Raw genomic sequence first — 57,671 nt, 5'->3', positions numbered from 1 at the left:
CGCCAGCTTGAACGTCATGTCACGCCGCCACGCAGGAAGCCCGTGGATGTCATCGTGGTACAGCGGCCACGGGATGGAATCGCCGACGACGTCAGCCAGCGTCCCGGCGTCGGGAACCTGTCCGGCGGGGAACCGGAGCTGTACCGGCCTTTTGGTGGAGGCGGTCACGGTGATGACCAGTCCGCCGTCGGGGTCCAGCCGGCCGATCAGCAGGACGCCGGAGCGTCCAAGGTTGCTGAGCGACAGGCGCCGGAAAGCGACGCGGGCGGAGAGCGCGTTGGCGGGCAGATGGATGCTGCGGAGCAACTCCCCCGGAGCCAGGACAGTCTGCATATCACCCGTGACGACGTCTGCCACGGGAACGTCCCGGCTGGTCCCGTCCGGGCTGAGGATGGTGGCTTCGCCGTCCAGCCCGGCGCAGAGCGAGGTCATGGGCCCCGCGGGCAGGCCGGTGTAGATGTTGCCGCCCACCGTAGACATGTTCCAGATCTTGAACGAGGCCACAAAGGAGTCGCAGCAGGGGCGGATCAGTGCCAGTCCGGGCCATTCACGGTTGGTTATTTCCGCGGACCGCGGCAGGGCATAGAGCTCGGCGACTGTGCAGGTGGCGGCCAGTTCGATTCCTGAGTCAGTGACAGTGATCGCGGGCCACTCCGCTTGCCCCAGGTCAAGGAGCCGCTTCAGAACGGTGCTGCCGTAGGAGAAAAGGACAGTTCCCCCGGCGAGCCAGGCATCGCCGTCGCGCCATTGTGCCGGGTCCGTGGTGGGTACCACGGCCTCGATGGTGTTCATGTCCATGGGTCCTCCTGAGTGAGGTTTTGGGTAGCTGGATAAGCCGGGGCCGGGTGAATCTGGCCGGCGCTGTCTTTGAGGGACGGGAAGCCGGGTGCGTCCGAAGTCCGCCGGCCCGCGCCGCGCTCCGCGATGATTTCGGCGGTGATGGACACGGCAACTTCGGCAGGAGTGACAGCACCAAGGTTCAGTCCGATGGGCGAGTGCAGCCGCTCCAGGGATTCCGGGGAAGTGCCCGCCTCGAGCAAGGCGTCGATCCGTTGACGATGGCTGCGACGGGACCCCATGGCGCCGAGATACGCAAGGTTCAAACGGAGCGCGCTCTGGAGCAAGGGGATGTCGAACTTGGGATCGTGGGTCAGGATGCACACTACGGTGCGGGCGTCGATGCGTCCTGCCGCTGCCTCTGCTTCAAGGTAACGGTGCGGCCACTGGGTGACCACTTGGTCCGCTGCTGCGAACCGTGTTTGCTGGGCGAAGGCGGGCCGGGCGTCGCATAGCGTGACGTTGTAGCCAAGGAGTTGCCCGGCGGGCAGCAGTGCTGCGCCGAAGTCGTTGGCTCCGAAGATCAGCATCCGGGCGGCCGGCAAGCGGCTCTCCACCAACAGGGTGATCGGCTCCGGCCGGGTTTCTTCCTGCGGGGGCCTGGCCAACCTCTCGGTGGTAACCCAGCCATCGATGCATCCCTCAGGCGGTGCCAGGCGGACCAAGCCGGCGCGGCCACCTTGGAGCAGTGGCTCCACCTGGGCAGCCGCGGCGAAAAGTGTGGAGGGGTGGTCGCCCAGCAGTTTGGCCAGTTCCTCGGACTCCATGGCACGGAACCGGACGGGATCATTGACCACCATGACTCCGCCGTGGGCATCGAGCCGACGGATCAGGGCCGCAGGTCGCGGGCTTTCGGCGAAAACAGACAGTTCAGGCGAGCCTGCCCGGAGCGGCTGGATGTGGACTTCCAGTTCCCCTCCACAGGTAAGGCCGACGGCGAATGCGTCCTCGGCACTGTAGCCGAACGACTCAAGGCGGGGGCCGCCGTCGCGCATTGCTTCCAAAGCCGCTTCCACCACGGCACCTTCCACGCAACCGCCGGACAGGCTGCCCAGGATTTCGCCGTTTTCGGAGACCAGCATTGAGGTTCCCATGGGCCGCGGCACGGAACCGCCGGTCCCTACGATCGTGGCCACAGCACACAGTTGGCCGGAGACCGCAGGCCGCCAGCTGCCCAGTGAAGGCATCAGATCCAGCATGGCAACACATCCTTATTCCAGGTGTCCCAGCCGGGTGGCCCGGCCGGAGCAGTGCGCGATCTTGCCTCATATTCTCATTTCCAGAGGAGGTAGTCGCGGTTATTCAGTAAAAGTGGGAGTTCATAGGAACGGGGGCAAGGGCTTCATCTCCCTGCCCCCGTTCCCTGACGGAGCGTCGGCCGCCCAGCCGCCGCCCGCCGTCGTGCCTGTATTAAGGGGACGACGACGACGGACGCCTATTCGTGCGGTGGGTACCGGCGGACCGCCGATCGAAGTGCCGGGATATCCGCCGGCGCGGGTGCGGCTTCCGGCTAGACGCCCATCAGGGCGTTGATGGGGCCGCGGGCGAAGTAGATGATGAAGCCTGCCGTGACCACCCACATGAGGGGATGGACTTTCTTGGCCTTACCCGACGCCGCGCTGATCACCGCGAAGGAGATGAACCCGACGCCGATGCCATTGGCGATGGAGTACGTCAGCGGCATGGTCACAATGGTCAGGAAAGCCGGGAGGGCGATCGAGAACTTGGTGAACTTGATCTCGCGGATCTGCGCCATCATCATCGCACCCACCACCACCAGGGCTGCTGCTGCAACTTCCAACGGGACCACCGAGGTGAGCGGGGTGAAGAACATGGAGCCCAGGAACAGCAAACCGGTGACCACCGAGGCCAGGCCGGTCCGTGCGCCTTCGCCGATGCCCGCCGCCGAGTCGATGTACACGGTGTTGGATGAACCGGACGTTGCGCCGCCCACCACTGCGCCCATGCCTTCAACAATGAAGGCCGACTTCAGCTTGGGGAACGTGCCGTCCTTGTGTGCCACGCCTGCACTCTTGGCCAGGCCGGTCATGGTGCCCATGGCGTCGAAGAAGTTGGTGAACACCAAGGTGAAGACCAGCATGGTGGCCGCCAATCCGCCGATCCTGGCGAACGAGCCGAAGAGGTCGAACTGGCCCACCAGGCTCAGGTCCGGGACGGACACCAGTTGGCTGGACAGGATGGGCACGTTCAGGTGCCAACCGCCCGGGTTCTCGGCGCTGCCTGGACCAATGTGGAACACGGCCTCGGCAACAGCGGCGAGGACAGTGGTGGCGACGATGCCGATCAGCAAGCCGCCCTGGATTTTGCGTGCCACGAGGATGCCCATGGTCAGCAGTCCCACAATGAAGACGAGGGTGGGGATGGAGGTGATGGAGCCGTTATCGCCGAGCTGGACCGGTGGGCCGCCCGTGGTTGCGCGAACGAAACCGGAATCCACAAAGCCGATAAACGCGATGAACAGGCCGATGCCAACGGTGATGGCGGCCTTGAGTTCCTTGGGGACTGCCTTGAAGATCGCCGTCCGGGCACCGGTGGCGCCGAAGATGACAATCAGGATGCCGTTGATGACCACCAGGCCCATGGCTTCGGGCCATGTGACTTCCTGGATGACCGCGACGGCGAGGAAGGAGTTGATGCCGAGGCCGGCTGCGAGGCCGAAGGGCAGGTTGGCGATCAAACCGAAAATGATGGTCATGACACCGGCGGTCAGGCCGGTGACGGCACCGACCTGTGCTGCTGAGAGCCAGCCACCGGCGACATCGGTTGGGGCATTTTCCGCCGAGAAGCCGCCCAGGATGAGCGGGTTCAGGATGACGATGTATGCCATGGTGAAGAAGGTGACCAGGCCGCCGCGGAATTCGCGGGCCAGCGTGGAGCCACGCTTGGAGATCTGGAAGAACCTATCCAGGAAGGAGTTCGACACCGGGGGCTTCTTGTTGCCATCTGCCAGGCCGGTTGCCGTGTGCTTTGCCGCTGTGGGCCCTGCGCTGTTTTCTCCGTTGGGGAAGAGCGCAGCCTGCTTCTCAGCTGCTGTCTGCATTTCTGCGTTATCCAGGATTTTCATTTCAGCCACCGGGCCCTAGTAATCAATCCTGGAATCAAGCGTGTTCCATGTGGTGAACGGCTGGAGGGCCGCCGGAGCCTGAGGGTCGCCCAGTTCCAGCTTGGCTACCGGCATCAGCGCGTCCCGGTTGTCATTCTCGAAGTACTCGTAGAAAACTGCGTCGTCGAAGCCAACGGACGCGGCGTCGTGACGGTCTGCGGCGAAAAACACGCGGTCAACGCGTGCCCAGAGTGCCGAAGCCAGGCACATGGGGCACGGCTCGCAACTGGTGTAGAGGGTTGCTCCGCTGAGATCGAACGTCCCCAGCTCGCGGCAGGCATTACGGATGGCCGTGACTTCTGCGTGTGCGGTGGGATCGTTCGTGGCGGTAACGCGGTTGACGCCTTCGAAGGCTCGTCCGTCCGCGGTGACAATGACGGCGCCGAACGGGCCCCCACTGTTAAGGACATTGGCTGTTGCCAGCTCAATGGATGTGGCCAGGAATTGCTCGGCCGTGACGGTTGTACTCATGTTGCGACTTCCTTAGTGCTGAGGAAGCCAGGTGACCTGTTGGGGGCGCTACAAAAAGGAGCTCCAGTTAGCTTGGTTACCAGGCTTCAGCATGTGCGATGAAGGTTAAGTTGCGCCTGGTAGATAGCTTCCCGAGGTCCGGGTGCCCGCCTTTGGCAACTAGAGCGTAGCACCAGGTTTGTGAGCCGCGCCATAGTTTTTTGAAAACTTAATTTCGTCATGCGAAATTGCTGGGCGGTGCGGGTGGTGCCGGGGACGGTACCTGGCTGGTGCCCGAATGTGACTGGCTGCCGCGCACTGGCGTTGACTGCCGCCGTCGTGCCTTTTACGCTTTTTGGACCGGGCCGCTCTCCATGCGGGCCCGAAACCTGGATCAGCAGACAGGGCCTAACTGAGCTGGAACGCGTTCACGCCGACCAGACAAGGAACCTGACATGACCCCCCTTTGGATCAAGAACCCGCTGGGTATCTTCACCGCAAATGATCTCGACGCCGGCGGCGGCCTGGTGGTCTCCGATTCCGGCACCATCATTGAGCTGGTGCCTTCAGGCGGGCAGCCCTCTGCTCCCGCGGCCGTTTTTGACGCCTCCGCCCACGTGGTGCTGCCCGGGCTCATCAACACGCACCACCACTTCTACCAAACCCTCACCCGCGCCTGGGGACCGGTGGCCAACGCTCCCCTGTTCCCCTGGCTGCAGAACCTCTACCCCGTGTGGGCCAGGCTGACCCCTCGCAGCCTCGAGCTCGCCGTGCAGGTGGCGCTGGCCGAACTGCTGCTCTCCGGCTGCACCACCGCCGCCGACCACCACTACCTCTTCCCCGACGGCATGGAAGACGCAATCGACATCGAGGTAGCCGCGGTTCGTGCCATGGGAATGCGCGCCACGCTGACCCGCGGGTCCATGACCTTGGGAGAGGACGACGGCGGGCTGCCGCCCAGGACCACGGTCCAGTCACCCGAGGCGATTCTTGCGGACAGCGAACGGCTGATTCGTCAGTACCACGAGACCGGTGACGGGGCCGTGGTGCAAATTGCGTTGGCTCCGTGTTCGCCATTCTCGGTGACCAAGGAAATCATGGCCGAGTCTGCGGCCATGGCTGAGCGGTTCGATGTCCGGCTGCACACCCACCTCGCCGAGACGATCGATGAGGAAGACTTCTGCAAATCCATGTTCGGGCTGCGGACTGTGGACTACCTGGAATCCGTGGGCTGGTTGGGCAACCGCACTTGGCTTGGACACGGCATCCACTTCAACGACGAGGAAATTGCGCGGCTGGGAGCCGCAGGAACAGCGGTGGCCCACTGCCCGACGTCGAACATGCGCCTCGCATCCGGCACCGCGCGCGTCCTGGAACTTGAGGCCGCGGGCGTCCCGGTGGGGCTGGGAGTGGACGGTTCGGCGTCGAACGATGCTTCGAACATGATCCTCGAAGCACGGCAGGCCCTGTATCTGCAACGGCTCCGCTACGGGGCCTCGGTTCCTGTGGAGCGGGCACTGGGCTGGGCTACCCGTGGATCCGCTGCCGTTTTGGGGCGCTCCGACATCGGGCAGCTGGCACCCGGACTCCAAGCTGACCTGGCCCTGTTCAAGCCCGACGAGCTGCGGTTCTCCGGAAGCCACGACCCCGTAGCTGCGTTGTTGCTCTGCGGGGCGGACCGGGCAGACCGTGTGATGGTGGGCGGTTCATGGCGGGTGGTGGACGGCGCGATTCCCGGGCTGGACGTTGCCGGGCTCATCGCTGAGCACTCGGCGGCGGCGCGGAAGTTGGTGGCGGGCTAGGTTCCTTCCTGCGCCCGTTTCGATGGTTCGCTGCGCATTATGCCGTTCAAACGGCACTGTCGGCAGCGAACCCTCGAAGCGGGCTTCTCCACATAGTCAAACCCGCCCCTGTCTTTGCCCGTCGGCTCATTGAATTCTTGATCCATGACACAGAGCAACGAGCTTCCTGCGGGTATGGATTTATGGCGGACCGATGAGCTCCACGAGCTAGGCATCAACCATCGGAGGATTGCCGCGCTGGTTCGCGCCGGCGCCTTAGTACGACTCCGCCGTGGTTGCTATATTCGAGGCAGCACGTGGGCAGCCCAAAAGCCCTGGGTTCAAAGTCTGCAGCTGGTCGCCGCGCACGCACACGGCACACTTTCGACGTCGGGCGGCGGTTTGGTCTACAGCCACACCTCAGCGGCGCGTCTTCATGGCTTATTCCTGTGGGGTGTTGGAAATAAAGTCCACATCACGACGGAAACAACAGCATCCGCCACTTCACACGGCAAGGACGTCATACCGCACACCCGCCCGCTGGCGATGATGGGGGCTGTTTTCGTCAAGGGAATGCCTTGCACCACGTTGGAACAGACGGTTGTGGACTGCTGCCTCATGCTCAACTACAAACAAGCCCTGGTGTTAATGGATCACGCCCTCCGAAAGGGTGCCGACGCCTCGAAACTGCAAGAGATGTGCGCATCGCGGGCCGGACGCAACGGAGTTCTCACTCTTCGACGGGCTTTGGAGAATGCCGATGCCAGATCCGAGTCACCCGGCGAAACCCTGACCCGCGAGCTGCTCCAAAGGTTGCGTATCGAGCTGCCCGAACTACAGGTGAAGGTGGCGTCAGCCGAAGGTCACCATCGGCTGGACTTGGCATGGAAGGAAAAGAAGGTGGCCCTGGAGTTCGACGGCAAGGTCAAGTACTTCGACTACGCACCCACCGCCGAGGTGATCTACCAGGAACGGCAGCGAGAAAAGGCCCTCACGGAGCTCGGCTGGAAGTTCATCCGAATCAAGTGGCAGGACCTATTCAGGGAGCAGGAGTTCAAAACGAGCGTACTTAGCGTTTTGCGGAGAGCAAGCTAGAGCCCATCTCGGGGGTTCGCTGTGCATTCGATGGTGCGCACGGCACGCTGCACTGGCAACCCACGAAACGGACAGGCGCGGGGTGGTGGGCGCGGGGCGGGCCGCAGCAGGCGGAGGGCACGGAAAAGCGGGCGACACCTCCCCAGGTATCGCCCGCCTCGTTGGCTCTGTTGCGCAGAGTCCGCACACCCTTGGATGCAGGAAAGATCCTAGGGGCGCTGCCGGCCGAACACCGGGAGTGCCCGCAGCCAACGGGAGAACCCGCCGGCTTTGCGGTCACAGTCGGCCGGAATGTAGAAGTCGGGATCTGTTGCACCGAAGGGCAGGTACAGCTCCTGACCCGGCGCCGGGAATTCCACGACGTTGTTCGTATCCTTCGAGTCCATCTGTTCCTCCTCTTTCGCATGCAAGCAGTTTCCGCTCTTCGGAAAACTTTTATTGTTATGTGGAAAGTGTAGGCAGCTGCCAAACAACGCGTCAAGACCCCCTCCAGGCCAAAGGACGTTGCCCCGGTCACATTTGGATGCTTCATAACGATCCCCCGAAACCCGTATACAGAAGACGAAATAGTGCGCTACTCTCGAATGAGTTCGTGGCGTAGGTCACGTAACCTGAGAGCAGCAGGCAGGGTCGTAATGAGCTGGCATCCATGGATGCTGGCTCTTTTTTGTTGGGTCAGCTCCACCAGAAACGCAGTGGAAACACGCGCTTAATTTCATTGATGGAACGTAGGTTCCACCTCACAGAAGTTGGGATATGACCATGAGCAACAACATCGTCCTCGGCGAAAACCAGTACGGCAAGGCAGAAGTCCGCGTCGTCAAGGTCACTCGGGATACAGACCGCCACCACATCGAAGACCTGAACGTCACCTCGCAGCTGCGCGGCGATTTCCAGGCCGCACACCTCCAAGGCGACAACGGCCACGTAGTTGCCACCGACACCCAGAAGAACACTGTCTACGCCTTCGCCCGTGAAGGCGTGGGCTCACCCGAGTCCTTCCTCCTGCGCCTCGCAGATCACTTCACCGGCGGATTCGACTGGGTTACGGGCGGCCGCTGGGAAGCCGAAGCCTACAGCTGGGATCGTATCCAGGCTCACGGCGAGGGACACGACCACAGCTTCGTCCGCAACGGACAAGAGGTGCGCACCGCCGTCGTCGTCCGTGATGGCGCAACCACCCACCTCATCAGCGGCCTCAAGGACCTGACCGTCCTGAAGACCACGCAGTCCGGCTTTGTCGGCTACCCGCGCGACAAGTACACCACGCTGCCGGAGACCACGGACCGCATCCTTGCTACGGATGTATCCGCCCGCTGGCGCTACAACACCAACCTGGACTTCGCCGGAACGGACTTCAACAAGAGCTACGAGGACATCAAGGCCCTCTTGCTTGAAGGCTTCACCGAGAACTACTCCCATGCCCTGCAGCAGACGCTGTTCGACATGGGCAAGAAGGTCCTGGAAGCACACAGCGAAGTGGACGAAATCAAGTTCTCCATGCCCAACAAGCACCACTTCCTGGTTGACCTGAGCCCGTTCGGCCTGGACAACCCCAACGAGGTCTTCTTCGCCGCGGACCGCCCGTACGGCCTCATCGAAGCAACTGTCCAGCGCGAGAACATCGAGGCTGCACCGGTTGCGTGGAGCGGCATCGCCGGCTTCTGCTAAACCCGCACCACACCAGCACTAAACAAGCACCACTAAATAAGCACCGCAAAATAAGCACCATCCCAAGGGCTTGTGTGCAGGTCCGCCCAACGGCGCCCCGTAAAAAGGCCGGACCTGCACACAAACCCAACCCCCAAAACCAAGATTTTGTTAGCCAGACACAGTTAGCCAGACGAAGACGTCTGCCATGAACCCAGAAAGTCTGCCATGAACATCAAGAAGAAATCCCGCACTGCGAATACCACCTCGTCGCAGTCGCACAAGCCCGAACGTCCCGAGGACAAGCGGCTCTCCATCGGAAGCACCTTTGCTTACGGCTTCCAGCACGTCCTGACCATGTACGGCGGAATCATTGCTCCGCCGCTGATCATCGGTGCGGCGGCCGGCATGAACTCCCAGGACATCGGCCTCCTTATTGCCGCCTGCTTGTTCGTTGGCGGCCTGGCCACCATCCTGCAGACCGTGGGCATCCCGTGGTTCGGTTCGCAGTTGCCATTGGTCCAGGGTGTTTCCTTTGCTGGCGTTTCCACCATGGTGGCGATCGTCCAAGGCGGCGGCGGGATCCAGGCGGTGTTCGGCTCGGTCATTGTGGCCTCGCTGATCGGCTTGGCCATTACTCCCCTGTTCTCCAAGATCATCAAGTTCTTCCCGCCGGTAGTCACTGGCACGGTGATCACCACCATTGGCCTGACACTGATGCCGGTGGCAGCAAACTGGGCCATGGGCGGCAACGCCAAGGCAGATAACTACGGCAGCATGGCCAACATTGGCCTCGCGGCAGCGACCATGGGCGTCGTCCTGCTCCTGAGCAAGGTTGGCAACGCAGCCATCTCCCGCCTTTCGATCCTGCTGGCCATGGTCATCGGCACCATCATCGCGTTCGTGGCAGGCATGGCCGATTTCTCCAAGGTTGGCCAGGGCGACATCGTCGCATTCCCCACACCGTTTGCTTTCGGAGCCCCCACCTTTGAGATCGCCGCGATCATCTCCATGCTGATCGTCATCCTGGTGACCCTGACGGAGACCTCGGCAGACATCATCGCAGTGGGCGAGATCGTGGATACCAAGGTGGACTCCCGCCGCATCGGCGACGGCCTCCGCGCCGACATGCTCTCCAGCGCCATCTCCCCGCTGTTCAACTCCTTCACTCAGAGCGCCTTTGCGCAGAACGTCGGACTTGTTGCCATTACGGGCATCAAGAGCCGCTTCGTCGTCAGTGCCGGCGGCCTCATCCTGGTCATCCTGGGTCTCCTGCCCGTCCTGGGCCGTGTTGTCGCAGCGGTTCCGACGCCCGTCCTGGGCGGCGCCGGCGTCGTACTGTTCGGTACCGTCGCGGCCAGCGGTATCCGTACCCTGGCCAAGGTTGAGTACAAGAACAACATGAACCTGATCATCGTGGCAGCTTCGATCGGCTTCGGCATGATCCCCATCGCCGCACCGTCCTTCTACGACGCCTTCCCGTCCTGGTTCTCCACGATCTTCCACTCCGGCATCAGCTCGGCAGCCGTCATGGCCATCCTGCTCAACATCCTCTTCAACCACCTCAAGGCCGGTAACTCGGACAACCAGTCGGTGTTCGTCGCGGGCACTGACAGGATCGTCAGCGAAGAGGACATCAAGTGCCTCAGCGAAGGCGACCGGTTCGAGAACGGCAAGCTGATCGACGCCGATGGCAAGGAAGTCCCGCTGAAGACCTCCAGCGCGTCGGAGCACTAACTCACCACCGCCCCGTAAGTGACAAAGGCGGCAGTGTTTCCTTGGGGGACACTGCCGCCTTTCTCGGCTCGCGAGGAACGCGGACACGCAGGAAATGTACGACGCCGGCACTCGCCAGGGTGCGGAACCCACCTTGGCAGGCTCTCACTTCCGCAAACAGCGCACCGTAGGATCGGGCCATGACCGAACAGGCAATGACCAGCCAGACGCCGTGCTTCCATTCACTGGCCTTCCGCGAGATCCCGAAGCCCGACTACGCCGATGTCTGCTTAGCCACCCTCCCGGACGGCGCCGGCATCGACCCTGCGCAATGGGCGGAGCGGGTGTTCTCCTTGGATTCCATGCCTCGCTGGGTGGCCGCGGCAATGGGCTTGCGACAGGTCCTGGTCCCCCTGATCGGTGTTCCCCGTGCCCCTCGCGACACCTTCAAGGTGACGGATCAATCGGGCGAAGAAGCCCTGATCTTCGTCCGGGACAAGCATTTGAACTTCGCGGCCGCCGTCGGAGTTGATCCGGTGAGCCGACTGATCAGGGTGACTACCGCCGTCGAGCTTAAAGGCTGGCGCGGGAAACTGTACTTCGGCGTCGTGCGCCCGGTGCACCCCATTGTGGTGAACGCGATGCTGAGGAAGGCCACCCGCTCAAAACCCGCGCCGAGCTGACAGATAATGCCCATGTTTTTGGAAAACATGGGCATTACGTGCCAACTCGGCGGGAGTGGGAGGTCTAGTTCTGGTTGAGCTCCGCGGAGATCGCCATGGCGGCCTCGCGCAGCATGGGCACGGCGCGGTCGGCGAAGCTCTGGTCAACACGGGTGATGGGGCCGGAGACGGAGATCGCGGTGGGCGTGGGTGCATTGGGCACGGCCATGGCGAAGCAGCGGACGCCGAGCTCCTGCTCTTCCTCGTCAATGGAGTAGCCACGCTCACGGATGAGCTTGAGGTCCGCGAGCAGGGAGTCGATGTCGCCGATGCTCTTGGCCGTGGGGGTGGGCATGCCGGTACGGGCCACGATGCCGCGGACAACTTCGTCGTCCAGCTGGGCGAGGATGGCTTTGCCAACGCCGGTGTCGTGCGTGTGGGCGCGGCGGCCAACCTCGGTGAACATGCGCATGGAGTGCATGGAGGGGACCTGGGCCACGTAGATGACCATGTCGGAATCCAACACAGCCATGTTGGAAGTTTCACCGAGGCGCTCCACCAGGGTCTTCAACTGCGGGCGGGCCACAGCCCCGAGCTGCTTGCTGGCGCCTTCGCCGAGCCGGATGAGCCGGGGGCCCAGGGCGTAGCGGCGGTTGGGCAGCTGGCGGATGTAGCCGAGGGACACCAAGGTCCGCAAAAGACGGTGGATGGTGGGCAAGGGGAGGTCAGTGGACGACGAGAGCTCGCTCAGCGTGACATCGCCGCCCGCATCCGTGATCAGTTCCAGCAGTTCAAAGACGCGCTCAACGGACTGCACGCCTCCGGAGGCTTTTTCAGCCATTCCCTTGTCTCCAATGACTCAGATTCCGACAACTCTTATCCGCATCGTGAAAAGAATTGCTTAGAACACCCAACATACAGCACAGCGTCAACCTGCGCGACGACACCGAACATGACCAAGCAGGGGGTTGTGTTTCCACTTTGTAGATAATAATATCCATAATACGAAAACACTCAGTTTGGAACGGCGGCCCGGGAACGGGCCTTACAGGAGGAATTTCAATGGCGAATCCGAGCCCCGGAAACTCGATCACCCTGCGCGTCGCCGCACCGTCGAGCTTCACCGCTACCAGCGAACTGGCAGCAGCCGTCGGCGCAGCCGGTGCAGCAATCACCGCGCTGGACGTCACGGAATCCCACCACGAGACGATCGTTGTTGACGTCACCTGCAACACCACCGATGACGACCACGCAGCCCGCGTGAAGGACGCCCTGAACGCGCTCGACGGCGTCACCGTCCAGCACGTCTCGGACCGCACTTTCCTCATGCACCTCGGCGGCAAGCTCGAGGTCGTCCCCAAAGTAGCCCTGCGCAACCGCGACGATCTCTCCCGTGCCTACACTCCCGGCGTCGCCCGCGTTTGCATGGCCATCGCAGAAGACCCGGCCGCTGCCCGCAACCTGACGGTCAAGCGCAACACCATCGCCGTCCTCACCGACGGTTCGGCCGTTCTGGGCCTGGGAAACATCGGCCCCGCCGCCGCCCTTCCCGTGATGGAAGGCAAGGCTGCGCTGTTCAAGCAGTTCGCCAACGTTGACGCCTGGCCGGTCTGCCTGGACACCCAGGACACCGAAGAAATCATCATGATCGCCAAGGCCATGGCCCCGGTCTACGGCGGCATCAACCTCGAAGACATCGCCGCACCGCGCTGCTTCGAGATCGAGAACCGCCTCCGCGAAGAGCTGGACATCCCGGTGTTCCACGATGACCAGCACGGCACCGCGATCGTCACGCTCGCGGCCCTGGTCAACGCCCTCCGTGTGGTGGACAAGAAGCTCTCCGAGGTCAAGATCGTGGTGTCGGGCGTCGGCGCTGCCGGCTCGGCCATCATCCAGCTCCTCAAGGCCCAAGGCGCGCAGCACATCATCGCCGCCGGCCGTTCCGGCGCCATCCACTCCGGCGAGGAATACGGCGACGAACACCGCAGCTGGATTGCCGCGAACACCAACGAAGAAGGATTCTCCGGAACCCTGCACGACGCCCTCAAGGGAGCAGACGTCTTCATTGGCGTCTCCGCCCCGCACGTGATCGGCGAAGAGCAGGTTGCTTCCATGGCCGAGGACGCAATCGTGTTCGCCATGGCCAACCCGACGCCGGAAATCGACCCCGTAGTTGCGTCCAAGCACGCAGCCGTGGTTGCCACCGGACGCAGCGACTTCCCGAACCAGATCAACAACGTGCTGGCCTTCCCGGGCTTCTTCCGCGGGCTGCTGGACGCCGGGGCCTCAGACATCACCCCGAACATGCTGGTGGCCGCCGCCGAGGCGATTGCCAACCGGGTGGCTGACGATGAGCTCAACGCGAGTTACATTATCCCCAGCGTCTTCGATCCCCATGTTGCCGCCGATGTTGCGACCGCCGTGGCAAATGCGGCGCACGCCAACGCCGCCAGCGCACTCTAGAAAAAGGAATCCGCTCACATGGCTATCACAGTCACCGATCCCCGGCCGGTCGATCGCGCCGAGGAAATCCTCACCCCCAAGGCTTTGGCCTTCATCGAGGAACTGCACAACCGCTTCGCCGGCACCCGCAAGGAGCTCCTGGAAGCACGCGGAGTTAAGCGCCAGAAAGTGGCCGACACAAGCCGCCTGGACTTCCTCCCGGAAACGCAGGAAATCCGCGACGGCGACTGGAAGGTCGCCGAGGCACCGGCAGCTTTGCAGGACCGCCGCGTTGAGATGACCGGCCCGGCAACCCCGGCCAAGATGGCCATCAATGCCCTCAACTCCGGCGCCAAGGTGTGGCTCGCGGACCTCGAAGACGCCAGCACACCCACCTGGCCCAACGTCATCGATGCCATCCTTAACCTCCGCGACGCTGCCCAGGGCACCCTGAGCTACACCTCGCCCGAGGGCAAGGAATACCGCCTGCGCACCGACGCTCCCCTGGCCGTTGTGGTGGCCCGCCCGCGCGGCTGGCACATGGAAGAACGGCACCTGCTGATCGACGGCGAACCCGCCGTGGGTGCGCTGGTGGACTTTGGCCTGCACTTCTTCCACGTCGCCAAGCAGTTGCTCCTCAACGGCCAGGGTCCGTACTATTACCTGCCCAAGATGGAGAGCCACCTGGAGGCCCGCCTCTGGAACGACGTCTTCGTGTTCGCCCAGGACTTCCTCGGCATCCCGCAGGGCAGCGTCCGCGCCACGGTCCTCATTGAGACCATCCCCGCAGCCTTCGAGATGGACGAGATCCTCTACGAACTGCGCGATCACGCCTCGGGCCTGAACGCCGGCCGCTGGGATTACCTCTTCAGCATCATCAAGTACTTCCGTGACGCCGGCGAAGAGTTCGTCCTCCCGGACCGCGCCACCGTTGCCATGACGGCTCCGTTCATGCGCGCCTACACCGAACTCCTGGTCAAGACCTGCCACAAGCGCGGCGCCTTCGCCATGGGTGGCATGGCCGCCGTCATCCCCAACCGCAAGCAGCCGGACGTCACTGCAGCAGCCTTCGACAAGGTCCGTGCCGACAAGACCCGCGAAGCAAACGATGGCTTCGACGGCTCCTGGGTTGCCCACCCGGACCTGGTTCCCACCTGCCGCGAAGTCTTTGACTCCGTGCTGGGTGACCGTCCCAACCAGCTGGACAAGCAACGCCCCGAGGTGAACGTCACCGCCGAGCAGCTGATCGACGTCGCGTCCGCCGGCGGAACCGTCACGGAAGCCGGCCTGCGGCTGAACCTGTACGTCGCCGTCGCTTATACGGGCGTCTGGATTTCCGGCAGCGGCGCGGTTGCCATCCACAACCTCATGGAAGACGCCGCAACCGCGGAGATCTCCCGTTCACAGGTGTGGCAGCAGCTGCGCAACAAGTCCGTCCTGGCGGACACGGGCAACACCGTGACCCGCGAGCTGGTTACCCGCATCCTGGGCGAGGAGACCGAGCGCCTGCGCATCGAATTCGGCGACGAGAACTTCGCGAAGTACTACGAGCCTGCCTCCAAGCTGATCGAGGACATCTGTTTGTCCGACGATTACACGGACTTCCTCACCACTCCCGCCTACGAGCTGGTGGGCTGAGATGGGCTCATTCTCTTCCTCTGACCTGGCCCATATCGAGTCGCAGCTCGAGGCAACGGACCAGTTGCTGGACCGCAACTACCCCGGCGACGACGGCTCACGCCAGCCCATCCACACTGTCTACATTCCGGCCGACCGCTTCACGCCTTCCCTCGCCGCAGACTGGGGCGCCCAGGCGCTCGCGACGGCGGAAGCACACGGCGGCCTCGAAAAGCTGGGCCGGCTGTTGGGCCAGGAACCCGACCTGGCTGCCGCTGTTGCCTCCCGGGTGGCTTCCAAGCTGGCTGCTGAACCGATCGAGGACCTGCGTTTGGACTTTGAAGACGGCTACGGGGACCGCGGCGATGAGGCAGAAGACGCCGACGCCGTTGCTGCCGCCAAGGCTGTTGCCACCGCCGTTGCGGCCGGAACGGCTCCGCCCTTCATCGGCATCCGCTTCAAGTGCTTCGAAGCCCCCACCCGGGCCCGCGGACTGAAGACGCTGGACCTGTTCGTGTCCACCCTTGCTGCCGCCGGGGAACTTCCGGCCGGGCTGATCCTCACCCTGCCCAAGGTCACCACGGTGGCCCAGGTTCAGGCCATGGATTATGCAGTGTCCCGCCTTGAGGAAGTCCACGGACTCCCCGCCGGCCGGCTCCGCTTTGAGGTGCAGGTGGAAACCCCGCAGCTCATCATCGGTGCTGACGGAACCTCACCTGTTGCCCAGCTCCCCCACGTTGTCCCGGGCCGCATCAGCGCCCTGCACTACGGGACTTACGATTACAGCGCCTCGCTGGGCATTTCCGCGGAATACCAGTCCATGGAGCATCCCGTGGCCGATTTCGCCAAGGAAGTCATGCAACTCGCCGTCGCCGGAACGGGCATCCGCCTCTCCGACGGTTCCACCAACATCATCCCCGTGGGCGATGGTGTTGAGGATGCCTGGAAGCTGCACGGCCGCTTGGTCCGCAGATCCCTGGAAAACGGCTATTACCAAGGCTGGGATCTCCACGCCGCCCAGCTACCCAGCCGCTTCTCGGCGTCGTACGCTTTCTACCGCGAAGGCCTGCCCGCCGCCGCACTGCGCCTGCGCAACTATGTTGAGCGCACCGAAGGCGGCGTCATGGACGAGCCAGCCACCGCCCGCGCCCTGGCCGGCTTCGTCCTCCGCGGCGTCCAGTGCGGCGCAGTGGGGACCGACGAGGTCAAGGCGCTTGCCGGCGTCGAACTTTCACAGCTGACCGCACTGGCGCACCCGCGGCTGGCGCAACCGACTTCCCACTGATAGGAGCATTTCGCATGGGCAAGTACTACTACCCGCAGGGCGGCCTGCCGCCGCAGACCCAGCTGACCACCGAGCGGGCCATCGTCACGGAGGCTTACACGGTGATCCCCAAGGGCGTCATGACGGACATCGTCACCAGCAACCTGCCGGGATTCTCCAACACTCGCTCGTGGATCATCGCGCGGCCGATTTCCGGCTTCGCCACCACGTTCTCCCAGCTGATCGTCGAGATCGCACCGGGCGGCGGGGCTCCCAAGGCGGAGTTCGAGGCCGGCGTTGAAGGCGTCATTTTCGTCACCAAGGGCCAGGTCAACCTCACCCTCGACGGCGAACTGCACCACCTCGAAGAGGGTGGCTACGCCTACCTTGCTGCCGGCGCCGAGTGGGGCCTGGAAAACGTGTCCGACGACATCGTCTCCTTCCACTGGATCCGCAAGGCCTACGAGCGGCTTGAAGGCTTCGAAGCCAAGTCCTTCGTCACCAACGAGAAGGACGTGGAACCCACCTCCATGCCGGACACGGACGACGTCTGGAAGACCACGCGTTTCACGGATTCCAGCGACCTGGCGCACGACATGCAGGTCAACATCGTCACTTTCCAGCCCGGCGGCGTGATCCCCTTCCCGGAGACCCACGTCATGGAGCACGGCCTGTACGTCCTTGAAGGCAAGGCCATGTACCTGCTGAACAACGACTGGGTTGAGGTGGAAGCCGGCGACTTCATGTGGCTGCGCGCGTTCTGCCCGCAGGCTTGCTACGCCGGTGGTCCGGGCGAGTTCCGTTACCTGCTGTACAAGGACATGAACCGCCAGGTGAAGCTCACGTAGTCTGTTCCTTCTGCTTGTGCCGAGATCGCCGGAATGCTGCCAGTTCGCTGGAGCTTTCCGGCGATTTCGTCGTTTTCCGGCGGTTTCGGAGCGGGTCCGGCGAACTCAGCTGTTTTGGTGGGTTCCGCGCCGGCCAATTCTGAGCCCGGCCCAGAAGGCGAGCATCAGCAGGCCAAGGACCGTCACAGCCAGCCCCACCTGGCTGGCTTGGCTGACCATCGTCACACCGTTGCCCAGGAAGAGCGTGTCGCTTAACGGCGCGTAGGCAACGAAGCCGAAGTCCGTGCTCTGGTTGCTGAACGCCACGATCAGCCCCACGATGACCGCGACCAGCCCCAGCAAAGGCACGACGACGGTTGCCAGTTTGCGTCCCGGCGTCGGTTGGTTGTGTTCCCCAAGTGTGTTGTTATCCCCCATGCGCCCGAGTCTAACCTGCGTGCGTGCACCCAACTGGGTAACAGCAAACGTCCCATTGAGCTCTCAATGGACCGTTTACTGCTACTCAGTTGGGTTTGCCCGGGCCGCCGGCGATTCTGTACGACTCCTGCAGCAACTCGTCGAGCTCGTCCGCGCCGATTCGTTCGAGCCGGACCAGCATGAGCTGGGGTGACTGCTCATGGTGCGGCGTCCAGAAGAAGGTATCGGGATTCATGGCTGCGAGCGCTTCGCGTTCGTCGGTTTTGACCGTGCCCACGCCCTCTTCCCAGATGCGTGCCATGAGGGTCTTGGCGAACCATGCCGGTTGTCCCCAGCTGGGCCGCTCAGTTACGCCTTGCATGCTCAGGCAGATGCGCCGGACGTCGTCTTCTGTGGCCATGGTTCACTGTGGCACCGTCAGGCTGGCTGCGACAAGCGAGTTCGCGGGAAGGCTGCGAAATGGCCGTAGGCTTCCATGCGACCTTGCGCGCTTCCCGCGAACCCGGCGAACCTGGGGTTATCGACAAAAGCCCGCGGCAGCACCGGCGTCGTACTTTTAGGCTGCCCTGCCACGTCGCGGGAAACGTGCACGGCGCCGGGAATGCTGCCACACCGCCGGAACGTTCGGGCGATCCGGCAGGTTTCCCGCGAACTCGGGGGAGCACTTGGTGGAGCACGAGCTCGAGCCTGCGCACCCGTCCGGCCCCGGTCCCCTCCCCTCCCCCCGCCCCTTGCGAAGGGCCTTCGGTAGAGTGCTCCCCATGGATGACAAAGCGATGCTGCACGGTTACTTGCGACTCCGCCGCGCTGACCTGCTGGGCAAGGTGGAGAACCTCAGCGAGTACGACGCCCGGCGGCCCCTGACCCCCACGGGAACTAACCTGCTGGGCCTGGTGAAACACGTGGCCAGCGTGGAGCTGGACTATTTCGGGGTGACGTTCGGGCGACCCAGTGGCCGCGAGCTGCCGTGGCTGGCCGAGGATGCTGAGCCGGATTCCGATATGTGGGTGCCCGTCACGGAGACCCGTGAGGAGATCCTGGAGCTGCACCATTTCTCCGCCAAGCACAGCGATGAGACCATCGAGTCCCTCCCCTTGGACGCGCCGGGCGTTGTTCCATGGTGGTCCGAGGAGAAGAAGAACGTGACGCTCCACCAAATATTGGTCCACATGTGCGTGGAAACGGCCAGGCATGCCGGGCACGCGGACATCATCAGGGAACTCATCGACGGTTCCGCAGGTCAGAGGCCGGGCGATCCGAACATTCCCACCCGTAACTCCGAGGAGTGGGCTGCGCATCGGTTCCGGATCGAGGAAGCCGCGCGGGAGGCGGATCTCCGCCACTTCTGAACCTTCACAGCCCTTGCATAAGGTTGGCAAACCTCCTGCGTAGCCTCGCTCCGTAGAAATGGGGCATGACTCCTCCACAGACTGAACACCGTAAGGGCGGCCGGACACGGCGCGCCGTCATCTCCGCCGTTCTGGCAGTCACTCTCTCTGCCGGGGGCGCCGCTGCCTGGGCATTGGACCGTTTCGTGGTCCCTCATGCGGAAATCACGAACGTCAGCGAATACGAAGCCGGCCAAGCCGGAACAAGCTCGACGACGGATGCCGCCTCTGCGGAGACGGCGTCGAGCGCCGTGGTCACCGATACCTCCTACACCTCGGGCGACACAGGCGTCACTATCTCCACGGTGACCACCGGCAGCGGCGACGATGCCGTGACGTACTACGTTGCCGACGTCGTGCTTGATGATGCAACCACGCTGAAGTCGGCGTTCGCCGAGGACACCTATGGCGAGAACATCACCGAAACCACGTCCGCGATCGCGGAGGACCACAACGCCATTTTCGCCATCAACGGCGATTACTACGGTTTCCGGGATACGGGCATCGTGATCCGCAACGGCGTGGTGTACCGGGATGAGGGCGCACGGCAGGGCCTGGCTTTCTATAAGGACGGGACCGTCAAGGTCTATGACGAGACCACCACCAGCGCTGAGCAACTCGTCGCCGACGGCGTGTGGAACACGCTCTCGTTCGGACCGTCGCTGCTGGAGAACGGGGAGATCGCCTCCGGCATCGAGGACGTGGAGGTTGATACCAACTTCGGCAACCACTCCATCCAGGGCGAGCAGCCCCGCACCGCCGTCGGCGTCATTGACGAGAACCATCTGGTGTTCGTGGTGGTGGACGGCCGCAGCCCCGGCTACTCAGCAGGCGTGACCATGACCGGACTGGCCGGGATCATGAAGGACCTCGGCGCAACCACCGCGTACAACATCGACGGCGGCGGTTCCTCCACCATGTACTTCAACGGCTCCCTGGTGAACAACCCGCTCGGCGAGAACAAAGAGCGCGGCACCTCCGACATCCTCTACATCGCCCAGTCATGATCATTCTGATACCGGCCTACGAGCCGGACCACCAGCTCACCGCACTTGTCCGCAACCTTCAGGAAGCCGATCCATGGCTGACCATGGTGGTGGTGGACGACGGCTCCGGACCGGTTTACCAACAAACGTTCGACGACGCCGCCCGGCTTGGGTGCCATGTGCTCAGTTACGCCGTGAACGGCGGCAAGGGACACGCCCTCAAGAGTGGTTTCGCCTTCATTGCAGAACATTTCCCGGGGCAGGACGTGGTGTGCGCGGACAGCGATGGCCAGCACGCAGTGGCCGATATCCTGGCCGTGGCCGACCGCGTCCGCCAGGTCCCGGCGTCGATGGTCCTTGGCTGCCGGAACTTCACCGGTGATGTCCCGGCCCGCAGCAAGTTTGGCAACACGGTAACCCGGGCCCTGTTCAGGCTGGCAACAGGGCAACGGGTCGCCGATACGCAAACGGGCTTGCGCGGCTACCGGGCTGACATGCTCCCGTGGCTGCTGTCCGTCCGTGGCCGGCGCTATGAGTACGAACTCAATCTGCTGCTGGAAGCGAAACAGGCCGGCTACGGCGTCGAGTCCGTGGAGATCGCAACCGTCTATCTGGACCACAACTCCGGATCTCATTTCAGGCCCGTGGCCGACTCCCTAAGGATCTACGCACCACTGCTGAAGTTCCTGGGATCGTCGTTGTCCGCGTTCGTGGTGGACATGGTGATGTTCCTGGTGTTGAGCGCTGTCACGGATTCGCTGCTGGTGGCCGTGGTGGGAGCCCGGCTGCTCAGTGCCTCGGTGAACTTCCTGGTCAATCGCCGGCTGGTCTTTGAGCATGGCAAGGACACCCCGCTACGTGCTGCGGCCACCGGATACGCGTCCCTGGTAGCTGTCCTGCTGGCCGCCAACTACGCTGCCATGGCTGCCCTCATCTCCCTGGCCGTCCCGGACGTACCGGCCAAACTCGTCACGGAAGTGACCCTGCTGGGTATCAGCTATGCCGTGCAGCAACGCTTCCTGTTCGCCCGCAGGGCCCGCACCGCAGCATCGGAAACCGATGGCACCGAAACACATATCCCAGCCTTGGTCCCGGCACAGTTTCAGCACAGCATGCCCGGGAAAAGTGGAGATCAATCCCCCAAGAGATTCCGGAGTAACTGATGAACACCATCATCTTCATCGCGGCAGACCTGGCCGCCATCACCATTTTGACCCTGGCCCTCTACCTCCGCCGCCACCGGCGCCGTGACCTGGTGGTCTCGTATTTGGGCATGAACGTGGGCGTCCTGGCAGTTGCCACAGCCTTGTCCGGGTCGGCTGCCGGCGTTGGGCTGGGATTGGGCCTGTTCGGTGTTCTCTCCATCATCCGGCTCCGGTCCACCGAACTGGCCCAGCACGAGGTGGCCTACTACTTCTCGGCACTGGCATTGGGCTTGATCGCGGGCATCGGGGTGGAGCCGCTCTGGCTGACCCTGGCCCTCATGGCGTTGGTCCTCCTGGTGATGTTCGTTGGCGACAACCCACGCGTACTGCCCGCCTACCGCCACCAGATGGTGGTCCTGGACCGCGCCATCACCAACGAACCCGAGCTCTACGCCCGGCTGGAGGAAGTCCTCAACGGCGCCGTGCATTCGGCCACCATCCAGGAACTCGATTTGGTCAACGACAAGACCGTCGTGGACGTCCGGTATGCGGTCCGCCCACAACAGCCACGGCACGCGCAGCTGGGTTTCGACCAGCCCGCCGGTGCGCTCTCGCCCGCACCCCAGGAACTGCCCGTACCCACCCAGCCATCCGTGCCCACTTCGGCAGGTGTGGCGTGAGCCGGGTCGATGCCGAACCGATCATGCCGCAACTGAGCCAGCTGCCCGCCGTCGGGCTTGAAGAACTCACCACGGAGGCTGCGCTGCTGACCCGGGTTGACCGCAAGTATCTGGTGCCGTCGGCCACTGCCCGGAAGATCCTCAGCACGTTCGGCGCCGAGGCCCGGGTGCTGGAAATGGACGGGAACCGCACGTTTGCCTACGACTCCGTCTATTTCGATACCCCCGCCCTGGACAGCTACATGCTGGCAGCCCATGGCCGCCGCAGGAGGTTCAAGATTCGCACACGAACCTATCTGGACAGCGGGGTCAGCTTCCTGGAAGTCAAGACCGAAGGCGCCCGCGAGGCAACGGTCAAAGAGCGGATTCCGTACGAGTTGGGCCACCGTGACCATCTGACGGACGAAGGGTTGGCCTACGTCAATGAGACCCTGGCCGCGGTCCTCGGGGACGTACACTTTGGCCCCCTTGAGCCGGTACTGTCCACACGCTACAACCGCACCACACTGTTCCTCCCCGAATCCGGAAGCCGCGCGACCATCGACTCCGACGTCATCTGGCAAAGCCCCAACGGCCAGCCGTGGGTGCTGGATGACGCCGTGGTGGTCGAGACAAAATCCGGTTCGGCTCCGGGTCCGCTGGACCGGCATCTGTGGGCGCACGGCGTCCGTCCGTGCCGCATCTCCAAATTCGCCACCGGCATGGCCGCGCTCCATCCCGAGCTCCCAGCCAACCGTTGGAACCAAACACTTCGGCGCAGGATGCCCCTGCGTCCTGCCTGCTGACACTCCGTCCGCTGACCTTCCCTCCACAGACTTAGGAACCCACCATGCGCTCTTTCCGTACCTCCCTTTCCGTTGCCGCCGTGGCCCTGGCCGTATCGTTGGCCGGCTGCTCCACTGCCGCCACGAGCTCCACGTCCACCGGCACCACCTCAAGCACCACCACCACAAACACCACCCAGCAGGCGGTCACCGCAGCCACCGTCGAGGAAGACACCCATTACGACAACGACGACCTCACGTGGGATGCCGCAACCGAAGTGGCCATCAGCCTGGCCGACGACGGCAGCAAAGTGACGTCGTCGGGCTCCACCGGCGTGGCGGTAGACGGCGATACCGTCACCATCAGTGCGGCCGGAACCTACCGCCTCAGCGGCTCGCTGAGCGACGGCCGCATCGTAGTAGCGGCGGGCGAGGAAGACACGGTGCGCATCATTCTGGACGGCGTTGAACTGGGCAACTCCAGCGGTTCGCCGTTCGTGGTGCAGAGCGCGGATGAGGCGATCGTGTACCTGGAAGACGGCAGCACCAACACCCTGACCGACGCCACCACCTATGCCGACCAAGGGGATGACGCCCCCAACGCAGCGCTCTACTCCATGGCCGACCTCACCATCGCCGGCACCGGTTCCCTCACCGTCAACGCGAAATCCAATGACGGCATCGTGTCCAAGGACGGCCTGGTGATGGCTTCCGGCAAGGTCACCGTGGACGCTGTGGACGACGGCATCCGCGGCAAGGATTACACCGTCCTGCTGGACGGCGCCTACCAGGTGACCGTGGCCGGGGACGGCGTGAAGGCGGATAACGAGACGGACGAGGGCCGGGGCTGGCTGCTGGTCAGCGGTGGCTCGCTGACCGTCAACGCCGGCGACGACGGCGTGAAGGCGTTCAACACCCTCACCGTTTCCGGCGGAACCGTCACCGTTGCCGAGTCGGAGGAAGGGCTGGAGGCGCAGCACATCGCCATTTCCGGGGGCGACGTCACCGTCACTGCGAACGACGACGGCGTGAACGCCTCGGGCGGTTCGTCCACCTCCACGGCCACTGACGCCGGCGCCGCGGGTGGCATGGGCGGCGGCATGGGAGGACCCGGCGGCGGGGGCGGCGAGATGGCGGCAGGCGATTACTCCGTTGACGTATCCGGCGGAACACTGACCATCAACTCCGAGGGCGATGGCCTGGACTCCAACGGCAGTGCCAACATTTCTGGCGGAACCGTGGTGGTCAACGGTCCCACCAACGACGGCAACGGTGCTCTTGATGTAAACGGCGAGCTGGTAGTCAGTGGCGGAACCGTGGCCGCAGCAGGCAGCGCAGGAATGGCGGTCACCCCTGGGACGTCGTCCACGCAGTCAGGGGTGCAAGTGACCTTCGATTCTTCCGTATCGGCCGGAACTCCAGTGCACCTTGTAGATTCCTCCGGCGCTGTGGTTGCCACCTTCGTGGTCACCAAGACCACTGCCTCCTTGGTGTTCTCGTCCTCCGCGATCACCGAGGGTGAAAGCTACACGGTGTATACCGGGGGCAGCGCCGATGCCGGAGCAGGCCTGACCACGGGTTCCACTGACGGGGCACAGGAGCAGGGAACCGTCACCGCGGGCCAGTACACCCAGGCCCAAGGGCCGGGAGGTGGTGGCGGCCGTCGGTAGGTTCGACTCCCCAAAAGTGGCCGATGGCCCGTGGCTTCGTTACCTCCTTTGATGGCTTTTCTGGCTGAAATCAACCTTTTTGGTTTTCATTCTGCGAGCTGAACGGTCAAAGTGGGTAGCGAAGCCACACCCCGTTCGGCAGGGATGAACTTCCGGTCACAGGTGCGTGCCGGCTGGTGCTCACCGCCCTGTACCGGAGGAGGTAGCCACCAGAGGAGGTAGCCCCCACCATTCAGCGCCCGACGACGACACTCGCCTGCCGTCGTCGGGCGCTGTTTTGGCGTCCACCGGACCACGTGCGCCGCCCCTGCAAGCCTGCCCCGCAAACTTGATGCGAACTTGAGCCAATCGAAAAGGTTCCTTGATATAGCGGCGCCACGCTGGAATCAGCCGGAGCACCCATACCGAGGGGTTTCGGCAACGAATCTCAAGTATGAAAGACAACGATGTGGGGGACGCAATGGAGCATTCATCAGCACTCAGTGAGGTTGTTGCCGTCAAGGGCATCATCCAGGACCAGCACCCCGTGGATTTTTACGCTTTGGGCGTCGCCGGATGCATTGATCGGCTCGCCGCGCCGCTGCGACGGACCGGCATCACCGTCCACTGGCACACCCCGCATCACGGCATCGAGATCTCGTCCTCGGCCGCGGCCCTCCTCTATCACGTGGCGCAGGAGACCTTCAGCAACACCCTGAACTACGCCGACGCCAGCGAGCTCACCGTTCGCCTCAACGCCGTTTACCACGGCATCCAGCTCACCATCACTGACGATGGCACAGGATTCGAAATCCATGCGGCACCCAGCGGCCGGCGGCACGGTTTCGGCCTGTTGTTGATGTCCATCGCAGTGCACGACGCCGGCGGGACAGTAGACATTGATTCCGCCCCAGGGCGGGGCACCAGTGTGCGGGTCACGCTACCGCTGGATTGAGTCCGATTTGGGACCTTTTTTGGCCTCCCAGCCATGGCCCAACCGGTTTCCCGGACGTATTCTGTAGCTACTTTTCAGCCTGACATCCCGGACGGATTGGCACGAAAATGGCGCAGAACAAGGGTCCAAAGGCAGGTCTCGGCAAGGTCCTTCTCAGGGTCTTCGGGTACTTCTTCGTGAGCATCCTCTGCGGTGTGTTGATCTCCGGGCTGGTGGTCCCCGTGGTGGCATTCACCAGCACCACCGTGGGCGGCTCGATCGGGTTCTATGAGGACCTCCCGAGCGAACTGAACGTCGATTCCCCATCCCTTTCCAGCACGGTGGTTTCGGCGGACGGCCAGCACATCGCCACCTTCTACGCAGAAAACCGGGTCAAGGTGCCCTTGGAGGAGATGTCGCCCTTCATCCGCGAGGCGATCGTGGCCATCGAAGACAGCCGTTTTTACGATCACGCCGGGGTGGACGCGCAGGGCATCATCCGGGCGTTGAGCTCCAACCTCACCAAAGGCACACGCCAAGGGGCCTCCACGTTGACGCAGCAATACGTCACCAACGTGCTGAACGAGTCACGATTGTCCGAGGGCCGTCCGGAAGACGTGGTACTCAGCGGCCAAAAGACCATGGGAGATAAGCTCCGTGAGATCAAGCTGGCCCTCGAACTGGAAAAGCGGTTCAACAAGGAGCAGATCCTTGAGGGGTACCTGAACATCGTCTTCTTCAACCGGGATGCCTACGGCATTGAAGCCGCGTCACGCTATTTCTTCAGCACGTCGGCAAAAGACTTGACCCTGCCGCAGGCCGCCCTCCTTGCCGGCCTGGTCAACGGACCCAGTATCTACGATCCCACTGTGGACCCGGATGCGGCGTTGAAGCGGCGCAACCTCGTCCTTGACCGGATGGTGGAACAGGGCAAGATCACTCCGGTGGACCACGGCGTGGCGGTGGCAACGCCCATAGAGCTGAACATCACGCCTTCACGTCAGGGCTGCGCGGGCGCTTCGATCGCCACCTACTTCTGCGACTACGTCTCGCACCTGATTCTCAACGACGAGACCTATGGATCCACTGTCAATGAACGCGAGCGCCTGCTCTACCGCGGCGGGCTCACCATCACCACCACCTTGGACAGCAGGCTCCAAGCCGTTGCCCAGGCCCAAGTGGACGCCTCTGCCGGGGAGAACCCGGATAAATGGGGCGCGGCCATGACCACCGTGCAGCCGGGCACCGGGAAGATCCTGGCGATGGCACAGAACACGGTCTTTGTCCCGCAGGAAGGGAAGTACGATACCCAGCTGAACTTCAACGTCGATGCCAAGGACGGGAACGGGTACGACCTCAACGGTGCAGGGGGCTTCCAGCCGGGCTCCACCATGAAGCCGTTCATCTACGCCGAATGGCTCAACCAAGGCAAGCACCCCACCGCCACAGTTGACGCCTCACGCAGGGTCTACCCCGTCGGGTTCCCCTGGCGATCCAGCTGCGGCAAAGTCATGGGCGGCTACAGCAGCGCCCAGAAAGCACAGAACCTGGGCGCAGACGACGACCTGCAAAACAACGATCCCGGGTACTACCGCCCCATGCCCATCAATTACGGCCTTTACAACTCCATCAACACCGCCACCTTTGCCACCGCAGCCCAGTTGGACTTCTGCGGTATCCAGAAGATGGTGGACACCGTGGGCTTGCACAGCGGCTTGGACAACGCCCCGGTGAACATGCACCAAATCGGCAACCTGCTGGGCTCCATCGGCGTTGCACCGCTGGTCCTGGCGAGTGCTTACGCCACATTCGCTAACGACGGCACGTACTGCGCACCCATCGCCATCACCGGGATCAGCGACTCCCAAGGACGCCAATTCGAAGCCCAGACACCGGAGTGCCGGGAGGCCGTCAAACCATCGGTGGCCCGTGGTGTCAATGCCGTCCTGCAGGATGTGTTGAAGATGGGTTCCGGGGTGTGGATCGAGCCCAAGGTCCACACCAAGGTCCCGGTAGCCGCCAAGACCGGAACATCCAACAACAATGGAGCCACGTGGGTTGCCGGCTACACCACGGCACTTGCCACGGCGTCGTTCTTTGGGGATACGACGGCGGGACAGCAGCGCGCGGGGCAGAACGTCACCATTAACGGCAAGTTCTACAAGTCCCTGGACGGTTACATGATCGCCGGGCCGCAATGGGCCAACTATATGGTGGAGGCCACGGCCCTCTACCCCGGCGGTCCTTTCGCGGCGCCTGCTCCCCCGCCGGCACCTTCCACCCCGGCACCCACCACCCCGGTGCCGACCCTCCCGCGCCTCACGGGAGGGTAGCGCGCAACAATCACCCCGCGTTGCGAGGCCTGCTCTGCGCGCAATTCCTGTGCTAAACCCTGCACGGCAGGCCTCACAACGTTTCGCTACAGCGTGACCTCGGCGGCCGCGCGCGTGCCGTCGTCCTCGTAGTTGTCCACCCCGGCAAGATGGCGGCCGGCGATGTATCCGAACGTCAGCGCCGGCCCGAGGTTGATGCCGCCTGCGGGATAGTGCCCACCCATGACGTTGGTTTGGTCATTCCCCGCGACGTACAGGCCGGAGATGGGTTCGCCGTCGTCGTTGAGCGCCCGTGACCTGCCGTCCGTGTCGATCCCGGCGAACGTGCCAAAGCTCCCCGGAACCACCCGGACGGCGTAAAACGGGCCCTTCTCGATGGGGCCCAATGACGGGTTTGGTTGGTGGGTGGGATCGCCGCCGTAGCGGTTGAAGGCTGTCCCGCCGCGCCCGAAGTCAGGGTCGACGCCGTCGCGCGCGTTGGCATTGAACCTCTCCACTGTGCGGCGCAACTCCGCGGGGTCGATTCCGCATTTCGTGGCAAGCTCCTCCAACGTCCGGCCCTTGATGAGGTACCCGGATCGCAGGTAGGGGAACAGCGGGACGGGCAGCGGTTTGGCCATGCCCAGCGGGAATTTCCGCACGAACCGGCTGTCCGCGATCTGCCACGACTCAACGGCGGCACCTTCCGGCGTCGCTGCCAGGAGCGCCTCAACGTAGTCGTAGTAGCCGTTGGCTTCGTTCACGAACCGTTTTCCATCCGCGCGGACACCGATGCTGCCGGGCTTGGCACGGTCCATGATGTGCGGGAACACCCCGGTCCGGCCGTTGCGGTACGGCACCAGCGACACCGGACACCACGCAGCGGGCGACTTCACGTCGGTCTTGAAACGCGCACCCACCGACGTTGCCAGGCTAATGCCGTCGCCAGTGGTCTCCTGCGGGGAAAGCGTCCAGTGCTCCCGGCCGGTGGGCGCCTTGGGGAACAGTTCCTTTCGACGCAGAACATCGTTGGGGAAGCCCCCGGTTGCCAGCACCACGCCGCGGCTCGCGTTGATCCGGAGCTCACCCTCAGGTGAACGCACGACGGCGCCTGTCACCTTGCCGCTGTCATCGCTGAGCAGCGCTGTGGCAGGGGTGGAAACGCGGATGTCCACGTCCAGGTCATCGGCGGACTTCATGAGCCTGCCGGTCAGGGCTGTGCCGTTGACCAACTGCATGTTGCGGCGGTGGGTCAGCAGGTCCAGCAGATGGAAACCGAAACGCCACCCGGCGTGGAAGATCCCGTTGAGGTTGCCCTGCGATGCCGAAAGGAACTTGCTGAGGTCCGGCCCGGCCATGATGCCCATGCCCAGGAAGGATGTCTCGTAGAGCTGGTGACGCATCTTGGCCCGCAAGGCAGGTTTGATGGCCCGGGCGTTGAGGGGTTTGGGACCCACCGAGCGGTGGCCCGTGCCTGCTCCGGGGAGATTGCCGTAGATGTCGTTGATCCTGCTGCCGGGAACGAACTGCAGGGACGTCTTGTCCTGGAAGAATCCCACCATGTGCGGGGATGCTTCCAGGAAGGCTTCCACGTTGTGCTCCCGGTAATCATCGCCCAGGACTCCACGGAGGTACGTCCGGAATGTTTCCTTATCCTCGGTGACGCCTTCGGCGTATGCCAGCGGGTTGGCGGGAGCCCATGCCCAGCCGCCGGACCACGACGTCGCGCCGCCGCAAACAGCGGACTTTTCCACGACGATGACCTTCAGCCCGTGATAGGCCGCCGTCACTGCCGCAGCGAGGCCGCCTGCTCCTGAACCGATGACAAGGACATCGCAGTCAAGGGTGGGGCGGGATGGGGTGGTGTTCATGAAATGCTCCAGGTAAATGCGGGGGTATTGAGGACTGAGTCAGCTGCTGCTTTCAGCTGTTTGGCCCATGCGAGTTCGCCCATGGCGGCCACCCTGCTTCCGGAGGGGGTCTCGACGCTCACGGGGACCACTGCGGAGAAGGAGGCGAGCATGGACGTCAGGTCGAATTCGCCTTCTCCGGGTACGCCCCGCTCCGAGCGGGACTCAAGGATCAGCCCTTCCCTCCCGGGTGGCGGGATAGCGGGGCCGTCGCAGAGCTGGATCATGGGTACCAGGTCCGCGGCGTCTTCAAGTTCAGCCCACGTGCCACCGAAGCGGTTGACGTGCAGGGCATCCACCACGATTTTGCAGTCTGCGCGGTCGGCGAGATCCACAGCCTGCGGAATGGAGCGGACGGTCTGGTAGGCAATGGGCTCCAGCGTGGGAACGATTCCGTACGCTGCGCCGTCCTGCGTCATCCGGGCGAGGTGGTCCCCGAAGCGGTCCAAGTCCGGGTCCGCGCAGGCAACAGTCAGCGTGGATGCGCCCAGAGCCTGGCCTGCCTCCATCATCCGCAACCAGGCTTCGCGTTGATCAACGCCGTTTTGCAGGCCTGTTCCGTCCAGGAGCAGGAATTCGATGTCTTCAACCGTTATTCCGGTATCGGCCATCCGGGCCAGGGTTTCTCGAAGCATGGGTGAGCCCGGCTGGAGGTTGTATGGGCGCTCGGTGGGCGTCACTGGGCGGACGCGTGCGCCGATGAAGTCGAACCCGGCCTGGGCGGCGATGGTTACCAGGTCCGGGGGCGCGGTTCCCACCAATGACAGCTGGGCGAGCCCGAGCCGGCGTATCGGTGTGCCGAGGGGTGGAAGGGCAATGGGGGCAGAGCCACCGGCTTGGTGGGGCTCGGCGGCACCGGGATCGCCGGTACGCTGCGAGATCGCCGAAAAGCTCCAGCGAACCGGCACGTTTCCAGCGACCTCGGTCCCACCGCTGCCAGGACCGGCAGGCAAAGCAGCAGCAATCCGTTGCGCAGCGTCGTATCCGCTCTTGACTGCGTTGGAAACAATGGCGGATGCCTTATCCACCACCGTTCCAGCCACAGCGACGGGCAGCGAAGCAGACAGGCTGAGCTCCGCCTCCCTTTCCGCCACGGTGAGGGGGCCGTCCAGCGGCAGCACGGATCGCGAGACAAGCAACGCCCCCGGAGCTTCGATCCACTGGTCATCCATGCCGGACCGGCTGATGCGGACCCGGTTGCCGTCAAACTCCTCGATGGTGCTGGACAGGAAGATCCGCACCTGCGGGTTGGCTTCAAGGCGCGGAACAGCCAGGATCTTGGCGCGGCGGCCGGACTCCGGTGCCAGAGTTTCCTGTGGTCCGATGATCAGCACTGCGGTTCCCCGGGAAGCAAGGGTGTCGGCCACGCTCATTGCCACGGCATCGGCACCCCAAATGGTCACGGCCTCGGGTACTGGGCCCGCCGAAGACGCCGCGGCCCCGGAAGAAGCTGGGCCCGCCGAAGACGCCGCGGCCCCGGAAGAAGCTGGGCCTGCCGAAGACGCCGCGGCCCCGGAAGAAGCTGGGCCCGATGAGCCTGGGCCCACCGAAGAGCCCGGGCCCACCGAAGAGCCTGGGCCCACCGCACCCGCCGCACCGCCGTCGAGAATTTCCGGGTGTGCCGCGAGCCAATCCCGGATATCCGAGACCCGCGGTGAGTCGGCGCCGATGAACCCGGGTGACGGGCGCGCCCCGCCAGTTGCGATGACCACGGCGTCAGCTCCAAAGTCGCGGGCCAGCGCGCCGGCGTCGGACGTGTCAACGCGGGTGCGCAACTGCACGTCCACGCCGAGGCGCTCGTTTTCCAACGCTGACCAATCGGCAAAGCGGTGGAAATCCGGAGTGGATCTCATCCGCTCGGCGAGGGCAAACTGCCCACCGGGCCGCGCGGCGTCGTCCACCAACGTCACCTGAGCTCCCGCTTCGGCGAGTTCGCGGGCTGCGGTGAGGCCGGCGGGACCGGCGCCCACCACCAAGACACGCGAGGTGGAGCGGACGGCCGGCGTTGGAACGGGCACGCGGGAACGCCCGACGGCGGGGTTGACCGTGCACGTGACCTGGCCCAGGCCGAGGTTGTCGATGCAGACGTTGCAGGCGATGCAGGGCCGGTATCGTTGGCCGCGCAGCACGCCGCCAACAAAGGCGGGATCGGCATGGATGGCGCGGGCCAGGCTGACGAAGTCGCAGGTGCCGTTCGCGAGGACTTCTTCGATGATCTCCGGGCTGTTGAGCCGCCCGGCCATGCCCAGCGGGAGCCCGAAGCGGCGGTAGGCCTTGGCGTAGTCGGCCAAGATCCCGGGCTTCCACTCCCCCGACTGCACGATCCACTCGCCGGCGTCGTAACTGCCGGCCGAAAGGTCCAGGAAGTCGAGCTTGTCCAGGTGGGCTTTGGCAATGATCGCCACTTGCTGGTCGGCGCTGATGCCGTCGACCGGACCTTCCAGCACGGACACGCGCATGCCCACAATCGTGTCCGGCACGGCCTCGCGCACGGCGTCGATGACGAGGTTCATGAAGAACTCCGGCGCGCCGAACTCGTCCGTGCGGTGGTTGGAAATGGGCGACATGAACTGGTGGATCAGGTAACCGTGGGCGCCGTGGAGGTTGATGACATCGAACCCTGCAGCCACCGCGCGCTTCGCCGCAGCCGCATAGGCGTTCACGAGTTCGTAGCACTGGGCCGCGGTGAGCTCCAGCGGAACTTCGCCACCCGCCGTCGGACATGGAACCGGCGACGGCGCGAGGTTCTTGAGCCCGGACACTACGGACTGCGCGGTGCGGCCGCCATGGTTAAGTTCGACGGCGGCGAGCGCACCTTCGGCGTGGAGGGCGTCGGTGAGGCGGCGAAGGCGCGGGACCATCTCATCGCTGTGCAGGCCCAGTTGGTGGGTGCGGCCCTTGCCGTCTGCGCGGACATAGGTGGCTTCGGTAGTGACCATGCCCAGGCCGGCCTTGGCTCGGGTTACGAGGTAGTCGATGTACTGCTCGGTGATGTGGCCATCGGTGGTGCCGTAATTGCGTTCCATGGGTGCCGACGCGAGGCGGTTTCGGAGGGTCCGGGAGGCGCGGCCGTTGCGGCCGAGGGTCAAAGGGGATCCCGCTGTTGGTGCAGAAGCCATAGTCAGTTCGCCACTTTCTCTCGGAGGTGGTCGGTGCCCGAGCCGGCGGAGGGAATTGCCGCGTGGGCGGGCTGCACTGCCGCGAACCGGACGGGTTGGCCAGTGCGTGAGGACTCATAGATTGCGAGCAGGATCCGCAGCGACTTCAGAGCGTCGTTGCCGGTGATGGCCGGCTCGGTGCCGCTCTCCAGCGCCTGGACGAAGTCCTTGACCTGCAGTTTGTGGAACGGGATGAGCTGGCTGTTGATGCTGGACAGATCGACGTTCGGTTCCACGCCTTCCGGATGGACAGGCTCGACGACGATTCGCTCGCCCACCGCCCACAAGTCCAGGCGGCCATCGCTGCCTTCCGGGAATTCCGTCAGGGACGCCGAGGCCCCTGTTTCACCGGTGATGCGGAGTTGGATCCCGAGGTTGGGCGACACCGCGGTGGAGGCCTGCAACGTTGCCATGGCCCCTGAGGTGAAGGTGATGACCGCCGTCGCCGAATCCTCTACCTCTATATAGTCGCCGTGGCGGTAGGTGTTGACCTTCCCGTAGACCTCGGCGACGTCCCCGAGGTACCACTGGAGGAGGTCGATCTGGTGGACTGCCTGGGACATCAGCACCCCACCGCCATCGGTTTCCCACGTGCCACGCCAGGCGTCGCGGTTGTAGTAGTCCGGGGCGCGGTGCAACATGACCGAGCACTGGGCCATGATGGCGCGGCCCAATGTGCCGTCGTCGATTGCTGCCCGGATTTTCTGCGACGCCGGCCAGAAACGGCGCTGGAACAGCACCCCCAGCTGGACACCGGCTTCATTGCAGGCTGCCACCATGCGTTCGGCGGATTCCAGTTGGGTGGCGATGGGTTTCTCGCAGAGAACATTCACCCCGGCTGCGGCCGCCCTCAGCACCACGTCCTCGTGGGTGGGGTGCGGCGTGCAGACGGAAATGATGTCCAGATCCAGGTTGAGGAGCTCATCCACGCTGGTCACGGCATGCGGGACTCCCCACGTCCTGGCTGTTGCCGAGGCCCGCTCCGGATCCACATCGCAGACGCCCACCATCAGGACGTTGTCCAAGGCAGCTAACGCTTCCAGGTGATTGCGGGAAATGGCGCCGCAACCCACAATTCCTACGCGGAATGGGCGGGCTGCCGGTACTGGCGAAGTCATAGGGTGATCCAACTTTCGGGGCAGGTGGGTCGGTTGCTGGGTGTGGAGGTAGTGCCGGTGCCGGGCGGCTGGGACGTGCCGCCCGGCGTCGTGCGTTCTGTTCTGGCAGGTGTTTTTACTTGATCCGCGGCTTGCCGAGGTCCTCCAGCGGAACATTGTAGGTTTCGCGGGCCGTCATGATGGCGATGGCCGAAGCCACCAGGCAGAGGATGGTGAAGCCCGCTACGGGCCACCAACCGTTCGGTCCGGGCTGGGCCAGGAGGGTTGCGATGGCCGGTGCGAAGCCAGCCAGGATCAGGCCGATCTGGCTGCCGATCGCCATGCCGGAGTAGCGGACGGCTGCGGGGAACATCTCCGGGAAGAAGACGGTCCACACCCCGTTCCAGCAGGAGTAGAAGACGGTCATGTTGAGGAAACCGAACAGGAAGATCAGGGCAATGTTCTGCTCGCTGATGGCCCAGAAGTAGCCGATGGTTGTCAGTGCGCAGCCAAGGGCTCCCACCAGCAGGACCTTCTTGCGGCCGATGCGGTCCGAGATCATGGCCGAGATGGGGATGGTCACCATGGACAGGCCGATGGTTACGGCGTTCACGGTGAGCATGAGCGTGCGGTCGATGCCCACGGCCGGGCCGGTGGCGTAGGCCAGGGCATACACGGTGAAGGTGGTCTGCATGACGGAGAACAGCATCACCACACCGACGCGCAGGACGTCACGCCACTGCGTCTTGAAAACTGCGACGGCGGGAATGGCCTTGGGCTTGTCCTGCTCCACGATTTCCTCGAACACCGGCGGCTCGTCCAGGCGGGTCCTGATCCAGTAAGCGACCGCGAGGACCACTACCGAAAGCCAGAACGGCACCCGCCAGCCCCAGCTGAGGAGTTGGTCTTCGGGCAGGGCTGCCAAGGGGATGAAGACTACGGTGGAGAGCACCATTCCGGAGGCGTACCCGGTCATCACGAAGCTGGTGAAGAACGCGCGGCGACCTTCGGGTGAGTGCTCCATGGTGAGGGTGGAGGCACCGGCGGCTTCAGCGCCGGCAGAGAATCCCTGGGCCAGCCGGCCCACCAGCAACAACGCCGTTGCCCAGTAGCCGATCTGCCCGTAGGTGGGCAGGAATCCGATGCCGATGGAGGCCACGCCCATGATCACCAGCGTGACCATCAGTGCTTGCTTCCGGCCTATCTTGTCGCCGTAGTGGCTCATCACCAGGCCGCCCAAAGGCCGGGCGAGATAGCCTACGCCGAACGTCGCCATGGCTCCCAGCAATGCCACTACGGGGTCACCGCCGGGGAAGAAGATCTTGGGGAAGATCAGGGCGGCGGCAGTGCCGTAGATGAAGAAGTCGTAGTACTCCAGGGTGGATCCAAGGAAGGAGGCGAGGGCCGCCTTCTTGGGCGTTTTGACGTGTTCAACCGGTTCTGTTCCAAGCGGCGATGCCGGTTGGTTGACGTCCGAGGGCGAGTGCTGCTGCACGTGTCCCATACTGTCTCCTCATTGAGTGCCGCGGGAAGTGGCACCGCCATGGTGCCTTGCCCGGCAAAGAATTAGATGAGTTCCCAACCGCCGGCTGCTGCTTTGTTGTGCAGCCCGCCCGGGGACCGTGGATGACGACTCCCATAGCTGTGCTCCAGATCACAGGCGATTGTTGCTCTGGAATCGACTGTAGGACCCGGATCACACCGCGCGGCGCAACTTCCCGTTGAACGGGACAAGTCCCGCGCGGGGGGTTAGTCAGTTCCGGGCGCGGGCTAGTCAGTTCCGGGGTGGGCTAGCCACGGACGGGAACCATACGGCCGGCGCTCGGCACCCATGGTCCGGGACAAACCGCGGCCTGCGGCCACCAGGACCGGAAGGAGCAGCCCGGCATCCTCGTCAACGGAAGGCACGACGGCGGAGATGGCACCTATGACGGTTTGGCCCTGGCCGAACACCGGCACCGAATAGGCCGTGTTCTCCTCGATCAGGACACCCACCAACCGGGCGTAGCCGCGCTCACGGATCAGGGCCAGGTGACTCCTGATCTTTACCGGGTCGATCTCCGTGGCAGCCGTGGTCTTCTCCAGCTTTCCTGCCAGGAAGCGGTCCTGCACCCAGCCCGGCATGTGCGCCATCATGGCCATTCCCGATGACGTGGTGTGGATGTCCAGGCGGCCCGCAACCTGCGCCAGGTTCATGACCGTTCCATGCCGGTCCAGGCGTTCGAGGTAGAGCACACTGTTGTTTTCCACATCCGGAATGGAGAGGGCCACGTGTTCCTGGACAGCGGCGTGGACACCTTCCAGGAACGGCAAACCACGGCGCCGGAATTCTTCCAGGGGGTTACTGCGGGAGGCCAGCTCCCACATTTTCATTCCGACGCCGAACTCTCCGGCCGCGTTGCGTTCCAGGAGCCCCTTGGCCGCCAAATCCATGGCCAGCCGGTGCACGGTGCTGCGGGACATCCCGGTAATCCGGACCAGGTCCTTCAAGGGAAGCCATGGCCGGCCTTTGGAAAATGCGTCCATGATCTTCACGACGCGTTCGATCACGGACTCCCCCGACGCCGAGTTGGCCATGATGCCTCCGTAGTGCTCTCCGGTCGGCTGCATCGCGGACCTCAAACCCAATATAGCCTTGCACTGAAGCGCAAAATCCGGGAGGCAACGTGGAACTGCGGCAAATTGAGGCCTTCCTGGCAGTAGCCGAGGAACTGCATTTCGGCAGGGCGGCAGAACGGCTCCGGATGGCGCAGTCACCGTTGAGCCAGACCATCAAGAAGCTGGAAAAGGGCCTGGGCGAGCCGCTCTTTGAACGCAACACCCGGTCCGTCACCCTGACCACGGCCGGTCACTCACTGTTGCCGCACGCCCGCAGGATCCTTGAGGAAGTGGATCTGGCACGCAGGGCCGTCAGTGCCGGAACCGGGACCATCTATGGAAAACTCGCCATCGGCTTCTCCGGCGCGTTGAACCACGCCACGCTTCCCCCGCTGACGCGGGCCCTGCGCCAGCACTACCCCCAACTCGAGGTAACGCTGCATGGGGGCTTGCTGACCCAGGAAGCCCTTCAACAGCTGGGCAATGGCGCCCTGGACCTGGCCTTCATCGGCCTGCCCATCGATGCCCTTTCCCTGGCCACCCGCCGTATTGCCACCGAGCGGCTGGGGGTCACGCTGCCGGCTGACCACCCGCTTGCAGGGCAGGCCTCCGTGGGGATGGCCGAGCTGGCCGGTGATCAGTTCATCACCATGCCCGCCGCCCAGGGGTCCACGCTGCGTGAGGTAACTTTCGCGGCGTGTGCGGCCGCCGGGTTCCGCCCCAGGATAGGCCAGGAGGTCTCGGATCCCTACACTGCACTGTCTCTGGTTGCCGGCGGTGTGGGCATCAGCCTGATGCCCGAGTCCATTGAGGGCATCATGCCCGCGGGCATCGTTTTCCTGCCCCTGGAAGGCGAGGAGGTCCTGCTATTCTCCGGGCTCGCCTGGAACCCGGTCGCGTTGTCGCCGGCTCTCCGCGCGGCACTCCGCATCGCTGAGGAAGTGCTCCCCTCCCCGGCGGACTAGCCATTATGTATTTTCTGCACATAGTTCCAGACCAACTAAGTATTGGACAGGACCTAATGAGTTGCCCAGCATTGAGGGAACCCCCATCCACTCAATGAAGAGGACAACTCCATGGCCACGTTTGCCGTTACCTACACCTACTCCCCCACGACGTCCGCAGACCGGGATGCAGTCCGCCCCACCCACGTGGAGTTCCTCAAAACCCAGTTCGACGACGGCCGCCTCCTCAAGAGCGGACCTTTCGGCCCCGAGGAATCACCTGGCGCCCTGCTGATCATCGGGGGCGAGACCAAAGCCGACGTCGAAGCCCTCATGGACCAGGACCCGTTCCAGAAAGCCGGGCTAATCGAAGAACGGACCATTCGGCAATGGAACATCTTCTTCGGTGCAGACGCGCCCCGGCCTGAGGCCCCGCAGCCCGCCGAACAGAACTGAGGCCCCTCCGTGCTTTCCGCGATCACCGTCTCCAAAGAGACCATTGCCTTTCGGGATTCCCCCGAGCCCACCCTTGAGCCGGGCCATGCCTTGGTCCGGGTCCACAACGTAACCCTCTGCGGCACCGACCTCCACATCTGGGAGGACGACTACCCCAGCGAGCTTCCCTTGGTCCAAGGCCACGAGTTCTCAGGCATAGTGGAGGCCCTCGCCCCCGGTGCGGGTCCGGGTACTGCCGGCGGTTCCGACCCTGGCGCCGCCAGCGGTTCCGCCGTCGGATTCGGGGACCCCGGCAACCACAACCTCAGCATCGGCGACCGCGTAGCCGTCAACCCCATCATCTATTGCGGCCAGTGCCGCCCGTGCCGCACTGGCCGGTACAACGTCTGCCAGGACGTGGGCTGCCTCGGCTGCTATTCGGACGGAGCACTCACCGAACTGATCAGTGTGCCGGTGGAAAAGCTGTGCCCCGTCCCGGACCACCTCCCCCTGGACATCGCCGCGATGGGCGAGCCCGCGTCCATCGCCATGCAGGCCGTCAACCGCGGGCGTCCCGAAGCCGGTGAGACCGCACTGGTACTGGGAAGCGGACCTATCGGGCTGCTGGCCACCTTGTATCTGACGGAGCTTGGAGTCAAGGTTGTCTGCGCTGACACTGAGCAGCACCGACTGGACCTGGCGGTGGAATTCGGTGCGGCGGACACTCTGCTTGTGACACCGGGACTGGCATTCCCGGATGAACACCAGGCGCCGAGGTTGGCGTCATTGACCGACGGGTACGGACCGCAACTGGTCATCGAAGCCACCGGCGTTCCCTCCTCCTTGGAGAACGCCATCAGGCTGGTTGCCAGCGCCGGGAGAATTGTCCAAGTGGGCATCTCGCCACGGCAGGCCACCGTCTCCATGAAGGACATCCCCTACAAGGAACTGGATCTCATGGGCAGCCGGATGAGCCTGAACCTCATCCCGGACGGGCTCGCCCTGCTGGCCCGGCACCCCGGTCAGGCCCGCGCGCTCATGACCCACCGTTTCGCTTTCTCCGACCTTGAGAAGGCGTATCGGCTGATGCAGGGCCGGACCGAAAAGATCGGCAAGATCCTGATCCAGATGCCGGCGGGAGGCACCGCATGAGCACCTCAATCATCACCGCACCCCACCAGCTCAACGCGAGCTACGACGTCGTGGTCATGGGCAGTGGTGCCGCCGGACTGGTGGCCGCCGTCCGTGCAGCCGATGCCGGACTGAGCGTACTGGTGGTGGAGAAGGCACCGCTTTTGGGTGGCACCACGGCTGCCGGTGGTGGCGTGATGTGGGCGCCGAACAACCACCTCGCCAAAGCCGCCGGGTACCAGGACAGCCAGGCCGACGGCGTCGCTTACCTGACAGAGGCGGCCGGCCACGTGATGACGGCCGGGGAAATTCAGTGGTACGTGGACACTGCGCCGCGGGCAGTGGAGTTCCTCAACCTGAAGACCAAAGTTTCCATGGTTCCCATTGCCCGCCCGGATTACCACATGGAGTGGAAAGGGGCCGCGGACGGTGGCCGCGGTTTGGACAACAACGCCTTTGATCCCCGGGACTACCCGGGACTTTCGGAGCTGATCCGGCCGTCGTCGTACTTTCCGCTGCTCACCATGACCGAGCGGGATCAGCTCAACGGCCGCTCAGCTGATCCGTTGCTGCTGGAACACCGGGCCTCTGCGGGGATCCGGACCATGGGCGGGGCCCTGGTGGGGAGCCTGGTGGCGAGCGCCGTGGATCGCGGCGTGCACATCGTGGTGTCCAGCCCTGTGGAGGACTTGTCAGCATCCGGCGCAGGGTGGAGCGTGCGACTCGGCGGGGTTTCCGCCGACGCGCCGGTGTCAGCGACCGCCGTCGTGCTTGCCTCCGGTGGCTTCGAGTGGAATCCGCGGCTGCGCAGGGCCTTTCTGCCGTATCCGGTGACGCCCATCAGTGCCCCGTCCAATGAGGGCGACGGCTTGGAACTGGGCCTCAAGGCCGGTGCGGCTGTGGAGGACATGTCAGCTGTGTGGGGTGTTCCGGTCATTTCGACGTCGGCCCATCAGTATGACGGTCAGCAGTCCGGGCGCATGGGAAACGTGGAGATGACGCTGCCGGGATCCATCACCGTGAACAGCTGCGGCAAACGTTTCGTCAATGAGGCCCTGAACTATCACGACGCCAGCCGGGTTTTCGCATCCATCAACCCGCACACCGGCCGGCAGCAGAACAACCCCGCGTGGCTGGTGTTCGATGCGGACTACCTGTCGAAGTATCCCGTGGCAGGCTCAGTGCCCGGCGAACCCGCAGAGTGGATGGTGTCCGCGCCAACCTTGGAACTCCTGGCACAGGAACTGGGCATCGATCCGGTTGGTCTTAAGGCCACCGTTGCCCGGTTCAACGCCGACGCAGCACTGGGTGTGGACACGGAATTCGGACGCGGGTCCACACCGCAGGATCGGTTCCTGGGCGACGCCGGAAACACTCCCAATCCCTGCCTGGCCCCCTTGCTGGCTGCCCCCTTCTACGCCGTTCCCATCCGGGCCGGTGTGCTGGGGACATCGGGCGGGCTGGCAACGGACTTCAGCGGCCGGGTGCTGGATAACCGGCAACAGGCCATTCCGGGTCTCTACGCTGCGGGCAATGTCTCGGCAGGTGTCTTCCGCAACAACTACCCCGGCGGCGGCGCCACCCTTGGCTCTGCGATCACCCGCGCCTTCGCCGTGGGGGAAGATCTCGCGGGCCGGCTGACGTAGCCGAATCCTGGGGGACACAAACGCTCGACGGCGACTACCGCCGTCGGGCGTTCTTGTTTGCGTTGCGAGGCCCGCTCTACACCCCACGCGCCCAAAATAGGACGCACACCAGGCCCCACAACACACACCCACCCACACACCCCCACGTTGCGGGGCCCGCTCTGCGCGGCACGCGCCCAAAATAGAGCGCACAAAAGGCCCCACAACGCAGCCCTCACTAGATGGGACTAGCGGGCGTAGAGCTCGGTGAAGTTCCTGAGCACCCGCATGGGCTCCGTCACGGATGATTCAAGGGCTGCGGCGATGAGTTCCTCGGCCTCGTGGGGCGGGAAGTATCCGGCGTTCTTGTAGATGTTGATACGCGTGATGAGGCCGTCGGCATCCAGTTCGGGGTGGAACTGCGTGGCGTAGAGGTTGTTCTTGATGCGGAACATGTGCACCGGGCACGCCGCCGAACTGGCCAACAGGACCGCATGTCCGGGCAGTTTGCTGCACGCTTCCTTATGCCCGACGAACGCCTCGAAGGTATTAGGGACACCGCGGAGCATGGGATCGCGCTCCCCGTCAGCCGTCAGTTGGATCTCTCTTGGCCCTACCGGTTCGCCAAAGCGGCGGTCAATGGTGGCTCCTTGATGAACGCCCAATGTACCAACGCCGTAGCAAGCGCCCAGGAACGGGAAGTCCTCGGCCACGATGCGGTCCAACAGCGATGAGAGTTCCGCCTCGACCCGGATCTGCGCTGCACTCTTTTCCTCCACAGGATCGCTGGAGGTGTAGGGACTCCCGCCCACGATCACGCCGGAGTAATCGGAGAGTTCAAGGGGCGGCAACGGCTCGGATTCCAGCCGCAAGCGGACAAGCTCTTCCGGTTTCAAACCGCAGTACCGGAGGTAGGCCTGGTACTCGTCGTCGGCAGCGGCGTCTTCGGCGCGGGTGGCCAGCAAAAGGAAGGGCTTCACAGGGCCAGTCTGCGTGAGGAATGGCTGAGGGACAAAGTGTGTTGCCAGCAGGAGGGGGTTTCTGACAGAGACTCCCTCGCATCGCCGTGGATGCATAACGTTGTACGGAACCCCCTATGAAACCCCATGACTCATCCCAAGAGGAGCACTCTTTGAAGCAGGACCCTGTGGTCGTCGGAACGCCATCACCCGAGGCGTCGCGTGCTGAAACGCAGCAACCGAAGAAGATCCCATGGGGCGGCCTTCTGGTTCTGGCCGCAGCGGGTTTCACCGCGGTGACCACCGAGCTCCTGCCATCCGGACTGCTCCCCCAAATCAGCCGTGACCTCGGAGTGGACGAGTCGGCAGTGGGTTCCCTGACTGCGGTCTACGCGGCCATCATCGTCTTCACGGCACTTCCGTTGTCCCGTTTCCTGGCGGGCAGGTTGCCGCGGAAGACCCTGCTCATTGCCACGGTGCTGGCCTTTGCTCTGAGCAATGTCTTCCTGGCACTGAGCCCGACCTTGGGCTGGGCCATTGGGGCAAGGCTCCTTGGCGGCATCGCCCACGGCATGCTGTGGTCCAGCATGGCACCGTACGTGGCGCGCATCGTTCCCGCGCATTCTGTGGGTAAAGCCATGGCGGTGGTGTTCAGCGGCAACAGCATCGCCTTGGCCGTCGGCGCTCCGATCGGAACATTGATGGGTTCCCTGATGACGTGGCGGGCCTCCTTCCTGGTCCTGGCCGGGGTGGGTGTGCTGCTGGCAGTTTTGGCTTTCTGGCTTCTCCCTGGCGCCCATGACCAAGCCAGCCAGAAGACCCCATCCCTCCGGGCAGCCATGAAACTCCCCGGCGTGATCGCCATTGCCATCGCCTGGCCGCTCCTGCTGCTGGCACATTTCACCCTCTTCACCTACGTTGCCCCGTTCCTTCTGGCCTCAGGGCTGCCGGAATCCGCCACAAGCCTGTCCCTATCCGTGGTTGGCATTGCCAGCCTGGTGGGTATCTGGATTGCCGGCATGACCGCGGACTCGCACCCGCGCACTTCGGTGATTGCCGCCGTCGGACTCTTGACTCTTGCGTTCGCCCTCCTGCCCGCAGTGGGCGGCACCTGGGTGGGGGCTTTCGGGCTGATGACGCTGTGGGGCATCGCCTTTGGTGCAGTAGGTATCTACAACCAGGCGGCGATTCTCCGTGCGGGCGGTGAACACAAGGATGCTGCCAACGGCCTCACCGTGGTGACCATCCAACTGGGTATTGCCGTGGGTGCCGTGTACGGAGCTTTCGCCCTCACCACTGTGGGTGCGCAACTGGTGCCGTTGGCGGCGGCGATTCCCACGGCGATTGCCCTGGTGATCATCATCGCGAGTCGTCGCGGCGGCTACCCTGCCGGGGGTCGGGAGAAGCGCCGTTAACATTGCCGAAACATGGCAGTGACGTGATCTTCATGAACCAGGGATTTCTGTAACTTACCTGCAACTTAGCTCTTCTGAGTCGGAAACATAGCTCACCGAATATTGATCGGGGGGTTGGCGTGGGCCGGGACAACGGCCCCGTTTGGGACAGGCTCAATGAGAAGGGAACGCAGGTGGAGATCTCTGCGCAACACGTCTGGATGATGTTGTCGGCGGCAATGGTGCTGTTCATGACCCCCGGCCTCGGCCTGTTTTACGGTGGCATGACCCGCGCCAAGGCTGCGCTGAACATGATCATGATGAGCTTCATCTCGGCTGGCATCGTGGGCGTGGTGTGGGTCCTGTGGGGCTACTCGATGACCACCGGCGACGGCTTCCTCGGCCTGTTCGGCAACCCCTTTGCACACTTCGGCCTGCAGGACCTGATCGGATCCCCGGACCTCATCAAGGCAGGCTTCGCAGCCACTTTCGCCATCATCACCGTGGCCCTCATCAGCGGTGCGATCGCCGACCGCGCCAAGTTCGGCGCCTGGGCAGTGTTCGTGCCGATCTGGATCACCGTGGTTTACTGCCCGCTGGCCTACATGATCTGGGGCGGTGGCCTCATGAGCGCCGGAGGTGCCGTGACCCAGGTCTTCGGCCAGGTCATCGACTTCGCCGGTGGCGCAGTGGTTGAGGTCAGTTCCGGAACCGCCGCTTTTGTCCTCGCATTGATCGTGGGAAAGCGTCACGGATTCGCCAAGGACCCCAACCACCGCCCGCACAACGTGCCTTTCATCATGATCGGCGCGGCCATCCTCTGGTTCGGCTGGTTCGGGTTCAACGGCGGCGCCGCCACCACGGCGGAGCAGGCCGGCCTCATCTGGATCAACACACTGGTTACCCCGGCTGCGGCAATGCTTAGCTGGCTCGTCGTGGAGAAAATCCGTCACGGGCACCCGACATCGCTGGGTGCCGCGTCCGGCGTCGTGTCCGGCCTGGTGGCCATCACGCCTTCCTGCGCCAACATCAGCCCGCTCGCCGCACTGGGACTGGGCCTTGTTGCCGGCGCCGCCTGCGCGGTGTTCGTGGACCTGAAGTACAAGTTCGGCTTCGACGATTCCCTGGACGTTGTGGGCGTCCACTTCGGCGCCGGCGTGATCGGCACGCTCTCCCTGGGCTTCGTCGCCTTCCCCACCGAGGGCACTGCCGGTGGCCTCCTTTACGGTGGCGGGCCGCAGCAGCTCATTGCCCAGACAGTTGCCGTGCTGATCACCATCGCTTTGTCCGGTCTGGGCACACTGGTGATCGGCCGGATCATTCACAAGACCATTGGATTCCGGGTTCCCTTGGAGCACGAAGTCACCGGTGTGGACCTCACCCAGCACGCAGAGTCCGCTTACGAGTTTGGCCTCACCGCCCACGGCCACTTCCGCCAGCAACAGGCCCACCTTTCAGCCCTCATTGGACGGAAGCCCGCTCCGGCTTCCGAGGCCAAGGAAGACAGCTTCGCCTAACGGCACCCTCAACAAACAGCAGCCGACGGCGGAACGTGAGTCCCGCCGTCGGCTGCTGTTTTGTGCGCGCCCCGGTTAGGCTAGCCGGACCCGTTCCAGATCCGCTGCCACCAGGTCCGTTTGCGCCGGGGTTCGGGCTCAGGCTCCGGCGGAGCTGCAGCGGCCCTGCGCTCCCGCCATTTTTGAACCTCGGCGTCCACGTCGCGGAGCTTGGTGATTACGGGAGGGCCACCTTGAAGTTGCCGCCGGGCTTCGACCACCCGCTTATTGAAGTCCTCCAGAAGGTCCCGGACCTGCTTGTCCGTGTACTGCTGGTCCAGCTTGGCATCGAGTTCCGAGTCCTCGATCCGCAACAAAATAGCGGGCGGGCCAATGCCGCTTAGCCGTTCACGTTGGATGAGCCCTTTGACCCACCAGTCGGGGTCGTAATGCTCCCCTAGTCCGGGGATTGGTTTGCCAGCGTACTTGAGGTTGTCGAACTTCCCCTGATTCATGGCGTCGCGGATGAGGTACTCAACCCGTGCGGCGTCGTCTACTTTCCGGCGCTTCTCGCGTTCTTCGGCATCGGCGGCCTCGAGCTCTGCGTCTTCCTCGGCATTGCCGCCCCAGGACCGCACGGCGCGCAGTTCCGCTCCCCGTTCAAGCTTCCGCCTGAAGGCATTGTTCTCGGCGTTCACGTTCCCGCCACCTCCTTACACGGCAGCCCTCGCCTGCCGGACATCCTCGTTCCAGTATTCCGCACGTCGACTTGGTTTAAGGAGGTACCCCCACCACCCACTTTGAAACCGCCACGGCCCCCGCCACGCCGGAAATGGGGCGTGTCGAGGGCCGTCCAGAGCCCAATGTGGGTGGTGGAGGGGCAGCCGGAGTCAGGCGCGGACAGCCATGCCCGGATCCAGCTGTTCAATACCCTCAGCAGTCACCAGCACCACCCGTGCCGTGCAGATGTCGTAGAACAAGCCGGTTGCCTGAACCTGCCCCGACACCAACGCCGGACCGGTGACGGGGTGGTCCTCCAGCTTCCGGAGCTGCAGGGCAATGTTCACCATGCTCAGTTGGTCCAGCCGGCTGTACCCCTCGGCATCGGCTGCCCGGGCAACGGGATGGCCGGCGAGCAAGGCCGAGTAGCTGGGCCGTGCGTGCTCCAGCCATGAATCGAACCCGGCCCCCAGGGCAGGCGCAGAACCCTCAGTATCAGCAATGACGGCTTTCATGGCACCGCAGTTGGAATGCCCGCAAATGACAATCGAATCCACGGACAGCGCCTTGACCGCAAAGGACAATGCGGAATCGATGGAGGCGTCCCGGCCATCGCTGCACACCACGTTGCCGATGTTGCGGAGCGTGAGGAGGTCACCCGGCCCGCTGCTGGTGATCAGGTTCGGGTTGACCCGGGAGTCGACGCACGCCACGAACAAGGTGTCCGGATTCTGGCTTTCCGTCAGGTCCTGGACCAGTGGACGGACCTTGTCTGCGTGCCGGCGATGGTATTTGTCGATGCCCAGGAGGATGGACCGCAGTGGCGGCTGCCCGCCGTCGTCTGCTGTTGTTTTGTCAGCGGAAGGCAACCAGGACGTGCGCGGCGGCAAGGGGAATTCCCGCAGGTCCTGCCGCTGGGGAGTGTTGTCCTCGGCATCGGTGAAAGCAGTGGTTCCGTGCTCTTCAAGAACCACGGAGGCGCCGGTGTTGCGGTGCTGCTTCTGCCAGGCCACTAACGCTTCGCGGAAGGCGTGGTCAAGGTAGTCGGCGTTCAGTTCCACCACGGCGTCCTGGCCTTCGGGCACGGAGTGCAGGACGCGGTTGAGCCGGGGCAGCGCGAAGAAGCTGCACGATCCGGCGATGGTCACGCGCCACGGCAGGCCGGAACCTGCGGGTGCGTGCGCGTGGATCTGGGCCCGGAGAACCCGCCACAGCACGCACAAAGCGGCGAGCGCCAGGCCGATCATGACGCCTTCGAGCAGGTTCAGGACCACCACGCAAACCAGGGTGACGCTGTACACCAGGAGCTCACCCGTGCGCAGGCTCGTGCGGATGTCGGCTACCTTGACGAGCTTCGCGCCGATGACCAGCAGCAGGCCGGCCAGTACGGACAGCGGTATGAGCTGGATGAGCCCGGCGAACAGGGCAGAGAACACCAGGACCCAGACACCGTGCAGGATGGCGGATGAGCGGCTCTTGGCGCCGGCTTCAACATTGGTGGCGCTACGGACAATCACGCCGGTCACCGGGAGGCCACCGAGCATGCCCGAGACAACGTTGGCGGAGCCTTGGCCCACGAGCTCGCGGTTGAGGTTGGTGCGGGAACCGCCGTGCATTTTGTCGACGGCGACAGCTGACAGGAGCGATTCGATGCTCGCAATCAGGGCCACCGTAATGACGGCCATGGACGCCGCCCGCCAGTTGCCGTCCGGAAGGCTTGGAAGCGCGATGGCATCGAAGATGGAGCCGCTGAAACTGATCCGTTCAACATTTGGGGCCACGGTAACGGACAGGGCCGTGACGGCGACGACGGCGGCCAGCGGCCCGGGTACTTTTCGCACTGCCGCCGGAAGGAACTTCCACGCCATCAGGATGGCAACAACGGCAAGCCCCAGCAACGCCGAGTGAAGTTCCACGTTGGTGATGGCCGCTGGCAGTCCGGCCAGGTTCTCCAAGGCGGATCCTGCAGCCCGTCCGCCAAGCAGCACGTGGGCTTGCTGCAGGATGATGGTGATGCCGATACCCGCAAGCATCGCCTTGACCACCACGGGCGACACTGCCAGCGCGGCCCGGCCAATACGGCTGACACCCATGAGTAACTGCACGACGCCGGCACCGACCGTGATGGCGCAGGTCACCGCCCAGCCGAACTCGTCCACAAGACCGGCGACGACGACGGTCAGGCCCGCGGCGGGGCCGCTCACCTGCAGTGGGGAGCCGCCCAGGCTGCCGGCCACGATGCCACCGACGGCGGCGGCGATGAGCCCGGCCATGACAGGGGCTCCGGATGCGGCGGCGATGCCCAGCGACAGCGGGAGTGCCACGAGGAAGACTACGAGGGATGCCGGAAGGTCGGCACCGAGGTTGCTGAGGAAGCTTGGCTTGTGTGTTCCGTCGCCCGGGTTGTTGCCCGGCGGGCTGTGTGAGTCGGTGGGAACGGAAGCGGAATCGTTAGGTTGCGGCATGGGTGGTCCTTGGGCTTGGGAAATGAAGACCCTTCCAAGCTACGAAACTTGTCACTGTTAATGACAACAAGATGTGACAAGCGTGACAGAAGTTGTGAAGATGCGCTTCATGTTGGGACCCATGGGAACTTTTGCAGGGGTGGAGCGCGTTGGGGGCGGAACCTCCCGCCGTCGTTCTCCAACGCTCCGCGCCCATAACCTAAGGCGCCTTAGTTTAGGCTTGGCTTCATGAGTCAACCCGAAGCCAAGCCTGTACGCATCAGTTCCGAGCCCGTCCAATTGCAAGCGCTGGAACCCATGCTGGAACGGGTGCAGGGCGCGGTGGGCGACGTTCCAGCGTTGTTGGCATTGGCCAAGGAGATCGGTCATACGGCACCCAAGCCCGGCGAGGGCAGCACCGCCAAGCTCTGGGAGTTGCTCGCGTCAGTGACCGCAGCTGATGTCGCCGCCGGGAGGGTGCTTGAACCACACCTGGATGCCCTTGCCATACTGGAACAGGCTGACAGCCCCGCCACACCCGAGGGCGCTTGGGGAGTCTTCGCCGCCGAAGGCCCAGGTTTGAAGCTCGAGGCAAAGCGCGACGACGCCGGCAACTACGTCCTCAACGGGTCCAAACCCTGGTGCTCCCTCGCGGCCCAACTGGACGGCGCAGTGATCACCGCCCACACCGAGGACAACAGCCGGGCCGCCTTTGCCGTGGACTTGAACCACCCCGGGGTGTCCTGCGAAACACCGCAGTGGACCAGCCGCGGGCTGCAGGAAATCCCCAGCGGCACCGTTCACTTCAGCCAAGTCCCCGCCACCCCGGTGGGCGATGAGGGCTGGTACTTCAGCCGTCCCGGTTTCGCCTGGGGCGGCATGGGAGTTGCTGCGTGCTGGCTCGGCGGAGCGGTGGCCGTGGCGCGGGACTTCAGGACCTCACTGCTCAGGGGCGCGGACAACGGCAGGGAACCGGACCAGGTGGCCCTCGCCTCCCTGGGTGAGGTGGATCGGATCCTCACGTCCGCCACCGGCTACCTCGCCCAAGCCGCCGAGCGGATAGACACAGACGAGCCGGAGGACCCGGACGGCGGCACCAGCACGAACACCCCCAGCGCCTGGAGCGAAGCCCTGCGGGTCCGCGGGACTGTTGCGGCCGCCGTCGAGCGTGTCCAAACGATAGTGACGCAGAACCTCGGCCCGGCGCCGCTGGCGTTCAACGAGGCGTACGGCAAACGTATGGCGGACCTGTCGCTGTACATCAGGCAGCACCATGCCATGCGGGACGATGCCCAGCTGGGCGCACTGACGTTGAAAGGGGACTGCGGATGGTAGCTTTCACGCACGCTGATGTGGGCACACCCGAACAGGACTGGGCAGCTGCGGGCGTGGCCGCGCTTCCCGAATTGCCACTGGACACAGCCGAGCTGGCAGCCACGAAGTTCGTGGTGCTGGCTGCGCATCCGGACGACGAATCGCTCGGCGCCGGTGGACTTTTGGCTAAGCTGCAGGCCGCCGGGGCGGCAGTAGAAATCATCCTGTGCACCGCAGGCGAGGCCTCACACCCGGATTCGCCAACCACGACGCCGGAACAGCTTGCCGCTGTGAGGCTCGCTGAGTTCGGCACGGCGATGTCCGGGCTGGTACCGGGGGCGACGTGGCGGTATCTGGAACTCCCTGACGGAAAACTGGCTGCCTCTGCTGATCGGATCACCGCCGCGGTTGAGGAGAGCACCGCCGGGCATCCTCCCCAGAACGTCGTGATCGTGGCTCCTTACCGGGCCGACGGCCACACGGACCACGACACCCTGGGCACCGTTGCCGCCGACGTAGCAAGGCAGGGCAGCTACGGACTCTTGGAGTACCCCATTTGGTACTGGTTGTGGGCAGGAACCGAGGACACCACCTGGAGCCATTAGGTTCGTGTGCCCCTGAGCCCGGAAGAACAACACGCCAAAGCGAACGCGATGCGCGCCCATGCCTCGCAGATCGAACCTCTCTCAGCTCAGCCGGGCGACGAGACTCTCCTATCCGAAACGTTCCTGGAGCACTTCACCAGGCCGTGGGAAACGTTCGCCTGGCATCCGTCAACGGCGGGGAACAACAGTGCCGCGGACGCTGAACGGATCTTTGATGAGGTCCACACCCGGGAAACGGACCCGTGGAACTACACCACCAGCTGGTATGAACGCCGCAAGCGGGCCCTCACCATGGCAGCCCTGCCAAAAGAAAGCTACGAGTCCGGGCTGGAACTCGGCTGCTCCATTGGCACCCTCAGTGATGAGCTTGCCAAGCGTTGCCGGGACTTCCTGGGAGTGGATGCCAGCTCCGCGGCCCTGGCCCAGGCAGCTGAAAGGCTGGTCGGTATTCCGTCGGCAGAGGTAAAGCACCTCACCGTGCCCCAACAATGGCCCGAGGGCATGTTTGACCTGGTGGTGTTGTCCGAGACCGGCTACTACCTGTCTCCGGAGGAGTTGATGGAACTTCTGGCACGGATCCAAGACTCCACTCTGCCCGGCGGAACGCTGCTCCTATGTCATTGGCGGCACCCTATTTCCGGCTGGCAGCTCGACGCGGAGTCGGTCCACTCAATGGCCCGCAAGTACCTCGGCTGGCCCACGCACGGGCTCTACCAGGAGAAGGACTTCATGCTGGAGGTCTTGGTGGCCCCGGACAGTTCGGCATGACCGAAACACAACTGGCAGGCATCAGAAACGTGGCCATTGTGATGCCCGCCCACAACGAGGAACAACGCCTTGGCCGGGCGCTGACCGGGCTTCGTGCCGCCCTGGACGCTCTTGAACTGGAATACCCCAAGGTGGGCGCCTCCGTCACTGTGGTCCTTGATAGCTGCACGGACCGCTCCAAGGAGATCTGCACTGCCTTCAGGGCGGGCGATCCCCGCTTCCGCAATGTCACCGTGAAGCTGCGCAGCGCAGGGGCCAGCCGTGATTATGGCGTGCGGACTGCCATGGACGGCCTCCAACACCCCGGGGCTGAAACCAGCGCAGGGCCAGAAACCGTTTGGCTCGCCAACACCGATGCCGATTCCACAGTCCCCCGGCATTGGCTGGTGCGGCAGCTCGATCTTGCCAACAAAGGCGCCGACGCCGTCCTGGGCTCGGTGGAACCGGACCCTGCCGATGTGGACCCCGCAGTGCTGGGACGCTGGTTGGAGCTGCACCCGTTCCGCGAGGACCACTCCCATATTTACGGAGCCAATCTGGGCATCCGGGCTTCGGCCTACCTCGCGGCGGGCGGATTTCCTTTGATGCGCTCCCATGAGGATCGCGGCCTGGTGGAGCGTCTTCGCCGGCAGGGTTTTACGGTGACATCAACGGACAGCATCCGCGTGGTGACCTCGGGCAGGACCCACGCCCGGGCGCCGCAAGGTTTCGCAGCCTACCTCCGTTCATTGAGCGCTGGAGCTCCTGCCGCAACCGGCTAAGCTGCCAGCGCCCCTTCCACCGCAGCAATCGCGGCTGCCGTGATCGACTCCCGATCACCCGATCCGTCAATGGTCAGCAGGATTCCGCGGTGCGAATAGGCGGTCAGTACTGGCTGGGTTTCGTCCCGATACAATTCCAAACGCCGCTGGATGACCGATTCCGTGTCATCCGCCCGGCCCTGTTCCTTGGCTCGACGAAGCATGCGCGCCACCAACTCCCCGTCGGGGGCGGTCAGGGCCAGAACCGCTCCAAGCGCCCGGCCCTTGGCGGCCAGCATCTCATCCAGGGCACCAATCTGGATCACCGTCCGCGGATAACCGTCCAGGAGGAAACCGGCGTCCGCGTCATTGTCCTCAAGCCTTTGGCGCAGCATGTCCGTGGTGACATGGTCCGGCACAAATTCGCCGTGGTCCATGTACCCGCTCGCTTCGGCTCCGAGCTCGGTTTTGTCCCGGACGTGCCCGCGGAACAGGTCACCTGTGGAAATAGCGGGGATCGAGAAATGCCGTGCGAGGTACTCGGCCTGCGTGCCTTTGCCGACGCCTGGAGGTCCCATGATGATCAATCGCGCCATGTCACTGGTCCGTTTCGAAAGGCGGCCGGGGACTTAAACAATACGCCGACGACGACGGGAGGCACCCGTCGTCGTCGGCTTCTTTTTGCTTTTGGTTCAGTGCCTAGTTGGTGGCAAGCACGGTATCGATCTGCTCGATTGCCTCGCGCATTCCTTCTTCCATGCCCATCTCGGCCATCTTCTGCATCTGTTCCTCGGATTCGAAGCGGGAGGTGATGGTCATGCGCGTGCGGTTGTCCAGGGGTTCGAGCTTCACGGTGGCGTGGGTGATGCCCAGGTCATCTACGGGCTCGCCCTGTTCGTCGGCAAAACCGTCGTCGAATTCCAGGTGGTCCGGGGCGTTGATGGCCGTGAACTTCCACCAACCGCGGGCCTTGGTTCCGTCCGGGCCGGTCATGTAATAGGCAGCCTTGCCCCCGGCGGTGAACTCGTGGGTTTCAAAAGTGGCCGGCCAGGTAGGTGGTCCCCACCAGCGTTCCAACTGCCGGGGATCTTCCCAGATCCTCCAGACGCGCTTCACGTCGGCTTCGAACTCGGCCACGATGGTGAAGCTCAGGGCCTCAGCATCCTTGTTTACGCTGACAACAGTCATGGCAGATCCCTTTCATTATCTTCAGCGAGTATGTCCGCGATCCGGCTGGCCCGCTGCCGCCAGATCATTTCGAATTGGTCCAACAGGTGCCGGGCTTTTTGCAGTCCATCATGGTTTCCCCGCACAATCTGCTCCCTCCCACGTTTCTCCTTGGTCACCAGGGAGGCCCGTTCCAAGACCGCTACATGCTTTTGCACGGCCGCGAAACTCATGGTGTACAGCGCAGCCAATCCGGAGACCGAGTACTCCCCTGCCGTCACCCGGGCCACGATGTCCCTGCGAGTGGCGTCGGCCAAGGCTTGGAACAGGCGATCCAGTTCGTCTCCGGAGGGGCTTTTACTGAGCTGATCTACAACCATTTGGTTGTACGATACGCCCCCGCGGAAGTGGAGTCAAGGGTTTGAAGGGACCATCGCCCGGGCACCCCTTGCGGCTTCACCCATCCCGCGGGTAAGTTGTTGAAACGTCTCAAAGAAAGCGTTTTCCCAGACTCTTAGGTGGAATGACCATGACTCAGCACGCCCCGATTACGTGGATCGATGGCGAACCGCCCGCCGCACTCAGCGCCGGCACGACGTGGGGTATGCCGTTCCAACGCGGCACCGTGCAGGACGCAGGCGTCCTCCGGGTCCACGATTCCAGCGGCAGCCCCGTCAATGCCCAAACCTGGCCCCTGGCCACCTGGCCCGACGGGACCCTCAAATGGGCCGGCATCGCCATCGGGGCAACGAATCAGCCGGCGGACGCCTACAGCGTTACCCACCCGACCCCAACGCACGACGCCGGTCCGGCAGCCGCCGTCGAACGCCCGGGGTCTGAGCGCCCGGGGTCTGATCGCCCGAACGAGGTGACGGTCATCGAAGGTGACAAGACCATCACCGTATCCACGGGCACACTGGACATGGCCCTGCACAAGAGCGGCGACACCCTGTTCACCGAGCTTCGCCGGGATGGCAACGTGGTGGCGAAGGCCGGTCGCTTGGTGAGCCTGCTGCAGTCGGGCGCCACAGAAGAAACAGGCACCACCACCCGCACGGGCTTCACCGGCCACACCACCAGCGTCACCGTGGAGCAGGCCGGTCCTGTCCGCGCGGTGGTGAAGGTGGAGGGCCGGCACCGCGCCGATGACGGCGCCAAGGAATGGCTCCCCTTCACCGTCCGTTTCTACTTTTACGCAGGAGCCCGCAGCGTCAGGATGATGCACTCATTCATCTGGGACGGCGACGCTGAGCAGGATTTCCTGGCGGGCCTGGGCGTTGAGTTCACCGTGCCGCTCGAGAGCGAACTCCATGACCGGCACGTCCGGATTGCCGGTGCCGATGGCGGATTCCTGGTCGAGGCCGTGCGCGGATTGACTGGCCTGCGCCGGGATCCGGGAGAGGAAGTACGCACTGCACAGATCGCCGGACGGGCAACCCCGCCCCTGAATGAGTGGAGCCCGCTGGTTTCCGAACGACTCCACCTCATCCCGGGCTGGAACGATTACACCTTGACACAACTGACCGCCGACGGCTTTGAGCTGCGCAAACGGACCGCTCCCGGCCACGGCTGGGTGGGGATTTCGGGCGGCACCAGGGCGGCAGGCTTCTGCTCCCTGAGCGATGTCCGCGGTGGCTTCGGCGTTGGTATCCGGGACTTCTGGCAGTCGCATCCGGGACAGCTTGATATCCGCGGGGCAGCCACCGCGGAAGCAAAGATGACCGCATGGCTCTACTCCCCTGAGGCCCAGCCCATGGACCTCCGTTTCTTCCACGACGGCCTTGGCCAGGAAACGTTCGAGGACCAGCTTGAGGGCCTGGAAATCACCTATGAGGACTACGAACCCGGCTTCGGCAACCCCACCGGCATCGCCCGGACGCATGAGCTGACGCTCTTCGCCTACAACACCACCCCCGGCACCGAAAGCCTTGCCGCGGATGCCAAAGCTGCGTCCACTCCCCCACTGTTGCAGCCCTCCCCTGAGTACCTGCACGCGGCAGGCGTCTTCGGCGATTGGGCTCCGGTGGACCGCAGCACCCCCGCCAGGGCAGAGCTGGAAGACAAGCTGGACTTCCTGTTCGACTTCTACCAGGGCCAGACCGAGCAGCGCCGCTGGTACGGATTCTGGAACTACGGCGATGTCATGCACACCTACGACACGGACAGGCACGTGTGGCGCTACGACGTAGGCGGTTATGCCTGGGACAACTCCGAGCTCTCCCCCGATCTCTGGCTCTGGTACATGTACCTTCGGACGGGCCGGGCGGACGTCTTCCGCTATGCCGAGGCCATGACCCGCCACACGGGCGAGGTGGACGTCTACCACCTAGGGCCATGGCGCGGGCTGGGTTCACGGCACAACGTCCAGCACTGGGGTTGCAGTGCCAAGCAACTGCGCATCAGCACCCCGGCATACCGGCGCTTCTACTACTACCTGACCGCCGATGAACGCACCGGCGATCTCCTCACCGAACTGGTGGACAGCGACCAGAACTTCCTCGGCCTGGATCCCGTCCGCAAAGTCAGGCCCGACGCCGATACCTACCGACCGGACCGTGGCGCCTTGGGCGTGGGGCTGGGTACGGATTGGAGCTCCCTGGCCGCCACCTGGCTCACCGATTGGGAGCGTACCGGCAACCCGCGCTCACGGGATCGACTCCTGGGGACCATGGCTGACATCGGCGCGCTGAAGTACGGCTTCCTGACAGGCGAAGCGCTCTACGACCTGGATGCGGGAAGGTTCGACGCCGGCAGGGAAGCCATCAGCGTCTCGCACCTAAGTGCCGTGTTCGGTTTGGTGGAAATCTGCAGCGAACTGATCAGCCTGGTGCCGGACAAGGATTTCGAGGAAGCCTGGATGCAGTACTGCCGGCTGTTCCTGGCCACCCCGGAGGAGCAGATCGCGGAAGTAGGTCAACCCCTGGCCGGCATCTACCTCACCCAGGCGCACAGCCGGCTTACGGCCTATGCCGCAGCCCGGCTGGGATCGCCCGAACTGGCTGCTCTGGCGTGGGAGAGCTTTGCCGAGGGCGGGGAAAACCTCAACCACAGCGAGGCCTTCACGCTGAAGAAGATCCTGCCACCCTATGTACTCCACCCCGTCGATGAAGCACCCACTGTTTCCACGAATGACACCGCACAGTTTGGCCTCGCCGTCATCCAAAACCTGGCCCTGATCGGTGGTGGGCTGCCCGCCCAGGAGGTCCCGGCGTCGTAATTTCCGTACCTTCCCCACCTTCTTTGGCGCCGCCGCGGCCGAAAAGTAACCCAAAGGGGTTGTTTCTAGGTCCCGGTGAACCCAAAGAGGGTCAGGAAGAGACAGCCCTAAGAGCTTGAGCGCGGATGCATGATCCGCATCTGGTCCCAAGTCCGCTCCGAAGCGGCGATGTTCTGGTTGGAACGCTCGCGGTCCAGGGACGCAAGCTCGACGGCGATCGCCTGGACCGCGGCCACCGCACCTGTCAGGGACGGGAAGAAGCCGGCACCTTCAGTGGGCACCACAATCCTGTGCTCGGCGTGGACTGCCACGGGTGATCCGGCGCTGTCGGTGATGGAAACGATGGGCGTGCCCAGATTGTGGGCGATGTCCACGGCGCGGATGGTGCTGTCGTAGACCCGCCAGAGGCTGATGGCAATGACCAGGTCCTCTGCACCGAGCCGTGCAATGGCGTTGGTGAGGGCCGCGACATCGGCATCCAGGAGCCTGACGTTGTAGCCGGCGATGATCGCGTTGTGCTCCAGCGCTTTGCCGGGAATGGCGTAACTGCCCGCGGCCACAATGAAGGTTTGCCGGGCACCTGCGATTGCCTTGGCAATGTTGTGGAGGGTGTCCGCATCCAGGGTGCGCTCAAAATGGGCCAGGTTTGCCCTGTCCGTGGACACTGCAGCCTGTGCAGGACTACTCACGTGGCCGTTGTGCTCGGCCGCAACTTCCACCGCGCTCAGGGATGCCAGAAACCTGGACCGGAGCTCGAACTGAAAGTCCGCCCAGCCCTTGAATCCCAGTGTTTGCGCGGTTCTGGTGACCGTGGAGGCATTGGAAGCGGCTACCGCGGCAATGTCGCTGACCGAGCCGTAGGACGCGAGCCGGGGCTGGGACCTGAGAATGCCGATGACCTGCATCTGGCGCGCCGCGAGCTTCCGCCCTTGGACACGGCTGTCCAGCCACTCGGTCAATGTTGACGAGTCGAAATCTTCTTCCACCTATTGACCTACCTCACACTTTGGCCGTAACTTCAATACATCGCATCTGCACAGATCTGTGCATATTCCTAAAAATGTACAACTTGGCCCACTTTGGCAGGAATCCCCATGTCTCTCACAGCACGCCTGGATCGTCTGGCTCTCAGTCGACCACATTACAAGCTTCTTCTCATCGGAGGCCTCGGATACTCCTTCGACGGCATGGACGGCGCAGTGGTGGCCTTCCTGCTCCCACGCATCCAGGAATTGTGGGGGCTCAGCACCGCCAGCCTCGGCCTGGTGGGCTCAGCTGCCCCGCTGGGATTCTTCTTCGGAGCGATCCTGGCCGGCTGGATGGGCGACCGTTTCGGCCGCAAAAAGGTCATGCTGTGGGCTTTGGCCTTCTATTGCGTCATGTCGGTAGTTGCTGCCATGGCTCCCAACTTCGAGATCTTCCTGATTGCACGGGTCTTTGCAGGATTGGGCGCTGGCGCCGAGAGCGTGATTATTGCCCCGTTCCTGTCCGAGTTCATTCCACCCAAGCGCCGCGGCTGGTTCATCGGCACTTTGGCCGGGTTCTTCTCCTTCGGCTTCGTCGGCGCTGCGCTGATCGGCCGCTTCGTTGTCCCGCTCGGTGAGGACGGCTGGCGCTGGGCGCAGGTCATCACTGCCATTCCCATCCTTCTTCTCCTCTGGTGGCGGCGCAGCCTGCCGGAATCGCCGCGCTACCTGATCAGCCGCGGCCGTATTGCCGAGGCAACGGAAGTAGTGGACCGATTCGAGCAAAGCGTTGTCAAGGCCACCGGAAAGCCCTTGGACCCGTTGCCCGCAGCCGAGGAAGAGATCGCCACGCACCAACAGAAGATCAACATCTGGAACGCCCTGAAGTTCATGTGGTCCAAGGCCATGCGTCGCCGGACTGCTGTGATCTGGCTGATCTGGTTCGTGATCACCTTCTCCTACTACGGCTTCTTCTCCTGGATTCCCACCCTGTTGGTAGGCCGCGGAATCACCATCACCAAGAGCTTCGAGTTCTCCATCCTCATTTACCTGGCACAAATCCCCGGGTACTTCTCAGCTGCCTGGCTGTGTGACCGGATTGACCGCAAGAACACCATCGCTTTGTACCTGGCAGGATCGGCCATCAGCGCATTCTGGCTGAGCCAGTCCAACGATTCCGGCATGATCCTGATGGCCGCAGCAACGTTGTCCTTCTTCCTCAA

Annotated in this window: 47 protein-coding genes and 1 pseudogene (2 of these 48 cut by a window edge); 28 read left to right on the top strand and 20 right to left on the bottom strand. The window is 63.9% G+C overall.

Translation table 11 applies throughout. The features are described from left to right. The 4 genes from M1D51_RS04100 to M1D51_RS04085 all read right to left on the bottom strand — a co-directional run. On the bottom strand, positions 1 to 798 hold the 5' portion of the coding sequence (locus tag M1D51_RS04100; RefSeq protein ID WP_458108638.1) for an FAD binding domain-containing protein. The gene continues 141 nt to the left of window position 1, outside the view; 798 of the gene's 939 nt are visible here — the first part of the coding sequence; its start codon is at positions 796 to 798; its stop codon lies beyond the left edge, outside the window. Next, positions 789 to 2,036 (bottom strand): XdhC family protein, encoded by a 1,248-nt coding sequence (locus tag M1D51_RS04095; protein ID WP_458108637.1) that lies wholly within the window; start codon positions 2,034 to 2,036, stop codon positions 789 to 791. Before M1D51_RS04095 ends, M1D51_RS04100 begins: the two co-directional genes overlap by 10 nt. Positions 2,037 to 2,347: 311 nt before the next feature. Further along, a complete protein-coding gene (locus M1D51_RS04090) occupies positions 2,348 to 3,931 on the bottom strand; it encodes an NCS2 family permease (RefSeq protein ID WP_458108636.1) in 1,584 nt (527 codons plus the stop codon). A gap of 6 nt (positions 3,932 to 3,937) precedes the next feature. Continuing rightward, entirely contained in the window at positions 3,938 to 4,432 is a 495-nt protein-coding gene (locus tag M1D51_RS04085; protein ID WP_089596165.1) for a nucleoside deaminase, read from the bottom strand. A 434-nt stretch (positions 4,433 to 4,866) separates the two neighbouring features. On the opposite strand from M1D51_RS04085, the gene M1D51_RS04080 reads away from it, so the two are divergent. Together M1D51_RS04080 and M1D51_RS04075 are read left to right on the top strand one after the other, a co-directional pair. Beyond that, complete coding sequence (locus tag M1D51_RS04080; protein ID WP_458108635.1) at positions 4,867 to 6,213, top strand: 8-oxoguanine deaminase; 1,347 nt, start codon at positions 4,867 to 4,869, stop codon at positions 6,211 to 6,213. Positions 6,214 to 6,357: 144 nt separating this feature from the next. Next, a complete protein-coding gene (locus M1D51_RS04075) occupies positions 6,358 to 7,287 on the top strand; it encodes a type IV toxin-antitoxin system AbiEi family antitoxin domain-containing protein (RefSeq protein ID WP_458108634.1) in 930 nt (309 codons plus the stop codon). A gap of 209 nt (positions 7,288 to 7,496) precedes the next feature. Here the strand turns inward: M1D51_RS04075 and M1D51_RS04070 are convergent, their stop codons facing one another. Further along, positions 7,497 to 7,673 carry a hypothetical protein gene (locus tag M1D51_RS04070; protein ID WP_014922716.1) on the bottom strand — a complete coding sequence of 59 codons (177 nt, stop codon included), beginning with the start codon at positions 7,671 to 7,673 and terminating at the stop codon, positions 7,497 to 7,499. 370 nt (positions 7,674 to 8,043) lie between these two features. Here M1D51_RS04070 and pucL point away from each other — a divergent pair, with 370 nt between their 5' ends. The 3 genes from pucL to M1D51_RS04055 all read left to right on the top strand — a co-directional run bounded on the left by pucL (position 8,044) and on the right by M1D51_RS04055 (position 11,336). Beyond that, the gene (gene pucL, locus M1D51_RS04065) at positions 8,044 to 8,958 is read left to right on the top strand and encodes a factor-independent urate hydroxylase (protein ID WP_201296492.1); all 915 of its coding nucleotides are present in this window, start codon (positions 8,044 to 8,046) and stop codon (positions 8,956 to 8,958) included. Between the two features lie 207 nt (positions 8,959 to 9,165). Beyond that, positions 9,166 to 10,674, top strand: a complete 1,509-nt coding sequence (locus M1D51_RS04060; protein WP_458108633.1) for a nucleobase:cation symporter-2 family protein — start codon at positions 9,166 to 9,168, stop codon at positions 10,672 to 10,674. 179 nt (positions 10,675 to 10,853) lie between these two features. Next, positions 10,854 to 11,336, top strand: a complete 483-nt coding sequence (locus M1D51_RS04055; RefSeq protein ID WP_458108632.1) for a DUF2867 domain-containing protein — start codon at positions 10,854 to 10,856, stop codon at positions 11,334 to 11,336. Between the two features lie 64 nt (positions 11,337 to 11,400). Here the strand turns inward: M1D51_RS04055 and M1D51_RS04050 are convergent, their stop codons facing one another. Further along, on the bottom strand, positions 11,401 to 12,156 hold the full coding sequence (locus tag M1D51_RS04050) for an IclR family transcriptional regulator (protein WP_011776026.1): 756 nt from the start codon (positions 12,154 to 12,156) through the stop codon (positions 11,401 to 11,403). 221 nt (positions 12,157 to 12,377) lie between these two features. Between M1D51_RS04050 and M1D51_RS04045 the strand changes: the two genes are divergently transcribed. Genes M1D51_RS04045 through M1D51_RS04030 form a run of 4 tightly spaced genes read left to right on the top strand, consistent with a single transcriptional unit; the run spans position 12,378 to position 17,486 of the window. After that, on the top strand, positions 12,378 to 13,778 hold the full coding sequence (locus M1D51_RS04045; RefSeq protein ID WP_354227949.1) for an NAD-dependent malic enzyme: 1,401 nt from the start codon (positions 12,378 to 12,380) through the stop codon (positions 13,776 to 13,778). Positions 13,779 to 13,796: 18 nt separating this feature from the next. Next, the gene (gene aceB, locus M1D51_RS04040) at positions 13,797 to 15,395 is read left to right on the top strand and encodes a malate synthase A (RefSeq protein ID WP_458108631.1); all 1,599 of its coding nucleotides are present in this window, start codon (positions 13,797 to 13,799) and stop codon (positions 15,393 to 15,395) included. Position 15,396: 1 nt separating this feature from the next. Then, the gene (locus M1D51_RS04035) at positions 15,397 to 16,659 is read left to right on the top strand and encodes a DUF6986 family protein (protein WP_458108630.1); all 1,263 of its coding nucleotides are present in this window, start codon (positions 15,397 to 15,399) and stop codon (positions 16,657 to 16,659) included. 14 nt (positions 16,660 to 16,673) lie between these two features. Further along, entirely contained in the window at positions 16,674 to 17,486 is an 813-nt protein-coding gene (locus M1D51_RS04030; protein ID WP_011776030.1) for a bifunctional allantoicase/(S)-ureidoglycine aminohydrolase, read from the top strand. 105 nt (positions 17,487 to 17,591) lie between these two features. Here the strand turns inward: M1D51_RS04030 and M1D51_RS04025 are convergent, their stop codons facing one another. Beyond that, positions 17,592 to 17,903 (bottom strand): hypothetical protein, encoded by a 312-nt coding sequence (locus M1D51_RS04025; protein ID WP_458108629.1) that lies wholly within the window; start codon positions 17,901 to 17,903, stop codon positions 17,592 to 17,594. An 85-nt stretch (positions 17,904 to 17,988) separates the two neighbouring features. Further along, positions 17,989 to 18,303: an MmcQ/YjbR family DNA-binding protein gene (locus M1D51_RS04020; protein WP_458108628.1), complete on the bottom strand. Its 315-nt coding sequence runs from the start codon at positions 18,301 to 18,303 to the stop codon at positions 17,989 to 17,991. Between the two features lie 361 nt (positions 18,304 to 18,664). On the opposite strand from M1D51_RS04020, the gene M1D51_RS04015 reads away from it, so the two are divergent. The 8 genes from M1D51_RS04015 (at position 18,665) to M1D51_RS03980 (ending at position 27,782) form a co-directional block, all read left to right on the top strand. Next, positions 18,665 to 19,252 carry a DinB family protein gene (locus M1D51_RS04015; RefSeq protein ID WP_458108627.1) on the top strand — a complete coding sequence of 196 codons (588 nt, stop codon included), beginning with the start codon at positions 18,665 to 18,667 and terminating at the stop codon, positions 19,250 to 19,252. A 65-nt stretch (positions 19,253 to 19,317) separates the two neighbouring features. Continuing rightward, positions 19,318 to 20,298, top strand: a complete 981-nt coding sequence (locus M1D51_RS04010) for a phosphodiester glycosidase family protein (protein ID WP_458108626.1) — start codon at positions 19,318 to 19,320, stop codon at positions 20,296 to 20,298. Further along, the gene (locus M1D51_RS04005) at positions 20,295 to 21,440 is read left to right on the top strand and encodes a GtrA family protein (protein ID WP_458108625.1); all 1,146 of its coding nucleotides are present in this window, start codon (positions 20,295 to 20,297) and stop codon (positions 21,438 to 21,440) included. The genes M1D51_RS04010 and M1D51_RS04005 overlap by 4 nt, the downstream gene beginning before the upstream one ends. Next, the gene (locus M1D51_RS04000) at positions 21,440 to 22,102 is read left to right on the top strand and encodes a DUF4956 domain-containing protein (protein ID WP_458108624.1); all 663 of its coding nucleotides are present in this window, start codon (positions 21,440 to 21,442) and stop codon (positions 22,100 to 22,102) included. Before M1D51_RS04005 ends, M1D51_RS04000 begins: the two co-directional genes overlap by 1 nt. A 23-nt stretch (positions 22,103 to 22,125) precedes the next feature. After that, complete coding sequence (locus tag M1D51_RS03995; RefSeq protein WP_458109540.1) at positions 22,126 to 22,887, top strand: polyphosphate polymerase domain-containing protein; 762 nt, start codon at positions 22,126 to 22,128, stop codon at positions 22,885 to 22,887. A 44-nt stretch (positions 22,888 to 22,931) separates the two neighbouring features. After that, a complete protein-coding gene (locus tag M1D51_RS03990) occupies positions 22,932 to 24,536 on the top strand; it encodes a carbohydrate-binding domain-containing protein (protein WP_458108623.1) in 1,605 nt (534 codons plus the stop codon). Between the two features lie 433 nt (positions 24,537 to 24,969). Beyond that, positions 24,970 to 25,470: a sensor histidine kinase gene (locus M1D51_RS03985; RefSeq protein WP_253951522.1), complete on the top strand. Its 501-nt coding sequence runs from the start codon at positions 24,970 to 24,972 to the stop codon at positions 25,468 to 25,470. Positions 25,471 to 25,577: 107 nt separating this feature from the next. Next, the gene (locus M1D51_RS03980; RefSeq protein ID WP_172324068.1) at positions 25,578 to 27,782 is read left to right on the top strand and encodes a transglycosylase domain-containing protein; all 2,205 of its coding nucleotides are present in this window, start codon (positions 25,578 to 25,580) and stop codon (positions 27,780 to 27,782) included. 86 nt (positions 27,783 to 27,868) lie between these two features. On the opposite strand, the gene M1D51_RS03975 is transcribed toward M1D51_RS03980, so the two are convergent. The 5 genes from M1D51_RS03975 to M1D51_RS03955 all read right to left on the bottom strand — a co-directional run bounded on the left by M1D51_RS03975 (position 27,869) and on the right by M1D51_RS03955 (position 36,536). Beyond that, complete coding sequence (locus M1D51_RS03975; RefSeq protein ID WP_458108622.1) at positions 27,869 to 29,632, bottom strand: FAD-dependent oxidoreductase; 1,764 nt, start codon at positions 29,630 to 29,632, stop codon at positions 27,869 to 27,871. Further along, complete coding sequence (locus tag M1D51_RS03970) at positions 29,629 to 32,790, bottom strand: FAD-dependent oxidoreductase (RefSeq protein ID WP_458108621.1); 3,162 nt, start codon at positions 32,788 to 32,790, stop codon at positions 29,629 to 29,631. The genes M1D51_RS03975 and M1D51_RS03970 overlap by 4 nt, the downstream gene beginning before the upstream one ends. Positions 32,791 to 32,792: 2 nt before the next feature. Then, positions 32,793 to 33,947 (bottom strand): Gfo/Idh/MocA family protein, encoded by a 1,155-nt coding sequence (locus tag M1D51_RS03965; RefSeq protein WP_458108620.1) that lies wholly within the window; start codon positions 33,945 to 33,947, stop codon positions 32,793 to 32,795. A 115-nt stretch (positions 33,948 to 34,062) separates the two neighbouring features. Continuing rightward, positions 34,063 to 35,430 carry an MFS transporter gene (locus M1D51_RS03960; RefSeq protein WP_172322401.1) on the bottom strand — a complete coding sequence of 456 codons (1,368 nt, stop codon included), beginning with the start codon at positions 35,428 to 35,430 and terminating at the stop codon, positions 34,063 to 34,065. Between the two features lie 266 nt (positions 35,431 to 35,696). Continuing rightward, the gene (locus tag M1D51_RS03955) at positions 35,697 to 36,536 is read right to left on the bottom strand and encodes an IclR family transcriptional regulator (protein ID WP_458108619.1); all 840 of its coding nucleotides are present in this window, start codon (positions 36,534 to 36,536) and stop codon (positions 35,697 to 35,699) included. A gap of 56 nt (positions 36,537 to 36,592) precedes the next feature. Between M1D51_RS03955 and M1D51_RS03950 the strand changes: the two genes are divergently transcribed. From M1D51_RS03950 to M1D51_RS03935, 4 genes are all read left to right on the top strand, one after another. Continuing rightward, positions 36,593 to 37,489, top strand: coding sequence for a LysR family transcriptional regulator (locus tag M1D51_RS03950; RefSeq protein WP_458108618.1), 897 nt, complete (start codon positions 36,593 to 36,595; stop codon positions 37,487 to 37,489). 111 nt (positions 37,490 to 37,600) lie between these two features. After that, complete coding sequence (locus tag M1D51_RS03945; RefSeq protein WP_458108617.1) at positions 37,601 to 37,924, top strand: YciI family protein; 324 nt, start codon at positions 37,601 to 37,603, stop codon at positions 37,922 to 37,924. Positions 37,925 to 37,933: 9 nt separating this feature from the next. Beyond that, entirely contained in the window at positions 37,934 to 39,055 is a 1,122-nt protein-coding gene (locus M1D51_RS03940) for an alcohol dehydrogenase catalytic domain-containing protein (RefSeq protein ID WP_458108616.1), read from the top strand. After that, positions 39,052 to 40,680 carry an FAD-dependent oxidoreductase gene (locus M1D51_RS03935; protein WP_458108615.1) on the top strand — a complete coding sequence of 543 codons (1,629 nt, stop codon included), beginning with the start codon at positions 39,052 to 39,054 and terminating at the stop codon, positions 40,678 to 40,680. The genes M1D51_RS03940 and M1D51_RS03935 overlap by 4 nt, the downstream gene beginning before the upstream one ends. 227 nt (positions 40,681 to 40,907) lie before the next feature. Here M1D51_RS03935 and M1D51_RS03930 read toward each other — a convergent pair whose 3' ends face one another. Continuing rightward, positions 40,908 to 41,639, bottom strand: coding sequence for a glutamine amidotransferase (locus M1D51_RS03930; protein ID WP_458108614.1), 732 nt, complete (start codon positions 41,637 to 41,639; stop codon positions 40,908 to 40,910). A gap of 152 nt (positions 41,640 to 41,791) precedes the next feature. Between M1D51_RS03930 and M1D51_RS03925 the strand changes: the two genes are divergently transcribed. Further along, a complete protein-coding gene (locus M1D51_RS03925; RefSeq protein WP_458108613.1) occupies positions 41,792 to 43,033 on the top strand; it encodes an MFS transporter in 1,242 nt (413 codons plus the stop codon). Between the two features lie 173 nt (positions 43,034 to 43,206). Beyond that, positions 43,207 to 44,529: an ammonium transporter gene (locus M1D51_RS03920; protein ID WP_458109539.1), complete on the top strand. Its 1,323-nt coding sequence runs from the start codon at positions 43,207 to 43,209 to the stop codon at positions 44,527 to 44,529. An 80-nt stretch (positions 44,530 to 44,609) separates the two neighbouring features. Here the strand turns inward: M1D51_RS03920 and M1D51_RS03915 are convergent, their stop codons facing one another. Together M1D51_RS03915 and M1D51_RS03910 are read right to left on the bottom strand one after the other, a co-directional pair. Then, the gene (locus M1D51_RS03915) at positions 44,610 to 45,206 is read right to left on the bottom strand and encodes a DnaJ family domain-containing protein (protein ID WP_458108612.1); all 597 of its coding nucleotides are present in this window, start codon (positions 45,204 to 45,206) and stop codon (positions 44,610 to 44,612) included. Positions 45,207 to 45,398: 192 nt separating this feature from the next. Further along, positions 45,399 to 47,693, bottom strand: coding sequence for a SulP family inorganic anion transporter (locus tag M1D51_RS03910; RefSeq protein WP_458108611.1), 2,295 nt, complete (start codon positions 47,691 to 47,693; stop codon positions 45,399 to 45,401). Between the two features lie 228 nt (positions 47,694 to 47,921). On the opposite strand from M1D51_RS03910, the gene M1D51_RS03905 reads away from it, so the two are divergent. The 3 genes and pseudogenes from M1D51_RS03905 to M1D51_RS03895 all read left to right on the top strand — a co-directional run bounded on the left by M1D51_RS03905 (position 47,922) and on the right by M1D51_RS03895 (position 51,120). Continuing rightward, on the top strand, positions 47,922 to 49,007 hold the full coding sequence (locus M1D51_RS03905) for an acyl-CoA dehydrogenase family protein (protein ID WP_458108610.1): 1,086 nt from the start codon (positions 47,922 to 47,924) through the stop codon (positions 49,005 to 49,007). After that, positions 49,001 to 50,359: pseudogene (locus M1D51_RS03900) on the top strand (PIG-L family deacetylase). The gene M1D51_RS03905 and the pseudogene M1D51_RS03900 overlap by 7 nt, the downstream one beginning before the upstream one ends. Then, positions 50,356 to 51,120 carry a glycosyltransferase gene (locus tag M1D51_RS03895; RefSeq protein ID WP_458108609.1) on the top strand — a complete coding sequence of 255 codons (765 nt, stop codon included), beginning with the start codon at positions 50,356 to 50,358 and terminating at the stop codon, positions 51,118 to 51,120. The pseudogene M1D51_RS03900 and the gene M1D51_RS03895 overlap by 4 nt, the downstream one beginning before the upstream one ends. Here the strand turns inward: M1D51_RS03895 and M1D51_RS03890 are convergent. The 3 genes from M1D51_RS03890 to M1D51_RS03880 form a co-directional block, all read right to left on the bottom strand. Further along, a complete protein-coding gene (locus M1D51_RS03890) occupies positions 51,117 to 51,695 on the bottom strand; it encodes an adenylate kinase (RefSeq protein ID WP_458108608.1) in 579 nt (192 codons plus the stop codon). The two genes, M1D51_RS03895 and M1D51_RS03890, sit on opposite strands and share 4 nt — an antisense overlap. Before the next feature lie 103 nt (positions 51,696 to 51,798). Further along, on the bottom strand, positions 51,799 to 52,287 hold the full coding sequence (locus tag M1D51_RS03885; RefSeq protein WP_172322389.1) for an SRPBCC family protein: 489 nt from the start codon (positions 52,285 to 52,287) through the stop codon (positions 51,799 to 51,801). Then, positions 52,284 to 52,646: an ArsR/SmtB family transcription factor gene (locus M1D51_RS03880; RefSeq protein WP_458108607.1), complete on the bottom strand. Its 363-nt coding sequence runs from the start codon at positions 52,644 to 52,646 to the stop codon at positions 52,284 to 52,286. The genes M1D51_RS03885 and M1D51_RS03880 overlap by 4 nt, the downstream gene beginning before the upstream one ends. A gap of 149 nt (positions 52,647 to 52,795) precedes the next feature. Here M1D51_RS03880 and M1D51_RS03875 point away from each other — a divergent pair, with 149 nt between their 5' ends. Beyond that, complete coding sequence (locus M1D51_RS03875; RefSeq protein ID WP_458108606.1) at positions 52,796 to 55,483, top strand: exo-rhamnogalacturonan lyase family protein; 2,688 nt, start codon at positions 52,796 to 52,798, stop codon at positions 55,481 to 55,483. A gap of 107 nt (positions 55,484 to 55,590) precedes the next feature. Here M1D51_RS03875 and M1D51_RS03870 read toward each other — a convergent pair whose 3' ends face one another. Then, on the bottom strand, positions 55,591 to 56,469 hold the full coding sequence (locus tag M1D51_RS03870) for a MurR/RpiR family transcriptional regulator (RefSeq protein ID WP_172322386.1): 879 nt from the start codon (positions 56,467 to 56,469) through the stop codon (positions 55,591 to 55,593). Positions 56,470 to 56,577: 108 nt separating this feature from the next. Here M1D51_RS03870 and M1D51_RS03865 point away from each other — a divergent pair, with 108 nt between their 5' ends. After that, positions 56,578 to 57,671, top strand: partial view of an MFS transporter gene (locus M1D51_RS03865; RefSeq protein WP_172322385.1) — the 5' portion only. It continues 295 nt past the right edge of the window; 1,094 of the gene's 1,389 nt are visible here — the first part of the coding sequence; its start codon is at positions 56,578 to 56,580; its stop codon lies off the right edge, out of view.

The sequence above is a fragment of the Arthrobacter sp. R3-55 genome (genome assembly GCF_054161505.1).
Note: the sequence above shows the minus strand (reverse complement) of the source record. Positions and strands in the feature narration are given on the sequence as shown.

Coding starts and splice junctions, on each gene's coding strand:
- M1D51_RS04095 (WP_458108637.1), bottom strand. CDS start 2,036: ATGCTGGATCTGATGCCTTCACTGGGCAGCTGGCGGCCTGCGGTCTCC.
- M1D51_RS04085 (WP_089596165.1), bottom strand. CDS start 4,432: ATGAGTACAACCGTCACGGCCGAGCAATTCCTGGCCACATCCATTGAG.
- M1D51_RS04080 (WP_458108635.1), top strand. CDS start 4,867: ATGACCCCCCTTTGGATCAAGAACCCGCTGGGTATCTTCACCGCAAAT.
- M1D51_RS04075 (WP_458108634.1), top strand. CDS start 6,358: ATGACACAGAGCAACGAGCTTCCTGCGGGTATGGATTTATGGCGGACC.
- M1D51_RS04070 (WP_014922716.1), bottom strand. CDS start 7,673: ATGGACTCGAAGGATACGAACAACGTCGTGGAATTCCCGGCGCCGGGT.
- pucL (WP_201296492.1), top strand. CDS start 8,044: ATGACCATGAGCAACAACATCGTCCTCGGCGAAAACCAGTACGGCAAG.
- M1D51_RS04060 (WP_458108633.1), top strand. CDS start 9,166: ATGAACATCAAGAAGAAATCCCGCACTGCGAATACCACCTCGTCGCAG.
- M1D51_RS04055 (WP_458108632.1), top strand. CDS start 10,854: ATGACCGAACAGGCAATGACCAGCCAGACGCCGTGCTTCCATTCACTG.
- M1D51_RS04050 (WP_011776026.1), bottom strand. CDS start 12,156: ATGGCTGAAAAAGCCTCCGGAGGCGTGCAGTCCGTTGAGCGCGTCTTT.
- M1D51_RS04045 (WP_354227949.1), top strand. CDS start 12,378: ATGGCGAATCCGAGCCCCGGAAACTCGATCACCCTGCGCGTCGCCGCA.
- aceB (WP_458108631.1), top strand. CDS start 13,797: ATGGCTATCACAGTCACCGATCCCCGGCCGGTCGATCGCGCCGAGGAA.
- M1D51_RS04035 (WP_458108630.1), top strand. CDS start 15,397: ATGGGCTCATTCTCTTCCTCTGACCTGGCCCATATCGAGTCGCAGCTC.
- M1D51_RS04030 (WP_011776030.1), top strand. CDS start 16,674: ATGGGCAAGTACTACTACCCGCAGGGCGGCCTGCCGCCGCAGACCCAG.
- M1D51_RS04025 (WP_458108629.1), bottom strand. CDS start 17,903: ATGGGGGATAACAACACACTTGGGGAACACAACCAACCGACGCCGGGA.
- M1D51_RS04020 (WP_458108628.1), bottom strand. CDS start 18,303: ATGGCCACAGAAGACGACGTCCGGCGCATCTGCCTGAGCATGCAAGGC.
- M1D51_RS04015 (WP_458108627.1), top strand. CDS start 18,665: ATGGATGACAAAGCGATGCTGCACGGTTACTTGCGACTCCGCCGCGCT.
- M1D51_RS04010 (WP_458108626.1), top strand. CDS start 19,318: ATGACTCCTCCACAGACTGAACACCGTAAGGGCGGCCGGACACGGCGC.
- M1D51_RS04005 (WP_458108625.1), top strand. CDS start 20,295: ATGATCATTCTGATACCGGCCTACGAGCCGGACCACCAGCTCACCGCA.
- M1D51_RS04000 (WP_458108624.1), top strand. CDS start 21,440: ATGAACACCATCATCTTCATCGCGGCAGACCTGGCCGCCATCACCATT.
- M1D51_RS03995 (WP_458109540.1), top strand. CDS start 22,126: ATGCCGCAACTGAGCCAGCTGCCCGCCGTCGGGCTTGAAGAACTCACC.
- M1D51_RS03990 (WP_458108623.1), top strand. CDS start 22,932: ATGCGCTCTTTCCGTACCTCCCTTTCCGTTGCCGCCGTGGCCCTGGCC.
- M1D51_RS03985 (WP_253951522.1), top strand. CDS start 24,970: ATGAAAGACAACGATGTGGGGGACGCAATGGAGCATTCATCAGCACTC.
- M1D51_RS03980 (WP_172324068.1), top strand. CDS start 25,578: ATGGCGCAGAACAAGGGTCCAAAGGCAGGTCTCGGCAAGGTCCTTCTC.
- M1D51_RS03975 (WP_458108622.1), bottom strand. CDS start 29,632: ATGAACACCACCCCATCCCGCCCCACCCTTGACTGCGATGTCCTTGTC.
- M1D51_RS03970 (WP_458108621.1), bottom strand. CDS start 32,790: ATGGCTTCTGCACCAACAGCGGGATCCCCTTTGACCCTCGGCCGCAAC.
- M1D51_RS03965 (WP_458108620.1), bottom strand. CDS start 33,947: ATGACTTCGCCAGTACCGGCAGCCCGCCCATTCCGCGTAGGAATTGTG.
- M1D51_RS03960 (WP_172322401.1), bottom strand. CDS start 35,430: ATGGGACACGTGCAGCAGCACTCGCCCTCGGACGTCAACCAACCGGCA.
- M1D51_RS03955 (WP_458108619.1), bottom strand. CDS start 36,536: ATGCAGCCGACCGGAGAGCACTACGGAGGCATCATGGCCAACTCGGCG.
- M1D51_RS03945 (WP_458108617.1), top strand. CDS start 37,601: ATGGCCACGTTTGCCGTTACCTACACCTACTCCCCCACGACGTCCGCA.
- M1D51_RS03935 (WP_458108615.1), top strand. CDS start 39,052: ATGAGCACCTCAATCATCACCGCACCCCACCAGCTCAACGCGAGCTAC.
- M1D51_RS03910 (WP_458108611.1), bottom strand. CDS start 47,693: ATGCCGCAACCTAACGATTCCGCTTCCGTTCCCACCGACTCACACAGC.
- M1D51_RS03905 (WP_458108610.1), top strand. CDS start 47,922: ATGAGTCAACCCGAAGCCAAGCCTGTACGCATCAGTTCCGAGCCCGTC.
- M1D51_RS03895 (WP_458108609.1), top strand. CDS start 50,356: ATGACCGAAACACAACTGGCAGGCATCAGAAACGTGGCCATTGTGATG.
- M1D51_RS03890 (WP_458108608.1), bottom strand. CDS start 51,695: ATGGCGCGATTGATCATCATGGGACCTCCAGGCGTCGGCAAAGGCACG.
- M1D51_RS03885 (WP_172322389.1), bottom strand. CDS start 52,287: ATGACTGTTGTCAGCGTAAACAAGGATGCTGAGGCCCTGAGCTTCACC.
- M1D51_RS03880 (WP_458108607.1), bottom strand. CDS start 52,646: ATGGTTGTAGATCAGCTCAGTAAAAGCCCCTCCGGAGACGAACTGGAT.
- M1D51_RS03875 (WP_458108606.1), top strand. CDS start 52,796: ATGACTCAGCACGCCCCGATTACGTGGATCGATGGCGAACCGCCCGCC.